The organism is Aquitalea pelogenes (assembly GCF_041914625.1).
Taxonomy (GTDB): domain Bacteria; phylum Pseudomonadota; class Gammaproteobacteria; order Burkholderiales; family Chromobacteriaceae; genus Aquitalea; species Aquitalea pelogenes.
Genome location: NZ_JAYSDA010000011.1, coordinates 55759 through 111964, shown reverse-complemented (window position 1 = coordinate 111964; position 56206 = coordinate 55759). Strand labels below are relative to the sequence as shown.

General features: G+C 56.7%; 54 protein-coding genes and 1 other RNA gene (2 of these 55 running past the window's edge). 30 read left to right on the top strand and 25 right to left on the bottom strand.

Going from position 1 to position 56206, the window contains the following annotated elements; translation table 11 throughout:
* Positions 1-418, top strand: partial view of a peptidylprolyl isomerase gene (locus ACE3SE_RS11155; RefSeq protein ID WP_374555285.1) — the 3' end only. Its footprint begins 1427 nt before the window's first position; only the last 418 of its 1845 coding nucleotides appear in the window; its start codon lies off the left edge, out of view; the stop codon is at positions 416-418.
* Between the two features lie 100 nt (positions 419-518).
* On the opposite strand, the gene sodB is transcribed toward ACE3SE_RS11155, so the two are convergent.
* Positions 519-1100 (bottom strand): superoxide dismutase [Fe], encoded by a 582-nt coding sequence (sodB, locus tag ACE3SE_RS11150; protein ID WP_045848599.1) that lies wholly within the window; start codon positions 1098-1100, stop codon positions 519-521.
* A gap of 129 nt (positions 1101-1229) precedes the next feature.
* On the opposite strand from sodB, the gene ACE3SE_RS11145 reads away from it, so the two are divergent.
* The 4 genes from ACE3SE_RS11145 (at position 1230) to ACE3SE_RS11130 (ending at position 4851) form a co-directional block, all read left to right on the top strand.
* On the top strand, positions 1230-2411 hold the full coding sequence (locus ACE3SE_RS11145) for an NAD(P)/FAD-dependent oxidoreductase (RefSeq protein ID WP_374555283.1): 1182 nt from the start codon (positions 1230-1232) through the stop codon (positions 2409-2411).
* Between the two features lie 51 nt (positions 2412-2462).
* Positions 2463-3872 carry a replicative DNA helicase gene (gene dnaB / locus ACE3SE_RS11140; RefSeq protein WP_374555281.1) on the top strand — a complete coding sequence of 470 codons (1410 nt, stop codon included), beginning with the start codon at positions 2463-2465 and terminating at the stop codon, positions 3870-3872.
* A gap of 62 nt (positions 3873-3934) precedes the next feature.
* Positions 3935-4243 (top strand): (2Fe-2S) ferredoxin domain-containing protein, encoded by a 309-nt coding sequence (locus tag ACE3SE_RS11135; RefSeq protein WP_045848602.1) that lies wholly within the window; start codon positions 3935-3937, stop codon positions 4241-4243.
* Positions 4243-4851, top strand: a complete 609-nt coding sequence (locus tag ACE3SE_RS11130; protein WP_374555279.1) for an alpha/beta hydrolase — start codon at positions 4243-4245, stop codon at positions 4849-4851. Before ACE3SE_RS11135 ends, ACE3SE_RS11130 begins: the two co-directional genes overlap by 1 nt.
* Positions 4852-4902: 51 nt before the next feature.
* Here ACE3SE_RS11130 and rnk read toward each other — a convergent pair whose 3' ends face one another.
* The 6 genes from rnk to dinG all read right to left on the bottom strand — a co-directional run bounded on the left by rnk (position 4903) and on the right by dinG (position 11180).
* Complete coding sequence (rnk, locus tag ACE3SE_RS11125) at positions 4903-5313, bottom strand: nucleoside diphosphate kinase regulator (protein WP_045848604.1); 411 nt, start codon at positions 5311-5313, stop codon at positions 4903-4905.
* A 110-nt stretch (positions 5314-5423) separates the two neighbouring features.
* The gene (locus ACE3SE_RS11120) at positions 5424-6278 is read right to left on the bottom strand and encodes a flagellin N-terminal helical domain-containing protein (RefSeq protein ID WP_374555277.1); all 855 of its coding nucleotides are present in this window, start codon (positions 6276-6278) and stop codon (positions 5424-5426) included.
* A gap of 126 nt (positions 6279-6404) precedes the next feature.
* Positions 6405-7202, bottom strand: coding sequence for a type I methionyl aminopeptidase (map, locus tag ACE3SE_RS11115; RefSeq protein ID WP_045848606.1), 798 nt, complete (start codon positions 7200-7202; stop codon positions 6405-6407).
* Between the two features lie 107 nt (positions 7203-7309).
* Complete coding sequence (locus ACE3SE_RS11110; RefSeq protein WP_242673528.1) at positions 7310-8443, bottom strand: porin; 1134 nt, start codon at positions 8441-8443, stop codon at positions 7310-7312.
* Positions 8444-8610: 167 nt separating this feature from the next.
* Positions 8611-8925 carry a DUF3579 domain-containing protein gene (locus tag ACE3SE_RS11105; RefSeq protein ID WP_045848607.1) on the bottom strand — a complete coding sequence of 105 codons (315 nt, stop codon included), beginning with the start codon at positions 8923-8925 and terminating at the stop codon, positions 8611-8613.
* Positions 8926-9053: 128 nt separating this feature from the next.
* Entirely contained in the window at positions 9054-11180 is a 2127-nt protein-coding gene (gene dinG / locus ACE3SE_RS11100; protein WP_374555294.1) for an ATP-dependent DNA helicase DinG, read from the bottom strand.
* Positions 11181-11442: 262 nt separating this feature from the next.
* Between dinG and ACE3SE_RS11095 the strand changes: the two genes are divergently transcribed.
* The 4 genes from ACE3SE_RS11095 to ACE3SE_RS11080 all read left to right on the top strand — a co-directional run bounded on the left by ACE3SE_RS11095 (position 11443) and on the right by ACE3SE_RS11080 (position 16167).
* A complete protein-coding gene (locus ACE3SE_RS11095; protein WP_199103351.1) occupies positions 11443-13401 on the top strand; it encodes an aminotransferase class I/II-fold pyridoxal phosphate-dependent enzyme in 1959 nt (652 codons plus the stop codon).
* 191 nt (positions 13402-13592) lie between these two features.
* Entirely contained in the window at positions 13593-14516 is a 924-nt protein-coding gene (argF, locus tag ACE3SE_RS11090) for an ornithine carbamoyltransferase (protein ID WP_045848610.1), read from the top strand.
* A gap of 44 nt (positions 14517-14560) precedes the next feature.
* Positions 14561-15787, top strand: a complete 1227-nt coding sequence (locus ACE3SE_RS11085) for an argininosuccinate synthase (RefSeq protein ID WP_374555273.1) — start codon at positions 14561-14563, stop codon at positions 15785-15787.
* Positions 15788-15993: 206 nt separating this feature from the next.
* On the top strand, positions 15994-16167 hold the full coding sequence (locus ACE3SE_RS11080; protein WP_233160942.1) for a DUF2788 domain-containing protein: 174 nt from the start codon (positions 15994-15996) through the stop codon (positions 16165-16167).
* Positions 16168-16250: 83 nt separating this feature from the next.
* On the opposite strand, the gene ACE3SE_RS11075 is transcribed toward ACE3SE_RS11080, so the two are convergent.
* Positions 16251-16889, bottom strand: a complete 639-nt coding sequence (locus ACE3SE_RS11075; RefSeq protein WP_374555271.1) for a LysE family translocator — start codon at positions 16887-16889, stop codon at positions 16251-16253.
* A gap of 193 nt (positions 16890-17082) precedes the next feature.
* Here ACE3SE_RS11075 and ACE3SE_RS11070 point away from each other — a divergent pair, with 193 nt between their 5' ends.
* The 3 genes from ACE3SE_RS11070 to ACE3SE_RS11060 all read left to right on the top strand — a co-directional run bounded on the left by ACE3SE_RS11070 (position 17083) and on the right by ACE3SE_RS11060 (position 21271).
* Complete coding sequence (locus ACE3SE_RS11070) at positions 17083-17583, top strand: YajQ family cyclic di-GMP-binding protein (RefSeq protein WP_045848614.1); 501 nt, start codon at positions 17083-17085, stop codon at positions 17581-17583.
* 116 nt (positions 17584-17699) lie between these two features.
* Positions 17700-19301, top strand: coding sequence for an NAD(P)/FAD-dependent oxidoreductase (locus ACE3SE_RS11065; RefSeq protein ID WP_374555269.1), 1602 nt, complete (start codon positions 17700-17702; stop codon positions 19299-19301).
* 347 nt (positions 19302-19648) lie between these two features.
* Complete coding sequence (locus ACE3SE_RS11060) at positions 19649-21271, top strand: methyl-accepting chemotaxis protein (RefSeq protein ID WP_374555267.1); 1623 nt, start codon at positions 19649-19651, stop codon at positions 21269-21271.
* Between the two features lie 80 nt (positions 21272-21351).
* On the opposite strand, the gene ACE3SE_RS11055 is transcribed toward ACE3SE_RS11060, so the two are convergent.
* Both ACE3SE_RS11055 and ACE3SE_RS11050 read right to left on the bottom strand, forming a co-directional pair.
* Complete coding sequence (locus tag ACE3SE_RS11055) at positions 21352-22839, bottom strand: aldehyde dehydrogenase (RefSeq protein WP_374555265.1); 1488 nt, start codon at positions 22837-22839, stop codon at positions 21352-21354.
* A gap of 59 nt (positions 22840-22898) precedes the next feature.
* Positions 22899-23513, bottom strand: a complete 615-nt coding sequence (locus tag ACE3SE_RS11050) for a cupin domain-containing protein (protein ID WP_231588940.1) — start codon at positions 23511-23513, stop codon at positions 22899-22901.
* A 400-nt stretch (positions 23514-23913) separates the two neighbouring features.
* Here ACE3SE_RS11050 and ACE3SE_RS11045 point away from each other — a divergent pair, with 400 nt between their 5' ends.
* The 9 genes from ACE3SE_RS11045 to ACE3SE_RS11005 all read left to right on the top strand — a co-directional run bounded on the left by ACE3SE_RS11045 (position 23914) and on the right by ACE3SE_RS11005 (position 33313).
* Entirely contained in the window at positions 23914-24669 is a 756-nt protein-coding gene (locus ACE3SE_RS11045) for a gamma-glutamyl-gamma-aminobutyrate hydrolase family protein (RefSeq protein ID WP_374555263.1), read from the top strand.
* Positions 24670-24722: 53 nt separating this feature from the next.
* Positions 24723-26054, top strand: coding sequence for a glutamine synthetase family protein (locus ACE3SE_RS11040; RefSeq protein WP_045848620.1), 1332 nt, complete (start codon positions 24723-24725; stop codon positions 26052-26054).
* A 224-nt stretch (positions 26055-26278) separates the two neighbouring features.
* A complete protein-coding gene (locus ACE3SE_RS11035; protein WP_045848621.1) occupies positions 26279-27658 on the top strand; it encodes an aspartate aminotransferase family protein in 1380 nt (459 codons plus the stop codon).
* 315 nt (positions 27659-27973) lie between these two features.
* Positions 27974-28831: a flagellar motor stator protein MotA gene (gene motA, locus ACE3SE_RS11030; RefSeq protein WP_089085351.1), complete on the top strand. Its 858-nt coding sequence runs from the start codon at positions 27974-27976 to the stop codon at positions 28829-28831.
* A gap of 18 nt (positions 28832-28849) precedes the next feature.
* Positions 28850-29752 (top strand): flagellar motor protein MotB, encoded by a 903-nt coding sequence (gene motB / locus ACE3SE_RS11025; RefSeq protein ID WP_045848623.1) that lies wholly within the window; start codon positions 28850-28852, stop codon positions 29750-29752.
* A 6-nt stretch (positions 29753-29758) separates the two neighbouring features.
* The gene (locus ACE3SE_RS11020) at positions 29759-30505 is read left to right on the top strand and encodes an SAM-dependent methyltransferase (RefSeq protein WP_374555259.1); all 747 of its coding nucleotides are present in this window, start codon (positions 29759-29761) and stop codon (positions 30503-30505) included.
* On the top strand, positions 30492-31814 hold the full coding sequence (locus tag ACE3SE_RS11015; protein ID WP_045848625.1) for an HDOD domain-containing protein: 1323 nt from the start codon (positions 30492-30494) through the stop codon (positions 31812-31814). Before ACE3SE_RS11020 ends, ACE3SE_RS11015 begins: the two co-directional genes overlap by 14 nt.
* A 3-nt stretch (positions 31815-31817) precedes the next feature.
* Positions 31818-32621 carry a TrmH family RNA methyltransferase gene (locus ACE3SE_RS11010; RefSeq protein ID WP_374555257.1) on the top strand — a complete coding sequence of 268 codons (804 nt, stop codon included), beginning with the start codon at positions 31818-31820 and terminating at the stop codon, positions 32619-32621.
* A complete protein-coding gene (locus tag ACE3SE_RS11005; protein WP_374555255.1) occupies positions 32615-33313 on the top strand; it encodes an N-acetylmuramoyl-L-alanine amidase family protein in 699 nt (232 codons plus the stop codon). Before ACE3SE_RS11010 ends, ACE3SE_RS11005 begins: the two co-directional genes overlap by 7 nt.
* A 39-nt stretch (positions 33314-33352) precedes the next feature.
* On the opposite strand, the gene ACE3SE_RS11000 is transcribed toward ACE3SE_RS11005, so the two are convergent.
* From ACE3SE_RS11000 to ACE3SE_RS10980, 5 genes are all read right to left on the bottom strand, one after another.
* Positions 33353-33727, bottom strand: a complete 375-nt coding sequence (locus tag ACE3SE_RS11000) for a lysozyme inhibitor LprI family protein (protein ID WP_045848627.1) — start codon at positions 33725-33727, stop codon at positions 33353-33355.
* 57 nt (positions 33728-33784) lie between these two features.
* Positions 33785-35017: a multifunctional CCA addition/repair protein gene (locus ACE3SE_RS10995; protein WP_374555253.1), complete on the bottom strand. Its 1233-nt coding sequence runs from the start codon at positions 35015-35017 to the stop codon at positions 33785-33787.
* Positions 35017-35964: a complex I NDUFA9 subunit family protein gene (locus ACE3SE_RS10990; RefSeq protein ID WP_062790546.1), complete on the bottom strand. Its 948-nt coding sequence runs from the start codon at positions 35962-35964 to the stop codon at positions 35017-35019. Before ACE3SE_RS10990 ends, ACE3SE_RS10995 begins: the two co-directional genes overlap by 1 nt.
* A 25-nt stretch (positions 35965-35989) precedes the next feature.
* Complete coding sequence (locus ACE3SE_RS10985) at positions 35990-37879, bottom strand: lytic transglycosylase domain-containing protein (protein ID WP_374555251.1); 1890 nt, start codon at positions 37877-37879, stop codon at positions 35990-35992.
* 94 nt (positions 37880-37973) lie between these two features.
* Positions 37974-38183 (bottom strand): hypothetical protein, encoded by a 210-nt coding sequence (locus ACE3SE_RS10980; protein WP_374555249.1) that lies wholly within the window; start codon positions 38181-38183, stop codon positions 37974-37976.
* A gap of 59 nt (positions 38184-38242) precedes the next feature.
* On the opposite strand from ACE3SE_RS10980, the gene ACE3SE_RS10975 reads away from it, so the two are divergent.
* Positions 38243-38938 (top strand): hypothetical protein, encoded by a 696-nt coding sequence (locus ACE3SE_RS10975; protein WP_374555247.1) that lies wholly within the window; start codon positions 38243-38245, stop codon positions 38936-38938.
* A 123-nt stretch (positions 38939-39061) separates the two neighbouring features.
* On the top strand, positions 39062-39766 hold the full coding sequence (locus ACE3SE_RS10970) for a hypothetical protein (protein WP_374555245.1): 705 nt from the start codon (positions 39062-39064) through the stop codon (positions 39764-39766).
* A gap of 53 nt (positions 39767-39819) precedes the next feature.
* Here the strand turns inward: ACE3SE_RS10970 and trpE are convergent, their stop codons facing one another.
* The 4 genes from trpE to rpe form a co-directional block, all read right to left on the bottom strand.
* A complete protein-coding gene (trpE, locus tag ACE3SE_RS10965; protein ID WP_374555243.1) occupies positions 39820-41283 on the bottom strand; it encodes an anthranilate synthase component I in 1464 nt (487 codons plus the stop codon).
* Between the two features lie 138 nt (positions 41284-41421).
* Complete coding sequence (locus ACE3SE_RS10960; RefSeq protein WP_374555241.1) at positions 41422-42087, bottom strand: phosphoglycolate phosphatase; 666 nt, start codon at positions 42085-42087, stop codon at positions 41422-41424.
* Between the two features lie 18 nt (positions 42088-42105).
* The gene (locus ACE3SE_RS10955) at positions 42106-42867 is read right to left on the bottom strand and encodes an SDR family NAD(P)-dependent oxidoreductase (RefSeq protein ID WP_374555239.1); all 762 of its coding nucleotides are present in this window, start codon (positions 42865-42867) and stop codon (positions 42106-42108) included.
* Positions 42867-43547 (bottom strand): ribulose-phosphate 3-epimerase, encoded by a 681-nt coding sequence (gene rpe, locus ACE3SE_RS10950; RefSeq protein WP_045848636.1) that lies wholly within the window; start codon positions 43545-43547, stop codon positions 42867-42869. The genes ACE3SE_RS10955 and rpe overlap by 1 nt, the downstream gene beginning before the upstream one ends.
* A 105-nt stretch (positions 43548-43652) precedes the next feature.
* Here rpe and apaG point away from each other — a divergent pair, with 105 nt between their 5' ends.
* The 5 genes from apaG (at position 43653) to ACE3SE_RS10925 (ending at position 51272) form a co-directional block, all read left to right on the top strand.
* Positions 43653-44033, top strand: coding sequence for a Co2+/Mg2+ efflux protein ApaG (gene apaG / locus ACE3SE_RS10945; RefSeq protein WP_374555237.1), 381 nt, complete (start codon positions 43653-43655; stop codon positions 44031-44033).
* A 96-nt stretch (positions 44034-44129) separates the two neighbouring features.
* Positions 44130-45926 carry an ABCB family ABC transporter ATP-binding protein/permease gene (locus tag ACE3SE_RS10940; RefSeq protein WP_374555235.1) on the top strand — a complete coding sequence of 599 codons (1797 nt, stop codon included), beginning with the start codon at positions 44130-44132 and terminating at the stop codon, positions 45924-45926.
* Positions 45927-46320: 394 nt separating this feature from the next.
* Positions 46321-48756, top strand: a complete 2436-nt coding sequence (locus ACE3SE_RS10935; RefSeq protein WP_052694339.1) for a putative bifunctional diguanylate cyclase/phosphodiesterase — start codon at positions 46321-46323, stop codon at positions 48754-48756.
* 30 nt (positions 48757-48786) lie between these two features.
* On the top strand, positions 48787-49581 hold the full coding sequence (locus ACE3SE_RS10930) for a TenA family transcriptional regulator (RefSeq protein ID WP_374555233.1): 795 nt from the start codon (positions 48787-48789) through the stop codon (positions 49579-49581).
* A gap of 233 nt (positions 49582-49814) precedes the next feature.
* Positions 49815-51272: an aminoacyl-histidine dipeptidase gene (locus tag ACE3SE_RS10925; RefSeq protein WP_374555231.1), complete on the top strand. Its 1458-nt coding sequence runs from the start codon at positions 49815-49817 to the stop codon at positions 51270-51272.
* An 87-nt stretch (positions 51273-51359) separates the two neighbouring features.
* On the opposite strand, the gene xerC is transcribed toward ACE3SE_RS10925, so the two are convergent.
* The 4 genes from xerC to ACE3SE_RS10905 form a co-directional block, all read right to left on the bottom strand.
* On the bottom strand, positions 51360-52232 hold the full coding sequence (xerC, locus tag ACE3SE_RS10920) for a tyrosine recombinase XerC (protein ID WP_374555229.1): 873 nt from the start codon (positions 52230-52232) through the stop codon (positions 51360-51362).
* A gap of 7 nt (positions 52233-52239) precedes the next feature.
* Entirely contained in the window at positions 52240-53091 is an 852-nt protein-coding gene (locus ACE3SE_RS10915; RefSeq protein ID WP_045848643.1) for an AAA family ATPase, read from the bottom strand.
* A 113-nt stretch (positions 53092-53204) separates the two neighbouring features.
* Positions 53205-53618 (bottom strand): TerB family tellurite resistance protein, encoded by a 414-nt coding sequence (locus ACE3SE_RS10910; protein ID WP_197077286.1) that lies wholly within the window; start codon positions 53616-53618, stop codon positions 53205-53207.
* 17 nt (positions 53619-53635) lie between these two features.
* Positions 53636-54061 carry an acyl-CoA thioesterase gene (locus ACE3SE_RS10905; protein WP_045848645.1) on the bottom strand — a complete coding sequence of 142 codons (426 nt, stop codon included), beginning with the start codon at positions 54059-54061 and terminating at the stop codon, positions 53636-53638.
* A 119-nt stretch (positions 54062-54180) separates the two neighbouring features.
* On the opposite strand from ACE3SE_RS10905, the gene ACE3SE_RS10900 reads away from it, so the two are divergent.
* Positions 54181-54630: a universal stress protein gene (locus tag ACE3SE_RS10900; protein WP_045848646.1), complete on the top strand. Its 450-nt coding sequence runs from the start codon at positions 54181-54183 to the stop codon at positions 54628-54630.
* Between the two features lie 107 nt (positions 54631-54737).
* On the opposite strand, the gene ACE3SE_RS10895 is transcribed toward ACE3SE_RS10900, so the two are convergent.
* A complete protein-coding gene (locus tag ACE3SE_RS10895) occupies positions 54738-55061 on the bottom strand; it encodes a helix-turn-helix domain-containing protein (protein WP_045848647.1) in 324 nt (107 codons plus the stop codon).
* A gap of 274 nt (positions 55062-55335) precedes the next feature.
* Positions 55336-55434, bottom strand: an RNA gene (gene ffs, locus ACE3SE_RS10890) — signal recognition particle sRNA small type.
* Between the two features lie 167 nt (positions 55435-55601).
* Between ffs and argE the strand changes: the two genes are divergently transcribed.
* Positions 55602-56206 carry the 5' portion of an acetylornithine deacetylase gene (argE, locus tag ACE3SE_RS10885; RefSeq protein WP_374555225.1) on the top strand. Its footprint extends 577 nt past the window's final position, so the window shows 605 of its 1182 coding nt (coding positions 1-605); the start codon lies at positions 55602-55604; its stop codon lies off the right edge, out of view.

Sequence of the window (56206 nt, the reverse complement as noted above, 5' to 3'; positions counted from 1 at the left end):
GAATGAGCTGATTGCCACTGAAGGCGCCAAGCTTGCAGAAAAACAGGGCCAGGCTCTGTTGGCGCAGCTTAAGGCCGGCAAGGGTGTTGATGGTCAGAAATGGGGTGAACTGCAAACGGTTTCGCGTCGTAACCCTGGCAACATGATTGCGGGTGATGTGCGTGCGGTATTCTCTGCTGCAACCTCCACCTTGCCGGCCTTTGCCGGTAGCAAGCATGATAATGGCGACTATGCGATTTACCAGATTGCCAATGTTGCTGCGGGTGCTGCTGTCAATGACGCAGAGCGTACTCAACTGGCTGGGGCAATGATGCAGATGGCTGCGCGCAGTCAATTGGGTAGCTACCTGGAAACACTGCGCCAAAAGTACCCCATCAAGATGGGCAAGCAACAGCTGAACGATCAAAGCGAACAGTAATATTCTGATGGGCAGGGCCGGAATCCGGTCCTGTCCCTTGCTTGGATTGCGTTGCGCAATAAAAAAAGGGCCGTAAGGCCCTTTGTTTTATCCGGGATGCTTAAGCCGCAAAATTCTTGGCAGCGAAGTCCCAGTTTACCAGCTTCCAGAAGCTGTCCAGATAGTTCGGACGGCTATTGCGGTAGTCGATGTAGTAGGCATGCTCCCACACGTCACAGGTCAGGATCGGGGTCTTGTCGGTGGTCAGCGGAGTGGCGGCATTGCTGGTGGAAACCAGGTCCAGCGAGCCATCGCTATTCTTCACCAGCCAGGCCCAGCCGGAGCCGAAGGTGCCAACGGCAGTCTGGGTAAAGGCCTTCTTGAACTCTTCGAAGGAGCCCCACTTGGCATTGATGGCATCAGCCAGCGCGCCAGTCGGTTCGCCGCCAGCATTCGGAGCCAGGCCAAACCAGTAGAAAGTGTGGTTCCATACCTGAGCGGCATTATTGAAGATGCCACCGGAAGATTTCTTGACGATTTCTTCCAGCGAGGCATTTTCAAACTCGGTGCCCTTGATCAGGTTGTTCAGGTTGGTGATGTAAGTCTGATGATGCTTGCCGTAGTGGAATTCCAGGGTTTCCTTGGAGATGTGGGGGGCCAGCGCATCCAGTGCGTAAGGCAGTTCCGGCAGTTTGTGTTCCATCATGCTCTCCTTGTTGAGAATTGGGCTTGCGAAATTGCGAAAGCCGAATCTAGCGGATAACTGTAACAGCAAGTGTACTGGATTCAACACTTGATCGCCAATAGTTGACTAAATAAGTAAAGTAAGAAAATGAATAAGTCATTCGACGTCGTGGTTCTGGGTGCCGGGGCTGCTGGCATGATGTGTGCCGCTATTGCGGGGCAGCGTGGACGCAAGGTGTTGCTGCTGGATCATGCCGAAAAGCTGGCAGAGAAAATTCGTATTTCCGGTGGTGGTCGCTGTAATTTCACCAACCATGATGCGAAGCCAGAGCGCTATTTATCTGAAAACCCGCATTTTTGTCGCTCGGCACTGGCACAGTTTGGTCCGCAGGATTTTATTGCCATGATTGAACGGCATGGCATTGCTTATCACGAAAAGAAACTGGGGCAGTTGTTTTGTGATGATTCCAGTCAGCAGGTCATCGATATGCTGGACGCTGAGTGTCAAAAAGGCAGGGTGTTCCGTCAGATGGGCGTTAGCATCAGTACTGTTACCAAAGATGAAACAGGTTTATTTGTGCTTGAAACTACCGCAGGTCTCTTCAGTGCGCATGCGCTTGTGGTGGCCACCGGTGGCTTGTCCATCCCGCAAATCGGTGCAACACCGCTGGGCTACCGTATTGCCGAGCAGTTCGGGCTGCCGGTAACAGGGCTGAGTCCGGCCTTGGTGCCGCTGACGTTTCATGTCGAGGATGCCGAGGCCTTTGCTCCACTGGCAGGGGTGTCACTGGATGTGGAAGTGCGCGCCGGCAAGGGGCGTTTCCGTGAGCAGATCCTGTTTACTCACAAAGGCTTGTCCGGCCCGGCCATCCTGCAGATTTCCTCTTACTGGGAACCGGGAATGGATGTGGTGATCAATCTGCTGCCTGATTGTGAAGTAGCGAAGTTTCTGGAGGAGCGGCAAGGCAGTGAACAGCTATTGAGTAATGCGCTGGCTGAGTTGGGCTGGCCCAAGCGTTTTGCCGAGGCGTGGTTGAGCCGGTTGGGCTTCAATGTCAGGCTGAAGGATTTGTCGCCCAAAAAGCGGCTGCAACTGGCGGAGCAGATTCAGCATTGGCGCATCAAGCCCAATGGTACCCAGGGCTACAAGAAGGCTGAGGTGACGCGTGGTGGGGTTTCCACCAAGGCCTTGTCTTCCAAAACCATGGAAGCCAAGGATGTGCCAGGCCTGTTTTTTATCGGTGAAGTCGTTGATGTTACCGGCTGGCTGGGTGGGTACAACTTCCAGTGGGCGTGGTCATCCGGCTATGTGGCCGGCAAAAACTGCTAGAATTGCCACCTGATCCCGGTTCTTGCCTGTTGCACATTTCATTGAGTCTCCATGACCGAACAGTACGAAAATTTTGATGGTGCCATGGCATCCCTGCGCACGCCGCCGCATTCGACCGAGGCCGAACAATCGGTTCTTGGCGGTTTGATGCTGGATAATGGTGCTTTCGACAAGATTGCTGATGTAGTGTCCGAGGCGGATTTTTACCGCCATGACCACAAGCTGATTTTCAAGCATATTGCCCGTCTGATTGAGCTGGGCCGTCCTGCCGATGTGGTGACGGTATCCGAGGTGCTGGACAAAAACGCCGAGCTGGCGGATGTGGGCGGTCTGTCTTACCTGGCAACGCTGGCGCAGAACACGCCATCTGCTGCCAATATCCGTCGCTATGCCGAAATCGTGCGCGAGCGTTCCATCATGCGTCAGCTGGCGGCGGTCGGGGCGGAGATTGCCGAATCGGCATACACGCCACAAGGCCGCGATGCTGCCCAGCTGCTGGACGAAGCAGAGGGCAAGGTGTTCCAGATTGCCGAATCCACCGCCAAGTCCAAGCAGGGCTTTCTGGAAATGCCAGGCCTGCTGAAGGAAGTGGTGGAACGGATTGACATGCTTTACAGCCGTGATAATCCGGACGAAGTGACAGGTATTCCTACCGGCTTTATCGACCTGGATGCCAAGACATCCGGTCTGCAGCCAGGGGATCTGGTGATTGTGGCTGGGCGTCCATCCATGGGTAAAACCGCGTTCTCGATGAATATTGCCGAGCATGTGGCAGTGGAGGCGCATTTGCCGGTGGCAGTGTTTTCCATGGAAATGGGTGGCGCGCAGCTGGTGATGCGTATGCTGGGCTCGGTGGGGCGGCTTGATCAGCATGTATTGCGTACCGGCAAGCTGGGCGATGAGGACTGGCAAAAACTCACTTACGCTATCGGCAAGCTGTCGGAAGCGCCGATGTATATCGACGAAACCCCGGCACTCACTGCACTGGAACTACGTGCCCGTGCCCGCCGTCTGGCACGTCAGCATGGCGGCAAGCTTGGCTTGATCGTGATCGACTATTTGCAGCTGATGTCGGGTTCTGGTCGTGGTGATAACCGTACTGCCGAGTTGGGCGAAATTTCCCGTGGCCTGAAGGGCCTGGCCAAAGAGTTGCAGGTGCCGGTGATTGCGCTGTCGCAGCTGTCGCGTGCGGTGGAGCAGCGTCCCAACAAGCGCCCGATGATGTCTGACTTGCGTGAATCCGGTGCCATCGAGCAGGATGCTGACATCATTATCTTCATGTATCGCGAAGAGTACTACAACCCGGAAAACGTGGAAGTGAAAGGCATGGCCGAGGCCATTATCGGTAAGCACCGTAATGGCCCCACCGGTGCGGTGCGGCTGGCCTTTGTCGGCAAGCACGCCAAATTCGAAAATGCCGCCACGCTGGGTATCAGTGGCTGGGCGGATAGTGACGGCTAACCCCGCCTGATGATCTGGTTACCGGGTGCAGCAAGTCTGTATCCGTTCACGAAAGGTAGTTCATGAGCTATTTCGACAAACATGTATTTATCTGTTGCAACCAGCGTGCTGCCGGGGAGGATTGCTGCAATAACCATGGTTCCAGTGAGCTACTGGGCTATATGAAGGACCGTGTCAAGGCGCTGGGCCTGGCGGGTGACGGCAAGATCCGTATCAATAAGGCGGGCTGTCTGGGGCGTTGTGATGATGGGCCGGTGATGGTGGTTTATCCGCAAGAGACCTGGTACACCTTTGTCGATCGTGAGGACATTGACGAAATCATCGATGAGCACATGGTGGCTGGTCGTGTTGTTGAAAGGTTGAAGATCTGATGTTGAAAGCCCTGAACAAGTGTGTGATTTCCGGCCCGGTTGGCGAGCTGGAAACCATCGTGGTATTGCCGCAAGGCGAGCCGCAGGGAATTGCCGTGATTTGCCACCCGAACCCGTTACAGGGCGGCACCAATACCAACAAGGTGGTGCAGACAGCCGCCAAGGCGCTGTCTCAGCTGGGTTATGCTTGTTACTGCCCGAACTTGCGCGGGGTGGGGGAGAGCCGCGGTCAGCACGACCATGGGGTTGGCGAGGTGGAGGATGTCATTGCCGTGGTGGAGCATGCTCGTACGGTGCATGGCGACTTGCCGCTGGCACTGGCAGGGTTCTCGTTCGGCGGTTTTGTGGCGGCGCGAACCCGTGCCGTGATTGAGGCTGACAAGTTGTTGCTGATGGGTGTGGCAGTGGGTAAGTACACCATTCCGACTCCAGCGGTGCCGGCTGATACCCTGGTGATTCATGGTGAAGAGGATGAGGTGATTCCGCTGTCAGCTGTGCTGGACTGGGCGCGTCCACAGGATTTGCCGGTTATGGTGTTCCCGGGTGCGGGACACTTCTTCCATGGCAAGCTGATCAAGCTGGGGCAGATGATTCAGCGCTGCTGGTAAGCCCGTCTTGCCAACACGAAAATAGCCAGTCTGTTGACTGGCTATTTTTAATTAACGGTGCAGATCGCCGGCTGCTTCAGGCTGGTAGGTGACTTCCAGGACGGTGAGACGGGTTTGACCTGCCAGCGTAGGCCAGTCAATCGACTGCCCTTCGGCCAGGCCTAGCAGGGCAGCACCAACCGGCGCCAGAACTGAAACATGCCCAGCAGTGCCGTCTGCCTGATTGGGGTAGACCAGTGTCAGCAGTTTTTCTTCGCCGCTTTGTTCAATACGTACCCGTGCCGTACTGTTCATGGTGATGATACCCGCCGGTATGTCTTCCGGCTCTACCACTTCGGCACGTTCCAGCTCGGCTTCCAGCGCCGCCAGCGTTGTCTTGTCCTGAGCTGGCATGCGCTCCATCCAGGCTGCCAGCCTTTCGTAATCAAGACTGGAAACAATGATGGATGGTTGGCTGGGCATGGTTGACTCCTTCTCGCAATAAAAAGCACAGGCATTTTCAAGCCTGTGCGCATGGTGATAAATGAGGTATTGGAGTTGGAGTGTCAGGGCGACGGAAAGTTGCCACTGGTCTAGCCAAGCAGGCTGAGTGCACTACGCTGGGAAAGATTGGCTTGTGCCTGCACGGCGATGGCTGACTGGCCAAGGATTTGCTGCTGCACCAATTGCGCTGTGGCTGCTGCAAAGTCGGTGTCGCTGATGCGACTGTTGGCTGCCTGGGCATTAAGTGAGGCATTTTGCAAATTACTGATGGCCGCAGCAAATTGATTGCTGGCTGCACCCAGCTGGGTGCGCGAGTTGCCAATGGTGGCAAGGTCTGCTTGCATCTGCGATTGTGCTGCAATGGCGCTGGCGGGGCTGGACAGATCAATGGTGCCGGTGGCTGCCAGATTGGCATTGTAGCTGTTGAGGCCTCCACTGGAAGGCGAGGCTGACAGATTGCTGGTGCTGACGTTGATCTGGTTACCACTGCCGCCATTGGGTCCAACCTGAAATTGCAGGCTGTTATTGCTGCTCAGTAGTGCCGTGCCGTTGTACTGGGTGTTCTGGATAATGGCCGAGTTGCTTTGGGTGAGCTGATCCACCTGTTGTTGCAAGGCCTGGCGATTGCTGCTGTTGAGGGCTGCATTGCCGGCCTGGATGGCTAGTTCCTGAATCTGCTGGGTATTGCTTTGCAATTGCGATAGGGCGCTGTCGGCAGTTTGCACCACGGAAATCCCGTCCAGTGCATTGCTGCTTGCCTGATTATCGCCGCGAACCTGCGCCTCAAGGGATTGTGACAGGGCTGTATTTGCAGCATTCACTGCAGCATTGTTCAGTTGTGTGCCGGACGAGAGCTGTTCCAGAGTCTGTTCGGTTTTCTTGCGCGATTTCTCCAGCTGGGCCTGTGCACTTAGAACACTAGAATTGCTGCCGATGGTTAACATGTCATGCTCGCTTACAGTACAGTCAGATCACGGCCTTAACTATAGTTTCAGTCTTGCTGCTTAACCAGTATTTACACAAAAACACCCGCCTGGAGCGGGTGTTTACTGTTGTATTGCTAATAAAACTCAGCGAGAAGCAGGTTTGGCAGGTGTGCCGGCAGACTGTGTCAGCACTTCGTAGCCGGTTTCGGTAACCAGAATGGTGTGCTCCCACTGCGCCGACAAGCTGCGGTCCTTGGTGGCGACTGTCCAGCCATCGCCCATCATGCGCAGGTGACGTTTACCCTGGTTGATCATCGGTTCGATGGTGAAGATCATGCCGGCTTCCAGTTTGAGCCCGGTGCCGGGGCGGCCATAGTGCAGGACTTGCGGCTCTTCGTGGAAGCGCTTGCCAATGCCGTGGCCGCAGAACTCTTGCACCACACTGTAGCCGCTGGCTTCGGCATATTGCTGAATCGCATAGCCGATGTCACCCAGTGTGGCACCTGGTTTGACCTTTTCAATACCGCGCCACATGCATTCATAAGTAATCTTGCACAGACGGCGGGCATGCTCGCTGACTTCGCCAACATAGAACATGCGGCTGGTGTCGCCGTGGTAACCATCCTTGATGACGGTAATGTCGATGTTCATGATGTCGCCGTTCTTCAGCGGCTTGTCATTGGGAATACCATGGCACACCACGCTGTTGATCGAGGTGCAGATTGACTTGGGGTAGGGGTTGTGGCCGTCCGGCGCGTAGTTGAGCGGAGCCGGAATGCAGCCTTGCACATTGACCATGTAGTCATGGCAAAGCTTGTCGATGGCCTCGGTGGTGACACCGGGTTTGACGAAAGGCGTGATGTAGTCGAGTACTTCGGAAGCAAGCTTGCCGGCGATACGCATTTTCTCGATATCGGCGGCTGTTTTCAGTTCAACGCTCATTGTGGTGGTCTTGGTGTGTGCGGCAATGTTCCATTCTAGCAAATGATGAAAAAACGGGCATCCCGCAGGACGCCCGTTTTACAGTTTGTTGCTAAGCGATGTTCAGCTTAGAACGCTACCTTCAGGCCAACACCGAAGGCTTGCGGGTCAACACCGGCTGCCAGAGCGGCAGAGGAGGTACCTACACCGGAAGTGTAGATGGAGGTGTTGGCAAAGTTAGCGCTTTGGGCGCTCTTGTTGGTGATCTTGGTGTAGTAGCTGAACACCTTGGTGGTCTTGCTCAGGTTGTAGTCAACACCCAGAGCCCACTGATGAGCCTTGTAGTTGTCTTCAGTACCTGCCGCAGCACCCTTCAGGCGACCCAGCGAGCTGTATTCCAGTTTCACGGTAGCAGCGCCGATATCCTGGCCAACAGACAGGGTCCAGTCATCTTGCTTCAGAGTAGTGCCAGTGGTGGTGGAGTCAAAACGACCGAATTCATAACCGGCACCCACGAAAGTACCCGTGGCGAATTTGTAGCTGGTAGCCAGTTTGTAGAAGTTGGTGTTTTTGCCGGAGAAGGTGGTTGCGCCTTTGTAATCGCCTTTGTCATTCTGACGATCCCAGCCCGCTGCAACTTGCAGGCCACCGTTGGTGTAGTTGGTTGCCAGGGAGATGCGGGAGGCATTGGTACCATTGGTACGGGTTTCATCAACACCGTAAGAAGCACCAATCTGGAAGCCGGACCAGTTCGGGGAGAAGTAGTGGATGGAGTTCTTCAGACGGGTTTCTGCACGGCTGTAAACCTGACCGGAGCCGTTGTTTTCAGCGGTGGTGTCGCCGAACAGGTTCAGGCCGATGTTGGTCATTGCCTTGTAAGCGGAGTCATTCTGACCCAGCAGTACTTTACCGAAAGTGCCGTTGTCCAGGCCTACGAAGCTGTTGCGGGTGGCGAAGGTGGCAGTTTCGCCCTTGTCGTTGGTGCCGCCTTGTTCAAAGTACTTCAAGCTGCTTTCAACCTGCCAGATGGCCTTGGTGCCATTGCCCAGGTCTTCGGTGCCCTTGAAGCCGATGCGGGAGTTGTCATCCACGACGCGGGTGCGGGATTTGTAATCGGAAGCAGAGCCGGCGGTAGCGCCGGTGGCTTTGGTGGATTCGATGCTGCTGCTCAGGAAACCATAAATGGTAACGTCGGCGTGAGCGGCGAACGGAACGGCGAACAGGGTTGCAACCAGTGCGGCTAAGCTTTTCTTGTGCATCATCAGTGCTCCATCAGGGGTTTTGTGTTTCGTTATGCGTACTGGCTGTGGCGGAACTCTATATTTGAGCCGTCCAGGACGTCAGTACTGTCGAAGTTTAACCACAAAATGTGACGGCGATGTTGCAGTAATGATGCAGATCAAGCCTCGCCAAACCGGATTTGTTGTATTTACGCCAAAAACTTGTTGGGGTAGATCTCGTCGATCAGTGTTCGACAATCGACAATACGCAAATCATTGTCCTTGGCGAAATCCATCAGAAACTGGAAGACCTGCGGATCGATCTTCTGCAGCTTCTTGTCGACGGCAACGCAACGCACACCTTCGAGCAGCATGGGGCGGACGAAGGCGTGGTAGGAAAGTTTCTGATCGCCACCGAAAGAGGCCAGGATGCCTGCCAGACGTTCTGCCCAGTCGCTGGGGCGGAAGGTGCGGCCTTCGGAGGTGAGTCCCTGGATGACTACTTCATATGGATTGCAAATCATGGTGATTAACCGGAGTGTGCTCTTTAAGGTGTGGTCTCTGTATTTATCTATAGCAAAGACAGTGTTGTTGTATTGGACTGTCTTTGTTGCAAGGCAATAGCGGGTTTACCCGCAATTTTACCTGAAAATCAGATGCGCTTGAATGGCGGTAACGAGGACAACAGTTTTTTTCCGTAACTTTGTTTCACCAGTCGGTTGTCCAGAATGGTGACGCGTCCATAGTCGCGCTCGGTGCGGATCAGGCGACCAACAGCCTGGATCAGCTTGATGGATGCTTCGGGAACGGTGAGTTCGACAAAGGGGTTGCCGCCGCGCTTTTCTATCCAGCGTGACAGGGTTTTGCCTACCGGGTCGTCCGGCATGGCAAATGGCAGTTTGGCTATGATGACGTGGACGCAGCTTTCCCCAGGCAAGTCCAGCCCTTCGGAGAAAGAGTCCAGCCCGAAGATGACGCTGGCCTGGCTATTCTTGAGACGGGTATGGTGGGTTTCCAGCAGCACGGATTTGGGAATCTCGCCCTGAATCAGCAACTGGCTGCGCAGGTTCTCCGGCAAGGCAGCCGCCACATCCTGCATTTGCTTGCGTGAGGAAAACAGCACCAGCGTACCGACGGCTTCTGCGGTATCAATCAGCTTGGGCAACCATTCGACGATTTCCCTGGTATGGCCTTGCGGGTCCTTGGGGCTGGTCAGCATGGGTGGCAGGTAGAGTTCACCCTGCTCGGTGAAGTTGAAGGGCGAGTCCAGTGCCACGCAAGTCACTTGTGGCAGCCATTTCAGGCCGGTTTGCCCAAGCAGCAGGTCAAAGGCACCAAGCGAGCGCAGGGTGGCCGAGGTGAGTACGGCTCCGGCGGCTCGACGCCACAAGGTGGCTGCCAGGCTGGCCGCTGCGCTGACTGGGGATGCGGAGAATATGTAGTCTCCCTTGCCCTCAATGCGACGGGTGATCCACTTGGCAATGGGCGGTGCGCTTTCTTCTGTTTCCTTTTCAAACAGATCCCACACGGCCATCAGCTGTTCGGCACGGCCGTTGAGAAAACCGATATCGGCGGCGGCTTTGTCAATTTGCGTGGTATCGCTGCCTTTTTCCTTGCGCGCTTCGGTCAGTGCATCATTCAGTGCGGCCAGGTGCTTGAAGATGGCGCGGGCGGCCATGGCCATATTGCGTGCCGGCTGTTGCAGACGCTCCGGCAACTGGCCGTCTTCCATCAGCCAGGTGGGTTCCATGTTTTCACTGTTGGCGCTGAGGGCTTCCTCGCCGCTGAGCAGCCACAACCATTCATTCAGCGTTTCCATGCAGGCGCTGGTGGCATCCATGGCTTGTGCAGTGATTTCCACCTTGCCGGTCAGCGTTTCCACCCGGGCGGCCGTGGGGGCGACCTTGTCCAGCCAGCCCATGGCCTGGGCCAGTGAATGTTCGGCCGAGAACTGGTTGATGGCCTTTTTGGCCAGATGGTGCGCCTCGTCGATGCAGTAGTAGCTGTCTTCCGGCGCGGGCAGGATGACGCCGCCGCCCATGGAGACATCCGCCAGCATCAGGTCGTGGTTGGCCACGATGACGTCTACGGTTTCCAGCGTGTCGCGTGCCAGGTAGAACGGGCATTCCGGCCGATTGGGGCAGGCGGCTTTCAGGCAGCCGTGACGGTCGTTGGTGACCCGGCTCCACAAGCCGTCCTCGATCACTTCTTTCCAGGTGTCGCGGTCGCCGTTCCAGCGCCGGTAGTAAAACTCATCGGCCATGCTGCGCAGGGCTTCTATTTCGCCAGCCTGCGGCTTGCGGTCCCATAAGGCCAGCATCGGGTCTGGGGCCAGCAGCTGGCCTTGGGCATTTTCAGCGGTCAGGGCGTAGATGCGCTGCGGGCACAGATAACGGCCGCGGCCCTTGGCCAGCGCGAAGGTGAGCGGCAGGCCGCTGTTTTCCACCACGAAGGGCAGGTCGCGGTTGACCAGCTGCTCTTGCAGGGCGACGGTGGCGCTGGTGACCACCAGTTTTTTGCCGCGCGACCTAGCCATCACGCCACCGGCCAGCAGGTAGGCCAGGCTTTTGCCAACACCGGTTGGCCCTTCGATCACCGCGATGCTTTCACCCTCGCGGTTGGGATAAGCATCGCCTTGCTTTTCCAGGCTGCGGGACAGGGCGTTGGCAATCTCGGCCAGCATGCGCCGTTGTGCCGCGCGCGGGCGGAAGCCCGGCAGGTTGTCGGCAATGGTGCGGTAGTGGTCGCGAATGGCGTCTTTTTCGGCATCGGTCAGCATGGCGCGATTGTACCGCAAGCTGAGGCTGATTTAGCGGCTAAAGCGTCATGGATTTTCGTTTGTGCGCAAATGGTGCTTTGCAAAATGACGACGCACTCAGCTTGTGGATACGATAGCCAAATTCATCAAGCGTGATCAGCAACGGCACAAGCTTCGCGTGAAAGCGGTTGGCTTGTGACAAGAATTGACTGAGACGTTTTGCGTACGCATGGACAGACAAATAACAAGTACGCAGTGTTCTGCACACAGGAGAAATGAGTTGATGACACCCGTTAGCCGCGTTCTGGTGGTAAGCGATGATGCAAAGTGGCAGTCCGACGTTCTGGCCGGGCTGGGTGCCGTGGCCGTGCGGCTGGAAAATCCTTATGGCCTCACCTTTATTGGCGCCTCCCGTCTGAAGGAGGCAATGGACATCATCCGGCGTGATGGTGATATCCAGGCCGTGCTGGTGGACAAGCAGTTGCAAGAGAAGGGCCTGAATCAGGCGGCGGTGACGCTGGCCAACCAGATCAGTGATTTTCGCCCGGAATTATCCTTGTATGTATTGCTGATGGATGATGACGAGCGCGTGCTGGTGGAGAATCTGGCCAGTCACGCGGTGGATGGCTATTTCTACCGCGACGAAACCGACTACAACGGCTGGTTCCGTATCCTCACTGCCGAACTGGCGGAAAAGTCTGCCACGCCGTTTTACGACAAGCTCAAGCAATATGTGCGCATGGCCAAGGATTCCTGGCACACTCCGGGCCACGCGGGTGGCGATTCGCTCAAGGGCAGCCCGTGGGTGGGGGATTTTTACGACTTTGTCGGCGAGAACATGTTGCGCGCCGACCTGTCCGTTTCCGTGCCGATGCTGGATTCCCTGCTGCACCCGACCGGGGTAATTGCCGAGTCGCAAAAACTGGCCGCCAAAGCCTTTGGCGCACGCAAGACCTATTTCGCTACCAACGGTACCTCCACCTCCAACAAGGTGATCTTCCAGACCTTGCTGGCCCCGGGTGACAAGCTGCTGCTGGACCGAAACTGCCATAAGTCCGTGCATCACGGGGTGATTCTGTCCGGTGCCTTGCCGGTGTATCTGGATTCTTCCATCAACAAGCAGTACGGCATTTTCGGTCCGGTGCCCAAGGCCACCATTTTTGCCGCCATCGAAGCCAACCCGGATGCGCGGGTGCTGATTCTGACTTCCTGCACTTATGATGGCTTGCGATATGACCTGGTGCCCATTATCGAAGCTGCGCACGAGAAGGGCATCAAGGTGATCGTGGATGAAGCCTGGTACGGTTTTGCCCGTTTCCACCCGGCTTTCCGCCCCACGGCACTGGAGTCCGGTGCCGACTATGTCACGCAAAGCACCCACAAAATTCTGTCCGCCTTCTCGCAAGCCAGCATGATTCACGTGAATGACCCCGGATTTGACGAGCATCTGTTCCGGGAGAATTTCAATATGCATACCTCCACCAGTCCGCAATACAACCTGATTGCCAGCCTGGACGTGGCACGCAAGCAGGCGGTGACCGAGGGCTATCGCTTGCTCGACCGTACGCTGAAGCTGGCGGAGGAGCTGCGCGACAAGATCAATTCCACCGGTGCCTTCCGCGTGCTGGAGCTGGAAGACCTGCTGCCAGAGGAGATGCGCGAGGACGGCATCAGGCTGGACCCGACCAAGCTGACCGTGGATATCAGCCAGTCCGGCTTTACCACCGATGAGCTGCAGCACGAGCTGTTCGAGCGATACAACATCCAGGTGGAGAAATCCACCTTCAGCACCATCACCCTGTTGCTGACCATGGGTACCACGCGCAGCAAGGTATCACGGCTGTATGATGCGCTGCTGCGACTGGCCAAGGAAAAGCGCGCACCGCGTGCTGTCGGGCGGATGCCGGAGATTCCGCGTTTTTCCCGCCTGGCCTGCCTGCCGCGCGACGCGTTTTACGAAGCCGGCGAGCGCCTGCCCTTGCTGGATGATGATGGCCGTCCCAATGCCGCGCTCAATGGCCGGGTGTGTTGCGACCAGATCGTCCCTTACCCGCCTGGCATTCCCGTTCTGGTGCCGGGGCAGGTGATTGACGACAGTATCCTGTCTTATCTGGCGCGTCTGCAAAAGACACAAAAAACCATAGAAATGCACGGACTCGCTGAAGATGGTGGGGAAATGTATGTCAGAGTGCTAAAAGATAGGGAGCTTTCGCATTTGCCTGACAGATTGTTGTTTGGCTGAGACCTTGTCAGAATGGTCAATTTCCGATAAATATAACAATTGTCGCAAATATATAAATCCAGTATCCAATTGATACGGTATTGCGACACCAGTTAACTGACTTGAGACCTGCGTGTAGTAATGTGCCATTGCGCATGAAGACACACACCGTGTTCTATGCGCGATGGTCTTTTTTTTTGGAAATCTTACCCATGAAGCAAGTAGGACATTACCTGCAATTCAGCGACCTGAATCACGAGGAGTATCGTCACATCTTCGAGCGTGCCAAGGTTCTGAAGCGACGACACAGCGAAAAACAGCTGTATCAGCCGCTGGTAGGCCGCGTAATGTCCATGATCTTCGAAAAGAATTCCACGCGTACGCGGGTTTCCTTTGAAGCCGGCATGGCCCAGCTTGGCGGTCATGCGATGTTCCTGGACACCAAGACCTCCCAGCTGGGGCGCGGTGAACCCATTGAAGATACGGCACGGGTGCTGTCGCGCATGAGCGATATCATCATGATCCGTACCTTTGAGCAATCGCTGGTCGAACGTCTGGCTGCGCATTCCAAAGTGCCGGTCATTAATGGCCTGACCAATGAATACCACCCCTGTCAGATTCTGGCCGACATCTTTACCTTCATCGAGCATCGTGGCTCGATCAAGGGCAAGACCGTTGCCTGGATCGGCGATGGCAACAATGTATGCCGTACCTGGCTGCAGGCAGCCAAGATTCTTGGCTTCAAGCTGAAGGTGGCAACCCCGGTAGGTTACGAGCTGACCGTGCTGGATGGCGAACACTACGGCCCGGAACACTTCGAGCCCAGCCATAGTGCCGTCAAGGCCGTGGAAGGTGCCGACCTAGTCACCACTGACGTGTTCACCAGCATGGGCTACGAGGCCGAAAGTGCCACCCGTCTGGAAGCATTTGCCAGCTATCAGGTCAATGCCGAACTGATGAAGCATGCCAAGCCGGACGCATTGTTCATGCACTGCCTGCCTGCCCATCGCGGCGAGGAAGTGACCGCCGAAGTCATCGACGGCCCGCAGAGCGTGGTATGGGACGAGGCGGAAAACCGCATGCACGCCCAGAAAGCCCTGATCGAATATCTGCTGCTTGGTCATCAGTACGACTGAACCGGCAGGACAACCCACTAGATTCGCTGGAAAGAAAACGCATCATGTCTGACATCAAAAAAGTAGTGCTGGCCTACTCCGGTGGCCTGGATACCTCCGTCATCCTGAAATGGCTGCAAGACACCTACCACTGTGAAGTGGTCACCTTCACCGCCGACATCGGCCAGGGTGAAGAAGTGGAACCGGCCCGCAAGAAAGCCATTGCGCTGGGTATCAAGCCGGAAAACATCTTTATCGAAGACCTGCGCGAAGAGTTCGTGCGCGACTACGTTTACCCGATGTTCCGTGCCAACGCCATCTACGAAGGCGAGTACCTGCTGGGTACTTCCATCGCCCGTCCGCTGATTTCCAAGCGCCAGATCGAAATCGCCAATGCCGTGGGCGGCGATGCGGTATCGCACGGCGCCACCGGCAAGGGTAACGACCAGGTGCGTTTCGAGCTGGGTTACTACGCTCTGAAACCGGACGTCAAGGTGATTGCGCCGTGGCGCGAATGGGACCTGCTGTCCCGTGAAAAGCTGCTGGCCTATGCTGAAAAGCACGGCATCGACATCAGCAAGAAAAAGAACGGTGGCAGCCCGTACTCCATGGATGCCAACCTGCTGCACATCTCCTACGAAGGCACCGTGCTGGAAAACCCGGCAGCCGAGCCGGAAGAAGATATGTGGCTGTGGACGGTCAGCCCGGAAAATGCCCCGGACCAGGCCGAATACATCGAGCTGAGCTACGAAAAGGGTGACATCACCGCCATCAACGGTGTGGCCATGTCCCCGGCACAAGTGCTGACCGAGCTGAACCGCCTGGGCGGCAAGCATGGTATCGGTCGTCTGGACATCGTGGAAAACCGTTACGTGGGCATGAAGTCCCGTGGCTGCTACGAAACCCCGGGCGGCACCATCATGCTGAAGGCACACCGCGCCATCGAATCCATCACGCTGGACCGCGAAGTGGCCCACCTGAAGGATGAGCTGATGCCGAAGTACGCCAAGCTCATCTACACCGGCTACTGGTGGAGCCCGGAGCGTCAGATGCTGCAAGGCCTGATCGACGCTTCGCAAGCCACTGTTAACGGCTGGGTACGTCTGAAGCTGTACAAGGGCAATGTCATCGTTGTTGGTCGCGAATCCAAGACCGATTCACTGTTCGACCCGAACATCGCCACCTTTGACGAAGACGGCGGCGCATACAACCACGCCGATGCGGCCGGCTTCATCCGCCTCAATGCCCTGCGCATGCGGATTGCCGCCAACGCTAAACTCAAGCGCGGCTGATTGACCCCGTGAACAAAACCGCCTTCGGGCGGTTTTTCATTTGGTGCAGTAGCCGAGCGGCGGAAAAGTTGAGAGCGGGATCAATGCGGCGTATCGTAACGACTTTGTTTGTCTGACTGACAGATGTCACGACAAATCATGTGAGCCCACCACTGCATTCATCAAGGAACATCAGGGTGTCTGAAGAGCAATTTACCGATATTTCCATGGCCGTGTGCCTGACCGGCCTCATCATTTTCATGGGCTTCATCATCTGGGATCTGGGCAAGAAGTCCCAGGCGGGCAAGATGGGTACCGCCATCCTGTTTCTGGTGCTGGGTTTTGGCGTGGTGGGCTTTATCTTCAAGAACGTGCTGGTGGAGTTTCTGGTGCTCAAGTAAGACCGAGCGGCAGCACCAGGATAAAACGGGTTGGCATGTGCCAACCCGTTTTGCATCTGGATCAGATAAGCCGACAAGCAGTTTCAGCGCTGCGGTGACAGGATCAGGCGCAAGCCCAGTGCGATGAAAATGCTGCCGGCAATGCGGTCCAGCCACTGACTGGCCTTGGGGGTACGGTTCAGCCAACTGCCAATGGCACCGGCAAAATAACCCAGGCTGCCAAACAGCAAGGCTGCTTGTGCTGTGAAGATCAGCCCCAGAATAGCAGTTTGCCAGCCACTATGGCCCTGTGCCGGATTGACGAATTGCGGCAGGAAAGCCAGGAAGAACAGCACCACCTTGGGGTTGATGGCATTGGCGATCAGGCCCTTGCGAAAGTGGGCAGACAGCGGCGTGTCATCAACCGAACCCTTGTCGGCCTTCAGGCTGCTGCCCCGGCTGCGGATGGCTTGCCAACCCAGATAAACCAGGTAGGCACCACCAGCAAATTTCAGCAGGCCAAAGGCCGTGGGCGAGGCCGCAATCAGGGCGCTCACACCCAGTGCGGCCAGCAGGGTATGGGTAATGCAGCCCAGCGCGCAGCCCAGGCCAAATGCCATGCCCTGACGACGGCCCTTGGCAATGCCCAGGCTCAGTACCATCAGGTTGTCCGGTCCGGGGGAGAGGGTGATCAGCATGGCGGCGGCCGTGAAAGCCGCCAGTTGTTCGGGGGTGACGATCATGATTGCTTGCCTGCGCGGGTTAAAACAGCATGATTGAAGATTTGCGCTCAAACGACAAGCGGAATGTGCCAGTGTCATGCCTTGCGAGTGCGGACAGGCTAGATGCTGTCGATATCAAGGGGCGGCGGGTGACAAGGCGGCATACAGTCTCTAAAATTGCGCCATTGAGCTATTCAGCCTTACAGGATCTCCCATGCCGTCTTTTGATATTGTTTCCGAAGTCAATAAAGTAGAAGTGCGCAACGCCGTTGAGCAAGCCAACAAGGAAGTGTCTACCCGCTACGATTTCAAGGGCAGCGATTCCCGCATCGAGCAGACCGACAAGGACATCACCCTGTATGCCGACGCGGAATTCCAGCTGGATCAGGTCAATGACATCCTGGTCAACAAATTGTCCAAGCGTGGCGTTGATGTGCGCAGCCTGGAGTATGGCAAGCTGGAGAAGGTCAGTGGCAACAAGGTGAAGAAAGTGCTGACCGTGAAGGAAGGCCTGGAAACCGAAATGGCCAAGAAGATCGTCAAGATCATCAAGGATGCCAAACTGAAAGTGCAGGCCAGCATCCAGGGCGAGGCAGTACGTGTGTCCGGTGCCAAGCGCGACCTGCTGCAAGAATGCATTGCCCTGCTGCGCAAGGAAATTGCCGACGACAAGGAAAATGGTGTACCGCTGCAGTTCAACAACTTCCGCGACTAAGCCTGTTTTCCTTATATGCAGAACCGGCCCACTGTGGCCGGTTTTGCTTTTGCAGGGCGTCCCTCCTACAATACGGCCCTTGTTGAATAGACAGCAACCTGAGTATTGGAATCAGCATGTTACGCATTACCGAATTGAAACTGCCGCTGGATCACAGTGAGGCAGAACTCACCGATGCCATCGTGGCCTTCCTGGGCATCAAGCCGGCCGACCTGAAAAACTACACCGTATTCAAGCGCAGCTACGATGCGCGCCGTGGTGTGATGAGCCTGGCCTACATCATCGACATGGAAGTGGAAGGCGAGGCCAGGTTGCTGGCCCGCTTCAAGGGTAATGCCCATGTGCTGCCCACGCCGGATACCAGCTATCACTTTGTCACCCAGGCACCGGCCACGCTGCAGAAGCGTCCGCTGGTGGTGGGCTTCGGCCCCTGTGGCCTGCTGGCTGCGCTGGTACTGGCCCAGATGGGTTTCAAGCCCATCGTGCTGGAGCGCGGCAAGAAAGTGCGTGAGCGTACCAAGGATACCTGGGGCCTGTGGCGCAAGAATGTGCTGAACCCGGAATCCAACGTGCAGTTTGGTGAAGGCGGGGCCGGTACTTTCTCGGACGGCAAGCTGTACAGCCAGATCAAGGACCCGCGCCATCTGGGCCGCAAGGTGCTCACCGAGTTCGTCAAGGCCGGCGCGCCGGAAGAAATCCTGTTTATCGCCAAGCCGCACATCGGTACTTTCCGCCTGGTGAGCATGGTGGAAAAAATGCGGGCGGAAATCGAAGCGCTGGGTGGTGAAATCCGCTTCCAGCAGCGTGTCACCGACCTGCACATCGACAACGGCCACATTCGCGGTGTGACGCTGGCCGATGGCAGCCAGATCGAGGCGGATCATGTCATTCTGGCGCTGGGGCACAGTGCGCGCGATACCTTCGAGATGCTGCACCAGCGTGGCGTGTTCATGGAAGCCAAGCCGTTCTCGGTCGGTTTCCGCATCGAGCACCCGCAAACCATGATCGACAAGGCGCGCTGGGGCAAATATGCCGGTCATCCCATTCTGGGTGCTGCCGACTACAAGCTGGTACACCATGCCAGCAATGGACGTGCGGTATACAGCTTCTGTATGTGTCCGGGTGGTCAGGTGGTGGCAGCCACTTCGGAAGAGGGGCGCGTGGTCACCAATGGCATGAGCCAGTATTCCCGTGCCGAGCGCAATGCCAACTCTGGCATGGTGGTGAGTATCAACCCGGAAGACTATCCGGGTGGTGCGCTGGCTGGCATTGCCTTCCAGCGCGCGCTGGAAAGCCACGCCTATGTGCTGGGTGGCAGCACCTACGAAGCACCTGCCCAACTAGTGGGGGACTTCCTGGCTGGACGTGCCTCCACGGCGGTGGGCTCGGTCGAGCCTTCCTATCAGCCTGGCGTGCACTGGACCGACCTGTCCACCGCGCTGCCGGATTTCGCCATTGCGGCCATGCGCGAAGCCCTGCCCGAGTTTGGCAAGAAAATCCGTGGCTACGACATGCACGATGCGGTGCTGACTGGCGTGGAAACCCGCACCAGCTCGCCACTGCGCATCACGCGTGGTGAGGATTTGCAAAGCCTGAACGTGAAGGGGCTGTATCCGGCCGGTGAGGGTGCTGGCTACGCCGGTGGTATTTTGTCTGCCGGTGTGGATGGCATCCGCGTGGCCGAGGCGGTGGCATTGAATATGGCAGCGCAAGCCTGACGATGTGTCCCATGAGCTGACAGGCAGCCTGCTTCACGCGTGCTGGCTGTCTGGCCGGGTAATGGTTTTACAGTAATCAATCAATACCGATGTTGTTGCCGGGCGCTTCTGAGGAAGCGCCTTTTTTATTGGAATTTTGAATTTTGATTTATTAATCGCTACGGCTGGCAAAGGGAGTGTGTGTGTAATGAAAATGCGATGATGAAACTGTCTTAGTTGATGGCCTATTATTTTGCAGATATTTCAACCTGTACTAAAGGCCGATTCGCGGTTATTTGGTAATGCTTGTAGCTGATGATGAGAGTGCTATAAGCAAGATATTTCCCGCCAAATGACTGGGGTGTGTGATGAAGCTTTCATCAAGATTGTTAATATCCATTCTGGTATCAGTATTGACCATGTTGATTCTGGTTGTGATGGCAATCAGTTTTGAAAAAATGGCAGATCGCAGACTGGATGATGCGTTGAATAATCTGCTGCCATCAGTCAGGGACTTGAATAGTGCCGTTGATGCATTTGTAGAAATGCGGACCGATGCCAACAAGTCATTATTGGTCGATTCTGCCGATGAGCGTAAAAAGCTGCTGCAAATGTTTCAGGCGGCAGCAGTGCTGCTGAAGCAGGCGTTAGATCGATATGAAAGCAATAATCTGTATGATCAGCAAGACAAGGAATTGCTCTTTAAGGATAGGAACGCTTTTGAACACTACAATAAAGTGGCGCTGTCGGCACTTGCTATGGAGTCGACCGGGACCGGGCGTAGCCTTGCTCTTGCGCAATTCTTGAATGGGGATGTCAAGATGGCGGCTGAGGCATTCATGCGCGCTATTCGTGAGCATATTGCCTACAACATGAAAATTGCAGAGAAGATTCAACGTGAGGATGCATCCGCTTCGGCCCGCAATGGGCTTATACTCTCTTCCGTTGCCGGAATTTCTTTTCTGATATTGTCGCTTGTATATTTAAATGTTTACCGGGCTATCGCAGGTGGCCTGGCTGAAATGAAATCCGTTATTCACCAGTTGAACAAGGATAAAAACCTTACCGTGCGTCATGTGCGAAAGGGTAGGGATGAAGTCAGTGATGTGCTGAATACCGTGAACGCACTGATTGAGAATCTGCATCATAACTTTGGCGAAATGCAGACCAGTGCTCGCGCCGTGATGGTGTCTTCCAGGGATTTCAGTCAGTCAGCCAAGGAGGTGGCCCTGGCTTCCAGCCAGCAGAGTGAAGCGTCTGCCAGTATGGCCGCTTCGATCGAACAAATGACGGTTGCGGTGAACCATATTGCCGAACGAACAACCCATGCCCGCAACCTCGCACATGAAGCCGGAACGCTGGCACATCAGGGCTCGGCCACCATCAGCCAGACCATTCAGGATATCCGTGAAATTTCCCAGGCAGTGGAGAAGTCGGGGGCCAGTATCCGCGAGCTGGAAAACTATAGCAGTACAGTGAATACCGTGGTGCTGGTGATCAAGGATATTGCTGACCAGACCAATCTGCTGGCCTTGAATGCCGCAATTGAAGCTGCCCGGGCGGGAGAGTTGGGGCGGGGATTCGCGGTGGTGGCGGATGAAGTACGCAAGCTGGCAGAACGTACTTCGGTTTCCACGCAGGAAATCGCACAAACCATTCATGCCATGCGAGATAAATCCAGCCAGGCCACCGAGCAAATGAAAGTTGCCGAAACGTTGGCGCGTCTGGGCGTATCCAGGGCCGATGATGCGGATCAGGCAATCAACAAGATTGGTGATGCGACGGTCAGTACCGTCAAAATGGTGGAGGAAATGGCGATTTCCATTGCCGAGCAGGGTCAGTCGGCCAACAGTATTGCCCATCGCATCGAGCAGGTGGTGCAAATGGCAGAAGCATCTTCCGCCAGTGCGGCAGATGCTGCACGTAATGCGAGTCAATTGCTGACGCTGGCGGAGCGGCAAATCGGCATCATTCAGCAGTACATCTTGTAAATCTGTCGAGAGTACTTGCAGCAAAACGGGCCTTCGCCATCACTGGCAAAGGCCCGCAGGCTTATGGCAAGCAGAAAGATTTACAGCTTGATCAGGGTGCTCTTCAGTTCGGTGTACTTTTCCAGCGCGTGCAGCGATTTGTCGCGACCATTACCCGATTGCTTGAAGCCGCCGAAGGGGAAGTTCATGTCGCCACCTTCGTCATAGCAGTTCACCCAAACCGTACCGGCACGCAGGCGACGCGAAACCTGGTGTGCGGTGCTGACATTGGAAGTCCATACCGCAGCGGCCAGGCCGTACTCGGTGTCATTGGCAATGCGGACAGCTTCGTCGATGGTATCGAAAGTGATGACGGACAATACCGGCCCGAAGATTTCCTCACGGCAGGTGGTCATGTCCGGGCGCTGGCAATCAAAGGCAGTCGGTTCAATGAACAGGCCCTTGTCGGTATGAGCCGCCTTGCCGCCACAAATCAGGCCGGCACCTTCGCTGATGCCCTTGTCGACGTAGGACAGCACCTTGTCGTACTGGATCTTGTCCACAATGGCACCCATGCTGGTGGCCGGGTCCAGCGGATCGCCCGGATACCAGCCTTCGGCAGCCTTCTTGAATTCAGCCAGGAATTGTTCCTTCACCTTGCTGTGTACCAGCACGCGGGAACCGGCGGTGCACATTTCACCCATATTGAAGAAAATTCCACCGGCGGCAGTGCGGGCTGCCTTGGCGATGTCGGCGCAGTCTTCCAGCACGATATTGGGTGATTTGCCACCCAGCTCCAGCCACACGCGCTTGAGGTTGGACTGTGCGGCATAACCGGCAATCAGCTTGCCCACGCCAGTGGAGCCGGTGAATGCCAGGCAATCCACGTCCATGTGCAGGGCCAGCGCCTTGCCGACTTCACCGGCACCCGGCAATACCTGGAAAATGCCATCCGGAATACCGGCATCCTTGGCCAGCTGGGCCAGGCGAATGGCGGTGAGCGGAGACTTTTCCGAAGGCTTGACGATGACGGCATTGCCGGCCGCCAGCGCAGGGCCGAATTTCCAGCTGGCCATCAGGATGGGGAAGTTCCACGGCACCACTGCAGCCACCACGCCAATGGCTTCACGGGTGACCAGACCTACCAGCTTGGGGTCCACCGGTGCCACTTCGCCGCCAATCTTGTCGATGGCTTCGGCAAACCATTCCACGCAATACGCCGCACCCGGCACATCCACCGTGGTGGAGTCGCCAATCGGCTTGCCCATGTCCAGGGTTTCCAGCAGCGCCAGTTCGTCACCATGCTCGCGAATCAGTGCGGCAAAACGCTTGAGGATCTTACCGCGTGCCAGCGGTGCCAGTTCGGACCATGCACCCGATTCAAAAGCAACGCGGGCTGCCTTGACCGCTGCATCCACTTCCGCCTCGCCACACCAGGCGATGTCGGCCAGCTTCTGGCCGTTGGCCGGGTTGATGCAGTCAAAGGTCTTGCCATCGGCGGCGCTGGTGTAAGCGCCGTTGATGAAAGCGCGGCCTTCGATATTGAGTTCGGCAGCAAACTGTTTCCACTGTGCATGGGTACGAGCCATTGGTGTTCTCCTGATGTTATATGCGGTGATCCCGGTTGCTCGTGACTGGCAACCGTCAATCAGAATGTGGGCGGCGAGCTGGCACTGACGATTTCACAGATTTCCTTGCCTGCATTGCGAAAGCGGTGCGGCAGTTTGCTGTCGAAATAGTAAGAGTCGCCCGGGCCCAGGACACGGGTTTCATTGTTGACCGTGAGTTCAATCGAACCGGCAATGACAACACCACCTTCCTGACCCTCATGCGTCAGCATGTCAGGCCCGGTGTCGGCACCCGGTTCGTAATGTTCTTTCAGGATGGCAATGTCACGCCGTTCGTGCGCAGTGCCAACCAGCAGCAATTTGATTTGATCATTGCCCAGATTGGGTAAATCCTTGGCCTGATAGAACACGCGTGGCTGTTGCGGCTCTACATCAAAGGTAAAGAATTCGGCCAGCGTCATGGGCATGCCTTCCAGCACTTTCTTCAAGGAGCTGATCGACGGGCTGACGCGATTTTGCTCGATCAGCGAGATCGTGCCGTTTGTCACGCCTGCCCGTTTGGCAAGCTCGCGTTGCGAGAGTCCGAAGCGCTCTCTGACCACTCTCAATCGTGCTCCAACATCCATCTGGCGGTTTCCATCTATGTTAAGAATTTTAGACGTTCCATCATACGGGTTTTTGATCGTATCCTGCATCTGTTGTTGCGTCGCAAAATCAAATTATTTTGCAAGTTTTCGAGTTTATAGCCAGAATCGACCACATGAATCAAGTGCGCTGTGGATTTTTTTAAACATCTGCAACAGTATATTTGATCAAACCTTGGCTTGTTGCAAGAACCGTGGCATGCTGTTTCGTGCTGGTATCCTGCACGGTGACAACATACTTTCATCTGCCCAGTTGTTTCGGCCCTTCAGTGTGGTTTCGAGCCTGGCTGTTCAGATGCGGTATGAATAGCCAGGTGGGGTAAGGTGACGTGGTGGCGTAGCTGTTTTTGCTGTCACGACAGCCTTCCTTATGTATGTCAGCAGCAGGCGGCAAGGCAGTAACTGTCGGCATCCGCAAGGCGGACGCCTAAATCGAGTAAACGAGGTCCTTATGCAGCAACCGATCATCGGCATTCCGTGTGACGTCAAACTGGTTAGCGGTTTGCCATTTCACGCGGTTGGCGAGAAATACATTGCAGCTGCCGCAGGTGGCGTTGGTGGTATCCCTGTGCTGATTCCGGCGCTGGGAGAAGATGCACCACTGCGTGAATATCTCAAGTTTGTGGATGGCGTGCTGTTGCCTGGCTCGCTGTCCAATGTAGAGCCGCATCGTTATGGCGGAGAAGCCAGCCGCCAGGGAACACTTCATGATCCGGCGCGTGACGCAACCACGCTGCCGTTCATCGACCTTCTTCTGCAAGAAGGCATCCCGCTTCTGGGTATTTGCCGCGGTTTCCAGGAAATCAATGTTGCACTGGGCGGCGAACTATTCCAGCACGTACAGGAAGAGCCAGGCTTCCGCGATCATCGCGAGCCGGATACTCAGAATCTGGATGAGATGTATGGTCTGGCACATGTCTTGCACCTGCAACCGGACAGCTTGCTCAAGAGCTGGCTGGGGCAGGATGAAGTCAAGGTGAACTCGCTGCACCAGCAAGGTATCAAACTTCTGGCCGACCGCCTGATTGCGGAAGGCGTGGCGGATGACGGGCTGGTGGAAGCATACCGGGTCAGGGATGCCAAAGGCTTTGCCTACGGCGCGCAGTGGCATCCGGAATGGAAGTACTGGGAAAACCCGGTGTCCATGGCCATTTTCAACGCGTTCGGTGACGCTTGCCGCGCGCGTCGTGCCAGCCGCCAGGGCTGAGACGCACGTCATCCAGAGCCGGTTTACCGGCCACTATGGAAGTAGAGGAAAACATGAATCAAATCAATGATTGGCTGCGAGAACATCGCATCACGGAAGTCGAGTGCATTGTCCCGGACATGACCGGTGTGGCACGCGGCAAGATTGTTCCCAAAGACAAATTCGTCTCCGACCCGGAAATGCGTCTTCCGGAAGCGGTGCTGATCCAGACTGTGACCGGCGACTATCCGGACGACAGCATGCTGGACCTGACTGACCCGGACATGGTGCTGACACCGGATCCGAACTCCCTGCGCTTCGTGCCCTGGGCTGTGGACCCGACCGCACAGCTGATTTACGACTGCTACCGCGCCGATGGCTCGCTGGTGGACGTGGCACCGCGTAGCGTGCTCAAGCGCGTACTGGGCCTGTTTGACGAGCTGGGCTTCGAACCGGTACTGGCACCGGAAATGGAGTTCTACCTGATGTCGCCGAACCCGGATCCGGACATTCCGCTGTCCGCCCCGATCGGCCGTACCGGTCGTGCCGAATTCGGCCGCCGTTCCTACTCCATCGACGCGGTGAACGAATTCGACCCGCTGTTTGAAGACATCTACGACTACTGCCATGCGCAGAATCTGGAAGTGGATACGCTGATTCATGAAATCGGCACCGCCCAGATGGAAATCAACTTCCTGCATGGCAATCCGCTGGATCTGGCCGACCAGGTATTCCTGTTCAAGCGTACCGTGCGCGAAGCGGCATTCCGCCACAATATGTACGCCACCTTCATGGCCAAGCCGATGGAAAACGAACCCGGCTCCGCCATGCACATGCACCAGAGCCTGATCGACAAGAACACCGGCAAGAACGTGTTCACCAATGAAGATGGCAGTCCGTCCGACATCTTCTTCCACTTCATCGGCGGCATGCAGCACTACATTCCGGAAGTAATGCCGTTCTTCGCACCGTACGTGAACTCCTTCCGCCGTCTGAGTCCGTACACCGCGGCACCGACCAATGTGGAGTGGGGCTACGACAACCGTACCGTCGGCCTGCGTGTACCGCATTCTTCGCCGGCCGCCCGTCGCGTGGAAAACCGTGTGCCTGGCGTGGACGTGAACCCGTACATTGCCATGGCGGCCACCCTGGCCTGCGGCTATCTGGGCATTGTCAACAAGATCAAGCCGCGCGAGCCGATGTCCACCGATGCTTACGAGTTGCCTTTCCAGTTCCCGCATGGTGCTGAAGAGTCGCTCAAGCGTCTGGCCGCCTGCCCGGATATCCCGGAAGTGATGGGCCCGCACTTTGTGAAGATGTACCTGGGCATGAAGGAGAAGGAATTCTCCGAATACTTCCGCGTCATCAGCCCGTGGGAGCGCAAGTTCCTGCTGTTGCACGTATAAGAAGAAGCTTCAGGTGAGTGCTGCCGGTCATCGCTGGCCGGCAGCCGGCATCCGGAACACCGGATGTCAGGGTAGTGGCAGTTGCAACGGACTAGATGATTCCGCAGCCCGTAAAGCCGGGTTTGGCGTGGAAAAAGTCATGTTGCAGCCTGAGGCTGGCCGATTCCGGTCAGCCCAACAATAAGCCCCCAGAGGGCTGGAGAGATAGTAGAGAGGAAGCTTTTATGCAGAACCAACGTACTACGACCGAATGGCGCGAACTGGATGCAGCACACCATCTGCACCCGTTTACTGACACCAACTCGCTGAACCAGCAGGGTGCACGTGTCATCACCAAGGCAGAGGGTATCTTCCTGTACGACTCCGAAGGGAACAAGATTCTCGACGGCATGGCGGGCCTGTGGTGTGTCAATATCGGTTATGGCCGCAAGGATCTGCCGGAAGTAGCCAAGCAGCAGATGGAACAGCTGGCTTACTACAATACCTTCTTCAAGACCACGCATCCGGCGGTGGTGGAGCTGTCCCACCTGTTGTCCGAAGTGGCACCGGAAGGTTTCAAGCACGTTTTCTACACCAACTCCGGCTCTGAGTCCGTCGATACCATGATTCGCATGGTGCGCCGCTACTGGGATGTAAAGGGCAAGAAGGACAAGAAAACCCTGATCGGCCGCTGGAACGGCTATCACGGTTCCACCATCGGTGGTGCCAGCCTGGGTGGCATGACGTACATGCACGAGCAGGGCGATTTGCCGATTCCGGGCATCGTGCATGTTGAACAGCCGTGGTGGTACAAACATGGCAAGGACATGACGCCGGAAGAATTCGGCCTGGCCGCCGCCAAGTGGGTAGAAGACAAGATTCTGGAAGTGGGTGCCGACAAGGTAGCCGCTTTCGTGGGTGAGCCTATCCAGGGCGCGGGTGGCGTGATTGTGCCGCCGTCCACCTACTGGCCGGAAATCCAGCGTATCTGCCAGAAGTACGACATCCTGCTGGTGGCTGATGAAGTCATCTGTGGCTTTGGCCGTACCGGTGAATGGTTCGGTCAGCAGGTATTCGGCTTCAAGCCGGACATCTTTACCACCGCCAAGGGTCTGTCCTCCGGCTATCAGCCGATTGGCGCGGTATTCGTCAATGAAAAAGTGGCCACCACGCTGGCCGAAGGCGGTGACTTCAACCACGGCTTTACCTACTCCGGTCACCCGGTGGCTGCTGCTGTGGCACACGCCAACGTCAAGGCGCTGCGTGACGAAGGCATTGTCGATCGCGTCAAGAACGACACTGGTCCTTACATGCAAAAACGCTGGCGCGAAGTGTTCGGCCAGTTTGAGCATGTGGATGATGTGCGCGGTGTGGGCCTGATTCAGGCGTTTACCCTGGTCAAGAACAAGGCCACGCGCGAGCTGTTCCCCAACTTTGGTGAAATCGGCACCATGTGCCGCGATATCTTCTTCAAGAACAACCTGATCATGCGTGCCTGCGGCGACCATATTGTGTCCGCCCCCCCGCTGGTGATCAGCAAGGAAGAAATCGACCAGATGCTGGAGACCGCCGCCAAGTGCATGGTGGAGTTCGAACAGCAACTGAAGGAACGCGGGCTGGTCTGATCCGCCGGCAGTGTTCCATCCTCATGCAGGCTACCCACGGGTAGCCTGCATTTTTATTTGCAGCAGGCATGGCAAGATGGCAGCGAGGCATAATCAGCGCTACAAAAGATAAAGACGGGCGCGCTGCAAGCAAGGCATGCCATGCTATTATTCGTGCTGTCATGGCCTTGTCAGGTGCTTGGCTGCTGGTGTGGCTGACAAGGAAAGCAGGCTCACGGGCCTGATGTCTGTGCCGGTAGTGGCGGGGATGCCTGAGTCGGACAGCACGTGACGGAAAAATCGAATCGCGATAATCACAATTACAGGATCAAACCAATGTTTGTCGGAATCGGCTATCTCATCATCCTTGGCTCTGTGCTGGGGGGCTTTGTCGCAGCGGGGGGGCATCTGGGGGCGCTGATGCAGCCTCTGGAAGTGGTCATGATTGCTGGTGCAGCCATTGGTGCGTTTGTGGTCGCTAATGGTGGTGCACCGCTGAAGGCTACTACCAAGGCACTACCCACCGTGTTCAAAGGCTCGCCCTACAACAAGGCCTTCTACATGGAGCTGTTCACCTTGCTGTTTGAAATCCTGTCCAAGGTGCGCAAGGAAGGCCTGATGTCGGTTGAGGCTGATGTGGAAAATCCGGAAGCCAGCCCGGTGTTCTCCAAATACCCGGCAGTACTGCATGATCACCATGTGGTCGAGTTTATTTGTGACTACTTGCGCCTGATGGTGGGCGGTAACCTGAATGCGTTTGAGATCGAGAACCTGATGGATGTGGAGATTGAGACCCACCACCATGAGGGAGAAGTCCCGGTCAATGCAGTGAAGGGCCTGGCTGACGGTCTGCCAGCCTTCGGTATCGTGGCTGCGGTGATGGGCGTGGTACATACCATGGAATCGGTAGGTGCGCCGCCGTCTGAGCTGGGGATGCTGATTGCTCACGCACTGGTGGGTACCTTTCTCGGTATTTTGCTGGCCTATGGCTTTGTCGGTCCGTTGGCCACCATTCTGGAGCACAAGCTGGGCGACGGCACCCGTGTCTATCAGACCATCAAGGTAACTTTGCTGGCTAGTCTGAATGGCTACGCGCCTCAGGTTGCCGTGGAATTTGGCCGCAAGGTGCTGACTTCGACCGATCGTCCTTCCTTCAAGGAACTGGAAGACCACGTCAAGCAGGCCAAAAAATAAGCGAAACAGGGTTGGATCATGGCTGACGAATCGCAACGCCCCATTATTGTCAAACGCATCAAAAAAGGCGGGCACGGCCATCATGGCGGTGCCTGGAAGATTGCCTATGCCGACTTCGTGACGGCGATGATGGCGTTCTTCCTGCTGATGTGGCTGCTTGGTTCTGCTTCGCAAGGCACGCTCAATGGTATTGCCGAATACTTCAAGACGCCCTTGAAAGTGGCCATGTCCGGTGGCGATGGTGCCGGTGATGCCACCTCGGTGGTGAAGGGCGGTGGTAACGACCTGACCAAGAAGGCCGGTCAGGTCAACAAGAGCAGCAAGGAGCAGGAGCGCAAGGTACTGGAAAAGCAGGCGCTGGATAATCTGCAGCAGAAAATCCAGTCCAGTGTCGAACAAAGCCAGGTACTGAAGGACTACAAGAACCAGATGAAGCTGGAAATGACGCCGGAAGGGTTGAAAATCCAGATTGTCGACGAGCAGAACCGTCCGATGTTTGATTCGGGCAGTTCGCGCATGTTGCCGCATACCCGTGTACTACTGCAGCAACTGGCCCAGCAGCTGAACCAGCTTCCCAACCGCATCAGCATTTCCGGCCATACCGACGCCACGCCTTTTGGCAATGGACAGAATGGTTACAGCAACTGGGAGTTGTCGGCTGATCGTGCCAATACCGCGCGGCGTGAGCTGGTGGCCGGTGGCCTGCAGGACGACAAGGTAATGCGCGTAGTGGGTGTGGCTGCGGCCAATCCGCTGATCAAGAGCAATGTCTTCAGCCCGGAAAACCGGCGCATCACCATTGTGGTGCTCAACAAGGATGCCGAGCAGGCCATCCAGAACGACGGGGTCAAGCCGCCGCTGAATCAGGAACCCATCGGTCCGATCGGCCCGGCGGAAGCCGCCCCGGCCAAGGCAGAATAAGTCCGCATGCGCCTGGGCTTGTTGCGCCATGTGCTGCTGCAATTGCTGGCGGCTTTGCTGGCCTGGTTCTTTGTCGCACCGGCGGTACAGCCGCAGGCCTGGGCCATCTTACAGGCGATGTTTGCCGTGTTGCTGGCTTATGTCTGGCGCTTGCCGGGCTGGCAGAAGTTTGCGCATGGCCTGTTTGTGCCTGCGGTGGTTTTGTTGCAGCAACTGGGTTTGCCTGCCTGGGTTTATCTGTCCGGCCTGCTGTTGACCCTGGCGCTGGGACGCAACGCCCTTACAGAACGGGTACCGCTGTATCGCTCAGCCCACGAGGTTGCAGAAAAGCTGGCTGCTTATCTGCCGCAGGATGCCCGGGTGCTGGAGGCCGGTTGTGGAGATGGCCGCCTGGCCATGCAACTGGCGGCGCTGCGCCCCGATCTGCACATCCTGGCACTGGAAAATGCCTGGGGCAGCTGGTTGATGGCGTGGTTGCGCTGGCATCTTGCCCGTCGTCCGGCCAGGCTTGAGTTCGGCTGCCGCAGTTTCTGGAAGGAGCACTGGGGGAGGCACGATGTGGTCTATGCCTTTTTGTCTCCTGCACCCATGCCGCGTGTTTGGCAAAAATTCCTGACCGAAGGTGCGCCCGCCAGCGTGCTGGTGAGCAATACCTTCACGGTTCCCGATGTCCAACCTGATAGCCGGATTCCGCTTGGCGGACCGCTGCAGAAAGAATTGCTGATCTGGTGCCACCCTCATGGATCTCGCTAACTGGTTTCAGTCCATCTCCGAACGACGCTGGCCGATTCTGCCTGGCACGCTGGAAGGTGTCAGGGACGCCTGCGCCCGTAACAACGATCTGATCAGTTTTACTGATCTGGCCAATCTGTGCCTGTCCGACCCGCTGCTGCTGTTTGATCTGCTGCGGGTGGTGGGCGGTTCGCGTGCCTTGCAGCGCAATGAATCCATTCCTTCTGTCGAGCAGACCCTGATGTTGATGGGGCTGGAGGCGGTGGTGGGGCGTTTTGGCAAACTCACCGCCATGCACATCATTCCGGACAAGCTGGATGCCGAAGTGGTGGAGGCGGTGGAAGACTGGCTGGGCCGTAGCCGGGTGGCAGCGCTCATCATCAAGGAATGGCTGTCCATTTCCGGCGAGCACAAGGTGGAAGACTGCTTTGTCGCTGCGCTGATCTACAACCTGCCTGCCTGTCTGTACCTGATTTACCGCAACCAGTTGCCGGACAAGCCCTTGCTGCAAGAAGTGGCCGACCATTTCGAGACAGACTATTCCAAGTTGCTGGAGCAGTTTGTGCGTGCCGTCCCGCTGCCTGTCGGCCTGCTGACCTTGCTGGGCGGTGGTGCGCCAAGCAAGCGCAAGCAATTGCTCAAGCTGGCGGTGGCCACGGCCAATACCCTGGAGCAGGGCTGGTGGCGCGGGCCGTGGAATGTGGGTCTGGACGTGGTGGGCAAGCTGATCGGTATCAGCCAGCAGCAGGTCTATCTGGGGGTGGTCCAGGCCTGCCTGACGGTTGCGCGTCAACCGCGGGCACCGGCGTATACCTACCCGGCGCGGGCCTTGCTGTTCATCGAAGGCGAATACAAGCGGCCTGAAATGAAGAAGGCAGTGGCGCTGACCAGCCCGGACCAGCTGGAGCAAGGCATCCGCGAATCGATCCGGCATCTGTCGAACGACCTCAAGTTCGAACGCGTGCTGTACTACCGCTACGACCACGACAGCCACAGCCTGCGCCTCAAATACCAGGTGGGTCTGGCTGAGGGCCATGCCCTGCGCAAGCTGGCGGTAGAGCTGGAGCCGGGCACCTTCTTTACCTTGCTCACCAGCAAGGCACAAAGCTTCCACGCACCGGAGAGTGTGCGTAATCAACTGGTACGCAAATACCAGGATGACTTTTTCGATCATATCGGTGATAGCGAATTCGCCATCATGAGTCTGTACCTTGGCCATCGTCTGGTCGGGGTGTTCTATGTGGACAATGGCCGCAGCGGACGCGTGATTGACGACACCAGCTACCACCGCTTCAAGGAACTGGTGGCCCGGCTGACGCCGCACCATTGATGCATGTTGTACACCGTTAAAACCATAAGCTCGCCCCATAACGACGAAATCAAGCAGCTGACCCGGCTGGTGCAAAACAGCCGGGAGCGGCGCAAGCAGGGTGTGATGGTGCTCGAAGGCATCCATCTGACTGCGGCGGCGCTGGATGCAGGGCAGCCACCGCAGCGCCTGTACCTGAATGAAACAGCCAGTGCCCACCCCGAAGTACAAGCCTTGCTTACCCATATGCCTGCCGCTGTCACCGTCATCATGCTGCCTGAAAGCATCATGGCCAAAGTGAGTGCACTGGCCAGCCCGCCCGAACTGCTGGCACTGTGCCAGCGTCCGTGTCCGCCCCAGCCTGCGCCGGATGCCGCGCGCGTGGTGCTGGAGGACATCCAGGACCCGGGCAATCTGGGCACCATCCTGCGTTGTGCTGCCGCCTCCGGCGTGCGTGAGGTGCTGTTGTCCAAGGGCTGTGTCGACGTTTACTCGCCCAAGGTGTTACGTGCCGGCATGGGTGCCCATTTTGTGCTGCACATTCACGAACAGGTGGATCTGGCAGCGTCGCTGACACAATTTTCCGGCCGCAAGCTGGTGACTTATCTGGAAGGGAGCTGCTCGCTGTATAGCCAGGATCTGACCGGCCCGGTGGCGCTGGTATTCGGCAATGAAGGTGCGGGTGTCAGCCCGGCCTTGCTGGCCTTGGCCGATGCCCGGGTTCGTATTCCGATGCCGGGGCATGCCGAATCCTTGAACGTGGCGATGGCGGCGACTGTCTGCCTGTTCGAGCGGGTAAGACAGCAAGAAGCGGTAAAACCATGCTGAAATCCTGGCTTGCCATCTGTCTGGGTGCTGCACTCGCTGTGCCGGCCACGGCTGCCGCGCTGCAATCGGTGGCGGTGGATATCGGCCATTCCCTGCAGGCACCGGGTGCGCGCAGCGCCAGTGGTCAGACCGAGTTCAGCTTCAACCGGCGCGCCGGTTTGCTGCTGGCCGGCATGCTGCGTGAGCAAGGTGTGGATGTGGCGGTGATCGGCGAGCAGGGCAATATCAGGCAATTGACCGAACGCACCCAGCTGGCGCAAGGACGGCAATTATTGCTTTCGGTACACCACGATTCGGTCCAGCCGCAGTATTTGCCGGAAGCAGGGCGTTTTCAGGGCTATTCCCTGTTTGTGTCACGCAAGAACCCGTTTGCTGAAGCAAGCCTGGCCTGTGCCCGCCAGATTGCCTTGTCCTTGCAAGAGGCGGGTGAGCGACCCACCTTGCATCACGCCGAGCCGATTGCCGGTGAGAATCGCCCGCTGGCCGATGCCGCTTTGGGCATTTACTGGTTTGATGACCTGGTGGTGCTCAAGACCGCCAGCCAGCCCGCCGTCCTGATTGAACACGGTGTGATTGTGAATCCACAGGAAGAAATCCGCCTGGCATCGCCCCTTGTGGCTAGCCGTATGGCGCGTGCCATTGCAGCCGGTGCCTTGCGTTGTCCGCTGGCAGAGGCAAACAAAAAGCCCTGATGCGCCAGGGCAGCAGGGCTGGTGTGGAGCGGCACAGGCTTATTGCAACTTGCTGTTCATGCAGCCGGCGCTCTTGCACTCGCGCTTGCGATCATTGATGAACTGCAGGCGATCAATGGTGGTGCGTGTGGCGCAATCCAGATTGACAAAGAAGCCACGCGAATCGCTGTAGCTACAGTCGGCATTGCGCTGGCGAATCCAGTTCAGCTGTCCGGCCTTCAGCAGCTTCTTGCCATCCGCATCCAGTTGCTTGGCCAATTCCCCATAACTTTCGTTCAGGTCCTTGTCTGCCTGGCTGTACACCTTGTTCAGACAGTACAGGCCGTCAAAATCGTTCTTGGGTTTGTCACAGGCAGAGTTGGCCAGTGCACTGGCGCTCAATGCCAGCAGAATCAGGCTGAGCAATGATTTCATATGGGTTCTCCTGGGCTGGGAAGGTGCTGGGAAGGTGCACAGTTTAGCACATCGGCATCATCGGGCTGTCGCTGCTGGCAAGTCCTGGCGTGCTTGGGTGATGGCGGCAATACGCGCCTTCTCTACCATGGCTGGTATCTGGCGCGGGTCGTCACAACTGCGGGCTATGGCTCCGGCGTCCACTTCCAGTGCGGCTTGCAGCAAATGCTTCATCCACTCCACTTGCGGATAAGCGCAGTGCTCAAAATGCAGTCGTCCACGGGCGTCTGCCAGTACGGCACACAGCATCTGGCGGAAACGTTCAGGTCGGCGTAGCGCGTCGCAGTCCTTGAACAGGCGCAAGATGGTGGCGGGCTTCATTTCAGCCGTGCAGTGAATCTTGGTGTGATTGAGCACGGTGATGCGCGCCAGATCACGGCATTCCGCCGGTACTCGCAGCCGTTCGCACAGTGCCAGCAAGGGTTTTTCACCACGCTGTTCATGACCGATATGGCGCGGCAGCACATCGGCCGGTGTCAGCGCCTTGCCCAGGTCGTGGGTCAGGGCGGCAAACCGTACCGCCAGTGGCTGCTGCATGCTGGCTGCCATGTCGATGACACGCATCACATGATCGCCGGTGTCGATTTCCGGGTGGTAGTCTGCCCGCTGCGGCACGCCGAACAAAGCATCGATTTCCGGCAGGATGCGTTGCAGGGCACCGCACTCGCGCAACACCAGAAAAAAGCGCGATGGTTTATCTTCCATCAGTGCCTTGGCCATTTCCTGCCACACCCGTTCGGCCACCAGCGCATCGACCTCACCGGCTGCCACCATATGGCGCATCAGCAGCAGGGTTTCATCCGCCACGGCAAAGCCGAAACGGGCGGCAAAGCGGGCCAGGCGCAAAATACGCACCGGGTCTTCGGCAAAGGCCGGGCTGACATGACGCAACAGGCCGGCCTTAAGGTCCTGCTGGCCGTGATACGGGTCAATCAGCTGACCTTGCTCGTCTTCGGCAATGGCATTGATGGTGAGGTCGCGCCGCGCCAGGTCCTGCTCCAGCGTCACGCTTTCATCGGCATGAAAGGCAAAGCCGTGATAGCCCTTGCCAGTTTTGCGCTCGGTGCGTGCCAGTGCGTATTCTTCGTGACTGCGCGGATGCAGGAAAACTGGGAAGTCCTTGCCCACCGGTTTGTAGCCCTGTTTGAGCATGGCTTCCACGCTGGCCCCTACCACCACCCAGTCACGGTCCTTTACCGGCAGTCCCAGCAAACGGTCGCGCACCGCGCCGCCAACCATGTAAATCTGCATCAGCGTGCGGCTTCCCGGCGATACGCCGACAAAACGAGATTGAATTCGTCCTGACCCAGATATTGCGGTGCCACCACTTCCAGCGGCGTGGGGCTGAAGCCCAGTACTGCGCTGGGGAAGGGGTGCGGGCTGACATTGTCGACACCCAGCGAGCGGACATTATCACGGCTCATCAGGGTAGGGCCGGGCAGCATTTCCATCAGCCCGGCCTGCAGCATGGCAAGGGTATCGGGCAGCGGGATGACGGGACGCACCGTGCCGCGCAGGCGGCCGACATAAGCGACCAGTTCGGCCAGGGTGTAGCTGGCCGGGCCTGTCAGATCCAGGCTTTGACCTATGGTGTGTGGCTGCTGCAGGCAGGCGACGACTGCGCGCGCCAGGTCATCCGCCCAGATCGGCGCAAAGCGGGTGCCGGCACCGGCCAGCGGTAGCAGCGGCAGCTTGTCCAGCAGGCCGGCAAACAGGGTAAGGAAGCTGTCGCCACGGCCAAATACCACCGATGGGCGCAGGATGGTCCACTCCAGCCCGCTATCACGCAAATGCTGTTCGGCAATGCCCTTCGTTTGCTGGTAGTCGCTGGGACCATGCGGATCAGCACCCAGCGCGCTGATGTGGATGATGCGCCGTACGCCTTGCTTGTGGCAGGCAGCAATGATCTTGTCCAGCAAGTCCACATGTGCGGTTTCGAACTGTTTGCGCGAGCCATGCAGAATGCCGACCATGCTGATCACTGCATCGTGGCCGGCCAGCAGCTCCTGCAAGGCCAGCGGGTGATGCACATTGGTGGATACCAGTTCGGTCTTGGGCAAGACAATCAGCGAGGACTTGTGACGATCGCGATTGCGGGTGGCAATGGTGAGCGACACTTCTTGTTCTGCCAGTCGCTCGGCAATGTAGCTGCCAATGAAACCACTGCCGCCAATCAGGCAAATGCGCTGCGCATGCATTGTTTTCTCCTGTTTCTGCTTTGGTTTAACGAGCCGGGATGGTACCCATGCGGGCTTTGAGCGAGATATTGTCATGACCGAAGGTGCTGGCATAGTAGGCTGCATTGGCCATCACCTTTTGAACATAGTCGCGGGTTTCGCTGAATGGAATGGTTTCTGCATAGATGGTGCCATCCAGCGGGCGGCTGTCCTGCCAGGCGCGGGCGCGTGCCGGGCCGGCATTGTAGGCAGCAGTGGCCATGACTTCATTGCCGGACAGATTGTCCCGCACATAGCGCAAATACCAGGTGCCCAGCTGCACATTGGTTTCGATGTCATTCACCGAGAAGTTGCCCAGGCCCATTTTTTTTGCCACCCATTTGGCGGTGGCTGGCATCAGCTGCATCAGGCCGGAGGCACCCACACCGGAGCGTGCCACCACAATAAAGCGGCTTTCCTGGCGGATCAGGCCGTAAACCCAGGCGTCGTCCACATCCAGCTGGCGTGCATAGCGCTGGGTGATGTCACGATACGGGGTGAGATAGCGCAAGGAGTAGTCGTGGTCTTCCCTGGTGCGTTCGGCGCTGTAGATGGCCATGTCGTAGAAGGCTGCGCGACGGGCGATTTCCGCCGCAGCCAGCAGTTCCATGTCGTTGCGACCACGCATGGCCCAGCGCCATTCACGCTGTGCGTCACTGCGCAATTCGGCACGTCCTTCGTTATTGCTGATGTCCAGCAAGGCAAGAGCACGCTGAATGGCCGGGATGGCGCGCATGGCTGCAATATCGGCATTGCCGGGGACAGTCTTGCTGGCTGGGGTGGACAGGGTATTGCCCAGCTCCTCCAGCGACAGTAAGGCGTAGTAATGGTGGCCGATGCTGGCTTTGGCAAACAGCGCCGGAGCCTCGCTGCCACGGCCCAGTTGTTTCAGGCTGCGGGCGCGCCAGTACTGCCAAGCCGGCTTGCTGGCTACGTTGGTCGGCATGTTGCGGGTAATCTGCTCCAGCACGGCCCATTGCTCGCCGCGCAGGGCTGCACGTGCCCACCATTCCCATTGATCGGCAGTCAATTGCTGCGGGTCGGCTTTGGCATACCACTGCAAAGCCTGACCCATGGCCTGTTTGCGTGCTGACAACAGCGCGAGCTGACCCCAGGCAAAGGCACTGCGGTCCTTGCTGAGCGAACTTTCCACGGCAGCCAGGCGACTGGCTGCACCGCCCAGGTCGCTGCGGGCCTTGCTGACGATGCCAAATACCATCGCTTCCTGTCCGCCAGGGGTGTCGGCACTGGCCGTGGCCGGATTGCTCAGCGTCGCATTGCTCAGCGGCAGATTGGTGGCATCGGCCAGTTGTCTGGCTTGCGAGACAAAATTGCCGGCCAGTAACAGACGCACCCGCCGCCACAGCCAGTCCTGTGTCAGCCAGCCCTTGGCGGCTGCTGCGGTAATAAGCTGATTGCAGCCATCCGGTGCGGCGCGCATGTCAAGAAAACGGTCCAGATCGTCCGGCTTTCTGCCTTGGCGCAGCTCCAGCAGCTGGCCATAGCAGGTGGACTCCTCATCCCGGCCTTCCGCAGGCAGCTTTTTCCATTCAGCGGCAAAGCCGTCCCAGTCTTCCCGCTTGCCCAGTTTCTTCAGCCATTCATTGCGGATTTTCTCCGGCATCCAGCCTTCACGCACGCTGTTCAGAAAGCCGATTACCTGGTTGTCATTGTCCCGGTCCAGTGCCTTCAGGGTAAGCCAGTAGGACGGATAGTCTTTCAGGATGTAACTCGCGGGTAGCTCGCCGGCAATGGCAGTGAGCTTGCCCAGATTGTTGCTGCGGTAGGCGTCGCGGGCGGCAACCAATTCATCATTACTGTTCGCCATGGCATGCAAAGAGGTCGCCAGAGCGTAGATCAGGGTCAGGGTTTGTAGTGTGCGGGACGGGCGGGTCATGTAAACGGATCTTCTCTTTGATGGTCGGTCAGTCTCAGTCTCGCTGTGTCGGATAAGGAGTGGCACGTGATGGCGTACGAGCTTGACTGGATGATTATACCCGCTTCTGCCACCCCTTCGATGCCGAATGTGCTACTGCCTTGCTGGTCAGCGTTGCTTGTGAATGACAAATTCCAGGAATTTTCTGATTCATTACCACCATGACAGAGGATAAATTTGCAATTTTATCAATCAATGCGGTCGCAAGCGGTAATTGGACGTGCGCATTATCTGCTTGTGATCTGATGAAGCTCTTTTCGTTCATGGAGTCTCACTGGTTCATACGCCAGGTTTTATGGGATGTGGAGGTTTGTGGAAGTGAATATGTTTGCTGATTATTCTTTGTGGGGAGTGGTTTTATATTATACGAATTTGATATTTTCTAACCTGCCGTTTATTTTCATGCATTTTGCTGTTTTTATTATATTGTGGTCAGTCGGTCGATATGTGTTTCTGGACGATTTCTTCAGTTTATATCCTTCTCGCAATGTTAAATTTTTTGATGCTTATGTTTTCATTTTGGTTGTATTAATGCTTTTGGTTAGTTCTTTTGTTTCAATTTCCTTTTATAAGGACAGAATTTTCTTTGTCAGGAATGATTTCATTTTTCTGGCAGGTGTGTTGTTGACACCGGTGCGTACGTTTTTTGTTCTGTTGCTGGGCTTTATTTTTAGTCTGAGCAAAGCTGGTGGTGTGCAACTGGATATTGCTTTATTTCAAAAGCTTCTGGATATGCTGATTATCGGTTTGGGTGGTATGTTGGTTCGTAGGGCGCTTAATGTTGATTTGAAAAATATGGGCTGGGAGGATTTTTGGTTTATTGCAGTGAACAAGCTGTTGGCTAGTGTATGCTCTGCAGGTGTATTCGTAATCTTGTTTTCGGATTCGTGGAATATAATATTTCATGTGCTGGTGTTTAGACTATTCAGTTGGCCAGTCTTGTCGTTGCCACTGCTGGTTGGGTTTATCTACTGCATGCGATTGGATTATTGGAAGTATCAACGGAATATGCTTGCATAAGCGGGTATTGGCATCCTGTCTAACCTTATGTCTAAAAAATCTGCTCAGTATAGTCAAAGTGATTGATTGATCTCATGCAATGCCCGGTATGACTGGATGTTGCTGTCACATTGGAGTGATGACATGTATCAGGTGAGTGATTTGTTTTTTCTATTCCAATATCATTGCGACTATATTGTTCATTCTTATCTTTATGTAATTTTGCAATTTTTGTTGATGTATGTTTTGTTCTTTCTGTCAAAAAATGGTGTTTTGGAGGAATTCTCTTCGGTCGTTTTTCCTGGGTTTTTTCGACGTAATTATGCATTGCTGATGTTAGTTTTGATGATGCTTATAAGCGTAATTTTAGCTGTGTGCTGTATTGTTCTGAGTAATGTTGTATTTAATATGAGTAATGACTTTGTTTATTTGGCAGGTGTTGTTCTGGGGTTTCGTAAAGGCATTGTTATTTTGCTTATTGGGTGTTTCTACAGAATTTTGATGCTATGTCTGGAATTGGAAGGTGTGATGTGGATGTTGTATATGTTTTTGGATTTGGTGTTCTATTTTTCGGCTGGATTGTTTTTTTCGACGATGTTGTATACTCGCTTGGAAAATATTTCGGCAAGCGAAATTTTATTTATTTGTTTGAATAAAATTACGGTATCCATGGTGTCGGCTACTCTATGGTTCTTCATGATGGGAGATGCGTGGTTTTCCGGATTCAATGTCTTGCTATTTCGCCTGGTGGCGTGGCCGATGGTAACCATCCCGATGATGACCGTTTTTCTGTTTCTATTGCGAACAGGGGTACGTCAGTCCTTGCAGCAAACACTGCATGCAACATGACAAACCCCGCCGAAGCGGGGTTTGCATTGTTTACTTAAGGCATGATTGCTTGCTCAGGCATCAAGCCCTGCCTGTGCCAGTTCCGCCGCGCGAATCACCGCGCGAGCCTTGTTTTGCGTTTCCTGCCATTCGGATTCCGGCACTGAGTCTGCCACGATGCCTGCACCCGATTGAACATAGAGCATCTTGTTCTTGATGACAGCAGTGCGAATGGCAATGGCCAGATCCATGTCGCCGTTAAAGCCCAGATAGCCGACGGCACCGCCATAGACGCCGCGCTTGGTAGGCTCGAATTCGTCAATGATTTCCATCGCCCGCACCTTGGGCGCACCAGACAAGGTGCCGGCAGGGAAGGTGGCTTTCAGGATATCAATGTTGGAGACGTCCGGTTTGACGCTGCCTTCCACGCTGGAAACAATGTGCATCACGTGGGAATAACGTTCGATCACCATATTGTCGGTAATGTTCACCGAGCCGGTATTGGCAACACGGCCCACATCGTTGCGGCCAAGGTCCATCAGCATCACGTGTTCGGCAATTTCCTTGGGGTCGGCCAGCAGTTCTTCGGCCAGTGCTTCGTCTTCTTCGCGGTTCTTGCCTCGCACGCGGGTGCCGGCAATCGGGCGCACGGTGACGGTTTCCTGTTCGCGGCGTACCAGGATTTCCGGTGAAGAGCCTACGACATGGAAGTCGTCGAAATGGTAGAAGAACATGTAGGGCGACGGGTTCAAGCTGCGCAGTGCCCGGTACAAAGTCAGTGGCGAGTCGGCATAAGGCATTTGCATGCGCTGTGCCAGCACCACCTGCATGATGTCGCCATCCACAATGTAGCGCTTGCACTTTTCCACTGCCTGCTTGAATTCTTCCTGACCATATTCGGAAACCGCCTTGCTGATTTGCGAGGGCAGTGACAGCGGGATGTCCTGCGGCTCACGCAAGCGGGCACGCAGTTGTGCCAGGCGGCTTTCTGCCTTGGCCAGTGCATTGGGCACGGCCGGGTCGGCATAGACAATCAGGTAGAGCTTGCCGGACAGGTTGTCCACCACGGCGATTTCTTCGGACACCATCAGGAGAATGTCCGGCGTGCCGATAGGGTCGGGCTTGCGGGTGTTGGCCAAGCGCTTTTCCACATAGCGGATGGTGTCGTAGCCGAAGTAACCCACCAGGCCGCCGGTAAAGCGCGGCAGGCCTTCTACCGGCGGGGCAGAAAAGCGCTGCTGGAAGCTTTCGATGAAGGCCAGCGGGTCGCCTTCATATTGTTCGATCACCTTGTCGCCATATTCCACTTGCACCTTGTGTTCATTGACGCGCAGGCGGGTGGTGGCGGGCAGGCCGATGAAGGAGTAGCGACCGAAACGCTCGCCACCCACTACCGACTCCAGCAGATAGGAGTAGGGCTGATTGGCCAGCTTCAGATATACGGACAGCGGGGTGTCCAGGTCGGCGAACAATTCCAGGGTGACCGGAATGCGGTTGTAACCGGCCTGGGCCAGTTGGTTGAATTCTTCATGCGTCATGCGTGCGCTACCTTGAAACCGGATTGAAAGCAAAAGGGATGGACAGAATGTGGCTTAGCGTTGCCATCGCCAACTGGCCGGTGCGGGCAGGAAAGTCATGATGCAGGCTTTATCCATGTGGAATGAAAAGTGGAAGCTTTATTTTTTCATCAAATCGTATAGTTCGGCAAGGTTGCCGATGACGAGGTCGGCTTGCAACTGGCTGGCATCGGCATAGCCGTAATTGACGGCAATGGCGGTGGCACCGGCTGCACGGGCGGACAGGATGTCGTTTTCCGAGTCACCCACCATGGCCAGTTCGCTGGTCTGGATACCCAGTACATCGCAAACATGCTGCAGGGGCAGGGCAGAAGGTTTTTTCTCGGCCAGGGTGTCGCCGCCAATGATCAGGCTGAATGCATCCCGCAGGTCCAGTTGTTCCAGCAGCGGGACTGCCAGGTATTCCGACTTGTTGGTGACTACCACCACCGGCAGTTGCAAGGCGCGCAGCAAACCCAGCCCATCACGCACGCCGGGATATACCGTGGTGTTGTCAGTCAGGTGTGCGTGATAGTAACGCACGAAGAAGTTGAAGCCCTGTTCCCAGACTGCTGTATCGGCCTGGCCATGGCGTTCGTCGGTAATGGCGCGGTGGACCAGGCTGGCAATGCCGTCACCGACATGCTCCTGAATGCGCAGGTCGGTGAGGGCGGGCAGGCCCAGATGCTCACGCATGGCATTGGCGGCAGCGGCCAGGTCGGGAATGGAATCAACCAGGGTGCCATCCAGATCGAAGGCAAGGGCTTTGATGTGTTTCAGGTTCATGACTTGGATTGCTAGTGCTTATTCGGTTGGGTCGGGCAATTGGCGGATATCCAGCACGGTCTCCGTGCCGAAACCGGGGCTGAGCAGGTGGTCGGCAATCTTGCGGGCCGCCTGTTGTGGCGTGCTCAGGCCGCCATCACGCTTGAGCGCGGTAAAGCGCCCCAGTTCGCGGAACTGCTGCGGGTCGCTCTGGCGAATGCTGGCCTGCATGTCGGTGTCAATCACGCCAGGGTAGATGGCGGCAATGCGTACGTTACCGGCTTGCTGTTCGCTTGCCACATGGCGGCAGAAGTGATCGAGCCCGGCCTTGCTGCTGCCATAGATGCCCCAGCCCGGGTAGGCCTTGACGGCAGCGCCAGAGGAAATGCAGGCAATGCGCAGTTCGCATTCCAGCGTGTCGGTCAGTCGCAAGAGTGCATCGGTCAGCAAGATGGGTGCAGTCAGGTTGATGGCCAGCGCACGCGATACTTCGGCTGTGGGGTAGAAACCGGCACTGGCAATGGGGCTGACCACGCCTGCATTGTTGATCAGCAGCAATTGGGTAATCTGCTCCAGCGGCAGGCATTGCAAGGCTTCGGCCATGATGCCGTGCAGGCTGTCGCTGTCCGCCATGTCGGCACGCAGGAAATGCAGGTGCTCCGGATGGTGCGCGGCCAGTTGTTGCAGCGCCGGGCTGTGTTCCCGTGCAAGGCCCACCACCATGCAGCCGCGCTGCAGCAGGTCGGCAGTCAAGGCCAGGCCCAGGCCGCGTGAGGCACCGCTGATGATGGCGGCTTGCATCAGGCCACCTTGGCCAGTTCGGCACGCATGGCGGCAATCACGGCCTGGTAGTCCGCTTGGCCGTAGATGGCGGAGCCCGCGACGAAGGTGTCGGCACCAGCCGCGGCAACGGCGGCAATATTGTCCACTTTCACCCCGCCATCCACTTCCAGCCAGATTTCACCACCGTGCTTGGCGGTATACTCGTCGATACGCTGGCGCGCAGCAGCTACTTTTTCCAGCGCATGCGGAATGAAGGACTGGCCGCCAAAGCCCGGATTGACCGACATGATCAGTACCATGTCGATCTTGTCCATCACGTGGTCCAGATAGGACAGCGATGTGCCCGGGTTGAATACCAGGCCTGCCTTGCAACCGGACTCCTTGATCAGGCCCAGGGTGCGGTCGATGTGCTCGGAGGCTTCCGGGTGGAAGGTGATGATGTCGGCACCGGCCTTGGCAAACATCGGCACCAGGCTATCCACCGGCTTGACCATCAGGTGCACGTCGATCGGCGCGGTGGTGTGCGGACGGATGGCTTCACAAACCAGCGGGCCAACGGTCAGATTAGGGACATAATGGTTGTCCATGACATCAAAATGAATGATGTCGGCTCCGGCGGCGATGACGTCGCGTACCTCCTGGCCAAGACAGGCAAAGTCGGCGGAAAGGAGGCTGGGGGCAATACGGAAGTCGCGCATGGTCTACCTTGCAATCACGGATGGATTCATCAAACAGGCGCATATTCTACCGCGCCACCGGAGCATGGCGCGATAAAATGCAGTACCCACCACAAGGAAATGAAGATGGCTGACAAAACCTACCGGATTGACGTGGAGGCCGAGCCGCACTATGTCGCCGAGCAATCCAATATGGCCACGGACATTTACGTCTTTGCCTATCGCATCCGCCTGACCAATACCGGAAGCGAGCCGGCGCAACTGATCAGTCGGCACTGGATCATCAGCGACGCCAATAACCAGGAACAGGAAGTGCGCGGCATGGGCGTGGTTGGCGAGCAGCCTCGGTTGGAGCCTGGTCAGACATTCGAATACAGTAGCGCCACCCATCTGAAAACACCGTATGGTGCCATGCGCGGCAGTTACCAGATGCTGGCCGATGACGGTACGCGTTTTGATGTCACCATCCCGGAAATGACACTGGTGGCACCGCGCGTGCTGCACTAGACATCAGGACTGTATGCGTGTGCTGTTGACCCACGGGTCTTGAAGATTGGTTTCCACTGTACTGGCGTCTGCCAGTCATCCTGACAGGATGTATTCATGCGTTTTACCCATAGTGGCCCGGCGCCCGAGAATCGTAACGACCTGCAAACCCTGAAGACCTTGCTGCCCTATTTGTGGGCGTTCAAGGGGCGGGTGCTGCTGGCGCTCGCTTGCATGATCCTGGCCAAGGTGGCGGCAGTGACGGTGCCGCTGTACCTGAAGGACATTGTCGACCAGTTATCTGTCCCGGCAAGCCTGCTGGCAGTGCCGGTGATGGCGCTGCTGGGTTATGGCCTGGCGCGGCTGACTTCCAGCGTGCTGGGAGAAATGCGCGATGCCATCTTTGCCCGTGTGATTCAGGGTGCGGTGCGCAGTGTGGCACGCGGTGTGTTCCAGCATCTGTTCCGGCTGTCTTTGCGTTTTCATCTGGAGCGCCAGACTGGCGGCATGAGCCGTGATATCGAACGTGGCACCAAGGGCATCGGCTTTCTGCTCAATTTCATGGTGTTCAACATCCTGCCCACTTTGCTGGAAATCGGCATGGTGTCTTTCATCCTGTTCCATCGCTATGCCTGGGAATTTGCCGCAGTGACACTGGGCACCATCCTCATTTATATCGTCTTTACTCTGGTGGTGACCGAATGGCGCACGGTATTCCGTCGCAGCATGAATGATCTGGATTCGCGCGCCAATGCCAAGGCCATTGATGCCCTCATCAATTACGAGACGGTAAAGTATTTCAATAACGAAGCTTATGAAGCCGAGCGTTACGACCGTAACCTGGCTGCATGGGAAGCTTCTGCCATCAAGAACCAGGTTTCCCTGTCCATGCTGAATGCAGGGCAGGGCATCATCATTGCCAGCGGCGTCACCCTGATCATGGTGTTGGCAGCGCGCAGCGTGGTGCAGCATCAGATGACAGTGGGCGACGTGGTGCTGGTGGCTACCTTTATCACCCAGTTGTACACACCGCTGAACTTCCTCGGCTTCATCTACCGCGAAATCAAGCATTCGCTGGCGGATATCGAGCGCATGTTCGGCCTGTTGTCCACCCATCAGGAAGTGGACGATGCGCCTGAGGCCAAGGTGCTGGCCTGCCGTGATGCCAGCATCTGCTTCGAACAGGTGGACTTTGGCTATGATGCCAAGCGCAGCATATTGCACGGGCTGGATTTTGCCATACCGGCAGGCAGTTCGCTGGCGGTGGTCGGATCGAGCGGGGCAGGCAAGTCCACGCTGGCCCGGCTGCTGTTCCGTTTTTATGATGTGACTGCGGGGCGCATCTCCATCAATGGGCAGGATCTGCGCAGCTTTACCCAGGATAGCCTGCGCGCACATATCGGCATCGTGCCGCAGGACACGGTGCTGTTCAATGACAGCATTTATTACAACATCGCTTATGGGCGACCGGGAGCCAGCCGGGATGAAGTCATCGAGGCGGCTCGTTCTGCACATATTCACGACTTTGTGATGAGCTTGCCCGATGGCTATGACACCCAGGTGGGGGAGCGCGGCCTGAAACTGTCCGGTGGTGAAAAGCAGCGGGTGGCCATTGCGCGTACCATTCTGAAGAATCCGGCCATTCTCATTTTTGATGAAGCCACCAGCGCGCTGGATTCGCGTACCGAAAAGGCCATCCAGCATGAACTGGCCGTCATTTCTGCCAACCGTACCACGCTGATCATTGCCCATCGGCTCTCCACCATTGTCGATGCCGATCAGATCATTGTGCTGGATGACGGCATGGTGTTGGAGCGGGGCACGCATCGCGAGTTGCTGGAGCAAAACGGACGCTATGCCGAGATGTGGCGCTTGCAACAAGAACAAGGCGAGGAAGCGGCGGTCGCGACATAAGGCCTCTCCTGCCGTTTCTTGGTTTCCCGGTTGGCCTGTGTCTGCCGGGCTCTTTCATCCCCCCCAGTCCGCATCATCCCTCAGGCAGTCAGACGCATTGCGCATGTGCATGCTTGGCTCAGATAAAATATGCTATCAGCAAAGCGTGCGGCATTGACAGAGTGCTTGATACACATTTAAATAACACTAATAGATGTGTCCTGTCATTCAATAGAGTGCTGCTTGCTTGCACGGTCGTGGTGCAAGTATCGGTCCTGCTGTGCGATTAGTCTCTCCAGCCTTGCTGGATGCCGCTTGCCGGCGCATTTTCCATTGGGCTATTCCAGCGGGCAACTGGTGGCCGAAGCATGCCAACATAATCACAGCCCACTGTCATCGAGAGGGAATGTCAGCCATGAAAGCAAACGGCAACCGCAGCCTGATCCGGGTGGTCTCGCCTTTTGTGGCGATTGTTGGCGCATTGCTATTGCTAAGCATCATCAGCCTGAATGTGCTGTCCACCATCCGTGCCTATGTGGGTGGGGAGGGCTTGTGGTCCAAAGCCCAGAAAGACGCCATTTACTATCTCAGCCGTTATGCGGGCAGCCGTTCCGAGCAGGACTTTAATGCCTATAAAAGCGCCATCTCCATCCAGTTGGGTGACCGGCAGGCACGTCTGGCACTGGACCGCTCGGTACCGGATCTGGACGCCGCACGGGCTGGCTTGCTGCAAGGGGGCAATCATCCCGGTGACATTGATAATGTCATTACCGCTTTTCGCTGGTTCCGCCATGTCAGTTATCTGAGCCAGGCCATTCATTACTGGGAAATCGGCGATAGCTATGTTATCGAAATCTCCAGCATTGCCGAGCGGCTGCACGACGGTTTCAACCATGGCTATATCAGCGACGACGAGCTGATGGCCTTGAGCCGCCGCATTGTTGAAATCAACGAAGAACTCAAGGCCCCGGCACGCGCGTTTTCGGAAGTGCTGGGAGAAGGCTCACGCTTTGCCACGGCCCTGCTGTGGTGGGTGAATGTGCTGGTCGGCCTGGTACTGTTGCTGCTTACTGTGCGGCAAGTGCAGGTGCTGCTGCGTCAGTCCGCCCGTTTTGAAGCCGAACTGAATGCTGAGAAGGAAAGGGCAGAGACCACGCTCAATTCCATCGGCGATGCGGTGATTACCATTGATCTGTCCGGCAAGCTGCGTTACCTGAATGCGGTGGCATTGCACATGATTGGTGGCGGTGAGCAGGTTCTTGGCCGTTATTTTGAAGATGTGTTTTCCATGATTGACCTGTCGGGCAGCAATCTGGATCAGTTGGGCAGCAGTCAGTTGCGCGCACAGTGTGCCAACAAGCAGACCTATCCCAGCCTGCGCCTGCAAGGGGTGGATGGCAGCAGCCACATGATTTCCCTGGTGGCTGCGCCGATACATGATTCGCGTGGCGAGATAGATGGCCTGGTGCTGGTGTTGCATGACAAGTCCATCGAGCAGCAGTACATCAATCATCTGAGCTGGCAGGCAGCGCATGATGCCCTGACCGGGCTGTATAACCGGCGCGAGTTCGAGCAACGCGTTACACGAGCCCTGAGCCGCCTGATGGTGACGGATACCTCCCATGCCCTGCTGTTTGTGGATCTGGACCAGTTCAAGCTGGTCAACGATACCAACGGACACGCTGCAGGAGACGAATTGCTGCGTCAGGTATGCCGCGTGCTGCAAGAGCAGCTGGGCCTGTCGGATGTACTGGCCAGGCTTGGTGGTGACGAGTTTGGTGTGCTGCTGGAAGATTGCCGGATCGACGTGGCGCTGGACAAGGCTGATCGCCTGCGCAGGGCGGTGCAGCAGGCCGGGTTCCACTGGGAGGGTATCCCGTTTTCCATCAGTGCCAGTATCGGCATGGTGTTTCTGGGCGAGCCTGGTGCCACCCTGGCTGAAAGCCTGCAGGCAGCGGATATCGCCTGTTACATGGCCAAGGAAAAGGGCCGAAACCGGATTCAGCTTTACAGTTCGAAAGATACCGAACTGGCAGTACGCTCGGTAGAAATGGCCTGGGTGCAGCGTTTGCGGACCGCGATGGAAGAGGAGCGGTTCAGTCTCTACTTCCAGGAAATCGTCCCGCTGCGACCGGATGGCAAAAAGACCGGGCGTCATATCGAGGTCTTGCTACGTTTGCGGGACGAGGCCAACGCCATCATTCTGCCCGGTGCTTTCATCCCGGCAGCCGAACGTTTTGGCTTGATGCCGGATATCGACCGCATCGTGGTACGCCAAACCTTCGAGACCCTGTGGCACATGCATGCCCACGGCGATCACTCCATCGCTGTGTGCGCCATCAATCTGTCCGGTGCCACCTTGTGTGATGACAACTTCCTGGATTTCATCCGGCGCCAATTCATCAGCTATGCCATTCCCCCGGCGATGGTCTGCTTTGAAGTTACCGAAACCAGTGCGATTTCCAATTTGCAGCAGGCCACCCGCTTCATCAGCGAATTGCGCCAGATGGGCTGTCATTTCTCGCTGGATGATTTTGGCGCCGGGATGTCTTCCTTTGCCTATCTTAAGCATCTGCAAGTGGATTACCTGAAAATTGACGGCAGCTTTGTCAAGGACATGGTGGAGGACTCGGTAGACCGTGCAATGGTGGAAATGATCAATCGCATCGGGCATGTGACAGGCAAGAAAACCATTGCAGAGTTTGTCAGCGCTCCCGAAATCATGCAGGCATTGCAAGAAATCGGTGTGGACTATGCCCAGGGCTACTACATTGGCGAGCCAGCGCCTTTCATCTCCCCGCCTTTTGGCAAGCCGGCAGTGACGGCTTATCGCTTGCCGGGGCAGGAGTGAGGCAGGCACATTTTGAGGAAGAGTGAAAACATGCTAGACCAGCATCAATTTGTCCGGACGGGTCCCTTGATGGATGTCACCAGCTATCCGGAGTGGACACAGGAAATGGTTTACCACTGCGACCGCTACAAAAGCCTGGTGGTGGACCACGAACTGTTTACCTGCATGAAAGAGGCCAGGCTGGACCATGCCACCCACAAGGCATTCCTGTCCGGCGGCTGGCCGGTGATCGAGCAGTTTCCGCAGTACATGGCGATGAACCTGCTGAAAATCCGTTACGGTCAGCATCCGGGTCAGGACATGGCACGGCGCTATCTGATCCGCAATATCCGTGTGGAACAGAACCATGCAGACCACTGGTATAACTGGGCCACCGCATCCGGCGTGGATATTCCGGCCATGCTCAGCGGTCATCAGGCACTGGAAACCTTGAGCCTGAGCCAGTGGTGCTGGCAGGTGTGTGACCGGGAATCGCTGGCGGTTGCCATGGCAGCCACCAACTATGCCATTGAAGGTGCCACCGGCGAGTGGTCCGCCCGCGTATGCTCGGAAGACCGCTATGCCCAGCTGTTTGATGAATCGGTGCGTGCCAAGGCCATGAAGTGGCTTAAGCTGCATGCCAAGTATGACGATGCCCACCCGTGGGAAGCGCTGGAGATCATCGTGGCGCTGGTTGGCCTGCATCCGGACCAGCACACGGTCACCGCATTGCAAAATGCCATCTGCAGGAGCCACCAGTTCATGCGCTTGCTGCTGGATCACTACATGCGCAATGCCAAGGTGGATCGCGCGACCACGCCAATGCCCTCAGTCTGCCTGGCCTGACCGGTTTTCATTGTCGCAGCGCGGCTTGCAAGTGGTATTGCAAGTCGCGCTGTATTGCTTTAAACGACGGGCTGCCGTTGCAGATTGTTGCGCACTGCCACATGACCAGCACGCTTGTGCATGATAAAGTCGATTGTGTACAAAAGTGGTCTGCCCGTGACAGACCATGCCCTGATCCATGGGTGATGCCATGAAAATATGCCCATCACCCTGCATAGTCATAAGGAAACATTGTGGTCGACATTGCCAAGCTGCAGCCGCCGGAAGTATGGGAACATTTCCAGACCTTGTGCGAAATTCCCCGTCCATCCAAGCATGAGCAAGCGTTGCGTGATTACCTGAAAGGTTGGGCCGAATTGCGTGGTCTGACCAGTGTTGTGGATGCTGCCGGTAACCTGATCGTGCGCAAGCCTGCCACGCCCGGCATGGAAAACCGTGTGGGCGTGGTACTGCAAGGCCATCTGGATATGGTGTGCCAGGCCAATGCCGGTACCGAGCACGACTTTTTCAAAGACCCGATCCGCCCGGTGCTGAAAGATGGCTGGCTGGTGGCAGAAAACACCACTCTGGGTGCCGATAACGGCATTGGTGTGGCCATGGGTCTGGCCGTGCTGGCCAGTGACGATCTGGTGCATGGTCCGGTCGAAGTGCTGATGACGCTGGATGAAGAAGCGGGCATGGGCGGGGCGCTGGGGCTGGAGCCAGGCTTGCTGCAGGGCGGCATGATGATCAATATCGATACCGAAGAATGGGGCGAGTTCTATATGGGCTGTGCCGGCGGTGTTGATGTCAATGTCACGCGCGCGTATGCCAGTCGTCCACTGTCTGCCGGTTATCAGGTTGTCCAGCTGCACATCAAGGGCCTGAAAGGTGGCCACTCGGGTGCCGACATTCATCTGGGCCGCGGTAATGCCATCAAGCTGCTGGTGCGCTTGCTGCGCGAACTGGAAGCCGAAACCGACCTGCAACTGGCCTCCTTCAGTGGTGGTACCGCCCGCAATGCACTGGCCCGTGAAGCGACGGCAACGGTTGCCTATCCGGAGCAGGATGCTGCCCGCATCGCCGCCAGGCTGGATGCTTTCCAGTCTCTGCTGCGCTTTGAACTGGCGGGGGTAGACGAGGGTGTGAGCGTGCTGTCTGAAGCCTCGCATGCGGACAGCGTACTGGAATCTGCTGACCAGGCCGCCATTCTGGCCGCCTTGCATGCCGCGCCGCATGGCGTGAAGCGCATGAGTCAGCGTGTCAGCGGCGTGGTGGAAACCTCGAACAATCTCGGTGTGGTACGGGTGGAGCAGGGCAAGGTATTTGCCAACCTGATGGTGCGCTCCTTGCTGGATTCCGGCACCTGGATGCTGGCGCGTGAAGTGGAAAGCCTGTTTGGGCTGGCTGGCTTTGCCGTGGAAATGGAAGGTGGCTATCCGGGCTGGGCACCAAACCCGCAGTCCCCGTTGCTGGCCTTGTTCGAGCAGGTTTATCAGCAAGAATTCGGTGGCGAATCCGGCGTGCAGGTGATTCATGCCGGTCTGGAGTGCGGCATTATCGGGGCCAAGTATCCGGAGATGGACATGGTGTCGTTCGGTCCGACCATTCGCGGTGCACATGCACCGGGTGAGCGGGTGGAAGTGGAGTCGGTCGGCAAGGCCTGGCAATTGCTCAAGGCGGTACTGGCTGCCGTGCCTGCACGCAGTTAAAGCAGAAGGTGAGCGCGCTGCGGCGATCAAGTCCCCTTCCGCACTGACAGGCTCTGCATTGGAAAAACCCGGCTTTGCCGGGTTTTTCTATTCAGTATCCTTTTTCCTGGCCCGTGGATGAGCGGCATCGTACACCTTGGCCAGATGCTGAAAGTCCAGCGCGGTGTAGATCTGGGTTGTCGACAGGTTGGCATGGCCCAGCAATTCCTGTACTGCCCGCAAATCGCCCGAGGATTGCAGCAGATGGCTGGCAAATGAGTGACGCAGCATGTGCGGGTGTACGTGGCGGTCCATGCCAGTACGGATCGACCATTCCGCCAGGCGTTTTTGCACTTGCCGCGCACTGAGACGGCGGCCGTGCCGACCGACAAACACGGCATTGCAGCCCGCTTCGGCTTGCCGTTCGGCCAGCCATTGCTGCAGGTAATCCAGTGCCGTACGACCTATCGGCAGCAAGCGTGTCTTGTTGCCCTTGCCGCGCACGCGTAGCAGCTGTTCCTGCAGGTCCATGTCGGACAGGTCCAGCCCTACTGCTTCGGACAGGCGCAAGCCGGAGGAGTACATCAGCTCGAACAGGGCACGGTCGCGCAGGCTGAGGGTTTCATCATGCGGAATGTGTTCCAGCAGAGCTGCAGTACCATCCACCGGCAGCGCCTTGGGCAGGGGCTTGTCCTGCTTGGGCGCGCGCAGGCCCAGGCAAGGATTGATCCCGATGGCCTGTTTTTGTTGCAGCCAGTCGTAGAACTGCCGCCACGATGACAGCTTGCGTGCCAGGCTGCGACTACCCAGGCCGCGTGCGTGCAGGGTGGCCATGGCCTTGCGGATGTCATCGGCCTGCGCCTGCAGGGTGTCGCGGCTGCCAAGTAGCAGTTGCAGGCCTTGCAAGTCGCGCACATAGGCATCCAGCGTGTGCGGGCTCTTGCCTTGCAGCCGCAAGCTGTCACGGAATGCAGCCAGCATGTCAGACTCAGCCACGGCGCAGGCGTGCCATATTGCTCAGGCGCTCGAACAAGGACAGGTCCTGCTCGTTCTTCAACAGGGCGCCTGCCAGTGGCGGCAGGCTGGCCGACTGGTGCTGGGCGGCCAGTTGTGCGCTGTCTATGCCCTCACTGCCCAGCAGCTTCAGCCAGTCCAGCAGTTCGGAAGTGGTGGGCTTTTTCTTCAGGCCAGGCATTTCACGGATGGCAAAAAACACTTCCAGTGCCTGGCTGACCAACTGCTGTTGCAGGCCGGGGTAGTGCACGTCCACGATGGTCTGCATGGTGGCCGGATCGGGAAAACGGATGTAATGGAAGAAGCAGCGGCGCAGGAAAGCGTCTGGCAGTTCCTTCTCGTTATTGGAAGTAATGATGATGATGGGCCGCTGACGGGCACGAACAAATTGCTGCGTCTCGTGCACAAAAAACTCCATCTGGTCCAGTTCGCGCAGCAAGTCGTTGGGGAATTCGATGTCCGCCTTGTCAATTTCATCAATCAGCAACACCGGTGCCGTATCCGCCTCGAAGGCCTGCCATAGCTGCCCCTTGATGATGTAATTACTGATGTCATGAACCTTGGCATCGCCCAGCTGGGAGTCACGCAGGCGGGATACCGCATCGTATTCGTATAGCCCGTGCTGGGCTTTGGTACTGGATTTGATCGGCCAGACAATCAGCTGCCGGCCCAGGCTGGCGGCAATTTCTTCGGCCAGCATGGTCTTGCCGGTACCCGGCTCGCCTTTAACCAGCAAAGGGCGTTGCAGCGTGATGGCAGCATTGACTGCCATCATCAGGTCGTCGGTGGCAACGTATTGATCGCTGCCGGTAAAGCGGGTTTGCATATGGGTTAGCACCTTGTTGTTATCAATGACAAAGCCGCCAGGACGGGCCGGGCGGCTTGCGCAATGCTTTAGCACGGATGCCGGGCCTCGTACCCGGTTGCCGCCTCAGGGGTTCAGCGCACGAACTGGCGTTCCAGGTCGTCCAGGCTGATGTTCCATTCTTTCATCATGTGGCGCAGCAAGACAATTTCCGGGTCGCTGATGGTGCCGTCCGATTTGCTGATATCCATGGCCAGCACACAGGTCAGGATGCGTTTGGCCGGATTGGTCACCTCGGCCAGCATGGTTTCGATCCGGTCGGTATCCAGCAGATGAATGGTGCCGTCCTGCTCCGCTTCGTCGGAAATATCGTCACAGTAGTCTGTCAGAACCTGGGCAAATTGCTTGCGCGACAGGCCGATCAGGTCGTAGACGTTGACTTTTTCCAGCAGGTCCAGCTCGCGCGGGTCCATGTTGCCATCGGAAATCATGAACATGGCCAGCAAACGGGCAATGGCCTCGGGGCTGTTAATCGGGTATGGACGCATCACGAGATTCCTTGTTGTTATTGATGAAGCCTTGCCGCAAAGGCTGCGGGCATGGCTGCGACCTGACGAGTCTGGTAATCGAAGAATACGATGCCTGTCTTCAATCTTGCCACTTCTTTGCCATTGTTGCCATCTGTCGCCTGATAGACGATGTCCAGCCCGTACTTGTTGAGATCGGCGGTGCCGAGATTGAACACCAGTTGGTCGCCGTGAAATGCTTCGGCACGGTACATGACGGCTGCATCGGCCATGATGATGCCAACGCCCTCGACATCCAGCTCGCTGTAGCCCATGCTTTTCAACCAGCGCAGGCGCACCTCGTGCGCCAGGCGCAAAATGGCATCATTGGCCATGTGGCCGCCGTAGTTGATGTCGCCAATGCGCACGTCCATGCTGGTCTGGAAGATGAACTGCTCGGGAAGCGCAATCTTGATGCGTGCCATGATTTCACCTGAATAAAATGACATTCAGTCTAATCGACTGTCTTAATCTGTATCAACAGCAAGCCGGGGTGGTTTGCTAGACTGAATGCATGGCTGCCAACACACACAAGGAGAGGCTTATGTACCAACGCATTTTCGTGCCGGTGGATGATAGTGATACGTCCAACCTGGCATTGGCTGAAGCATGCCGACTTGCCAAGAGCATGGGTAGCACCCTTCGTCTGGTGCATGTGGTTGATCTGGCGCAGTTTGGCTGGGGCGGTACGGAGTTCCTGGATGCTGCCGAGCTGCAAAAGTCCATCAAGCAGGCCGGTGAGCAAGTGCTGGGACAGGCACAGGCACAGGCAGTGGCTGCCGGGCTGACCCCTGAAGTCAAGATCCTGGAGAGCTGGGGTGACAAGATTGCATCAGTGCTGATTGATGATGCCAATACCTGGGGTGCTGATCTGGTGGTGATGGGTACCCATGGCTGGAGCGGCTTGATGCATATCCTGATGGGTAGTGTTGCCGAAGGCTTGCTCAAGCAGGCAGATGTGCCGGTCCTGCTGGTACGCAATGCCGGTGAGTAAGCAGGTTTTCCAGACCGCTATGTACCACTGCATAGCGGTTTGCTCATGAAAAAAGCAGCCGTTGAACCAGATGGTTTGACGGCTGCTTTTTTTGGGTGGCGGGAATATCAGCCAGCGGTTGCTTCGCTGCTGCCTTCCTGCGCTTCCATCTTGGCACGTACGGCCTTGCGCAGGCTCTTGTACAGGTCAGGGTGGGTTTCTTTCAGGTACTCGACAATTTCGAAGTCTTCGCGACGTACCTTGGACAGTTCGATCTGCTCGACATGAACCAGACGCAGCAGTTCGCGAACCGGTTTGGGCATGTTGCGGCCGCTTTCGTAACGGGAACCGCCGGACTGTGTTACGCCGATGCGGCTCCAGAACTCTTGCTGATTCAGGCCCAGCTTGCGGCGGATTTCACGCGGATTGGTGATTTTTTCAAAGAGTTTCATGGGTTGTTCCTCTTAAAAGGCTAACAGTATTGTATTGAATTATTGTTTTGGCTTAGGACACTGCCCTATGTCCTAAAAATAGCAAAGAAAATCCATAAGGAATAATGTGATTTGAAAAAAATCATTAAGTTCCGTCATGGATTACATGCGCATGAATGATATGTTAGCGTATTCTTATCTAGGAATACAACGGAATGTCATCCATCTGGCACGAAAATGGTAGTTACATGTCGTAAACATGTATATAGATGATGGTAGAACCAAAGAGGGGAGGGGTGGCGAGCCTGACCCTCGGCACTTGCACTAAGTAACTATGGCTGCTTCCTTCCGGACCTGACCAGGTTTGCTACCGTACAATGCGAGGAGACCCGCCGCAGAAGAGTGCGAATAATAGCGGGTTTCGGCATGCTTGCCAAGAGTGCTGTAGAAAAAGGCTATCCGGCTGGGGGCAGGCAGCCTTTTTATTGGCAGGCATATTGCCTGAGTAGCAGCTCTGGGGGCAGACTCCGCCTATGTTTTGCCTTGTTACAGGACTGCCTCATGTCTTCCTCCTATCTTTCCCTGCTGCAAACACTGGTGGGCTTTGACACCACCAGCCGTCATTCCAATCTCGCACTGATCCGTTGGGTAGAGGAGTATCTGCAGGCTTACGGCCTGAGCAGCCAGCTGACCTTGAATGATGATGGCAGCAAGGCCAACCTGTTTGCCCGGATAGGTGCGGCAGACCTGCCGGTTCTGTTGCTGTCCGGTCATACCGATGTGGTGCCGGTGGATGGGCAGGCGTGGACTTCACCGCCGTTCACCCTCACCGACAAGGGAGACGGTCGTTGGTATGGCCGCGGTGCATGCGATATGAAGGGTTTCATTGCCTGCGTACTGGCGCATGTGCCGGAGTGGGTGAGGCTTGCAGCGGAGGGAAGCCTGCAGCAGGGCATCGGTATTGCCTTGTCTTATGACGAGGAAGTGGGCTGTCTGGGCGTGCCTCGCCTGATTGATGGGTTGTTACAAGAGCAGGTGCCGCTGGCCGGTTGCATCATTGGCGAGCCGACCTCAATGCGTCCGGTGGTGGCACACAAGGGCATTGCCCATTACCACTGCCATGTACAGGGGCGGGCTGCGCATTCCTCGCTCACACCGCAAGGGGT

Excerpts from the sequence above, each read along its gene's own strand:
- sodB (WP_045848599.1), bottom strand. The coding sequence starts at position 1,100 with ATGGAACACAAACTGCCGGAACTGCCTTACGCACTGGATGCGCTGGCC.
- ACE3SE_RS11145 (WP_374555283.1), top strand. The coding sequence starts at position 1,230 with ATGAATAAGTCATTCGACGTCGTGGTTCTGGGTGCCGGGGCTGCTGGC.
- dnaB (WP_374555281.1), top strand. The coding sequence starts at position 2,463 with ATGACCGAACAGTACGAAAATTTTGATGGTGCCATGGCATCCCTGCGC.
- ACE3SE_RS11135 (WP_045848602.1), top strand. The coding sequence starts at position 3,935 with ATGAGCTATTTCGACAAACATGTATTTATCTGTTGCAACCAGCGTGCT.
- ACE3SE_RS11130 (WP_374555279.1), top strand. The coding sequence starts at position 4,243 with ATGTTGAAAGCCCTGAACAAGTGTGTGATTTCCGGCCCGGTTGGCGAG.
- rnk (WP_045848604.1), bottom strand. The coding sequence starts at position 5,313 with ATGCCCAGCCAACCATCCATCATTGTTTCCAGTCTTGATTACGAAAGG.
- ACE3SE_RS11120 (WP_374555277.1), bottom strand. The coding sequence starts at position 6,278 with ATGTTAACCATCGGCAGCAATTCTAGTGTTCTAAGTGCACAGGCCCAG.
- map (WP_045848606.1), bottom strand. The coding sequence starts at position 7,202 with ATGAGCGTTGAACTGAAAACAGCCGCCGATATCGAGAAAATGCGTATC.
- ACE3SE_RS11110 (WP_242673528.1), bottom strand. The coding sequence starts at position 8,443 with ATGATGCACAAGAAAAGCTTAGCCGCACTGGTTGCAACCCTGTTCGCC.
- ACE3SE_RS11105 (WP_045848607.1), bottom strand. The coding sequence starts at position 8,925 with ATGATTTGCAATCCATATGAAGTAGTCATCCAGGGACTCACCTCCGAA.
- dinG (WP_374555294.1), bottom strand. The coding sequence starts at position 11,180 with ATGCTGACCGATGCCGAAAAAGACGCCATTCGCGACCACTACCGCACC.
- ACE3SE_RS11095 (WP_199103351.1), top strand. The coding sequence starts at position 11,443 with ATGACACCCGTTAGCCGCGTTCTGGTGGTAAGCGATGATGCAAAGTGG.
- argF (WP_045848610.1), top strand. The coding sequence starts at position 13,593 with ATGAAGCAAGTAGGACATTACCTGCAATTCAGCGACCTGAATCACGAG.
- ACE3SE_RS11085 (WP_374555273.1), top strand. The coding sequence starts at position 14,561 with ATGTCTGACATCAAAAAAGTAGTGCTGGCCTACTCCGGTGGCCTGGAT.
- ACE3SE_RS11080 (WP_233160942.1), top strand. The coding sequence starts at position 15,994 with ATGGCCGTGTGCCTGACCGGCCTCATCATTTTCATGGGCTTCATCATC.
- ACE3SE_RS11075 (WP_374555271.1), bottom strand. The coding sequence starts at position 16,889 with ATGATCGTCACCCCCGAACAACTGGCGGCTTTCACGGCCGCCGCCATG.
- ACE3SE_RS11070 (WP_045848614.1), top strand. The coding sequence starts at position 17,083 with ATGCCGTCTTTTGATATTGTTTCCGAAGTCAATAAAGTAGAAGTGCGC.
- ACE3SE_RS11065 (WP_374555269.1), top strand. The coding sequence starts at position 17,700 with ATGTTACGCATTACCGAATTGAAACTGCCGCTGGATCACAGTGAGGCA.
- ACE3SE_RS11060 (WP_374555267.1), top strand. The coding sequence starts at position 19,649 with ATGAAGCTTTCATCAAGATTGTTAATATCCATTCTGGTATCAGTATTG.
- ACE3SE_RS11055 (WP_374555265.1), bottom strand. The coding sequence starts at position 22,839 with ATGGCTCGTACCCATGCACAGTGGAAACAGTTTGCTGCCGAACTCAAT.
- ACE3SE_RS11050 (WP_231588940.1), bottom strand. The coding sequence starts at position 23,513 with ATGCAGGATACGATCAAAAACCCGTATGATGGAACGTCTAAAATTCTT.
- ACE3SE_RS11045 (WP_374555263.1), top strand. The coding sequence starts at position 23,914 with ATGCAGCAACCGATCATCGGCATTCCGTGTGACGTCAAACTGGTTAGC.
- ACE3SE_RS11040 (WP_045848620.1), top strand. The coding sequence starts at position 24,723 with ATGAATCAAATCAATGATTGGCTGCGAGAACATCGCATCACGGAAGTC.
- ACE3SE_RS11035 (WP_045848621.1), top strand. The coding sequence starts at position 26,279 with ATGCAGAACCAACGTACTACGACCGAATGGCGCGAACTGGATGCAGCA.
- motA (WP_089085351.1), top strand. The coding sequence starts at position 27,974 with ATGTTTGTCGGAATCGGCTATCTCATCATCCTTGGCTCTGTGCTGGGG.
- motB (WP_045848623.1), top strand. The coding sequence starts at position 28,850 with ATGGCTGACGAATCGCAACGCCCCATTATTGTCAAACGCATCAAAAAA.
- ACE3SE_RS11020 (WP_374555259.1), top strand. The coding sequence starts at position 29,759 with ATGCGCCTGGGCTTGTTGCGCCATGTGCTGCTGCAATTGCTGGCGGCT.
- ACE3SE_RS11015 (WP_045848625.1), top strand. The coding sequence starts at position 30,492 with ATGGATCTCGCTAACTGGTTTCAGTCCATCTCCGAACGACGCTGGCCG.
- ACE3SE_RS11010 (WP_374555257.1), top strand. The coding sequence starts at position 31,818 with ATGTTGTACACCGTTAAAACCATAAGCTCGCCCCATAACGACGAAATC.
- ACE3SE_RS11005 (WP_374555255.1), top strand. The coding sequence starts at position 32,615 with ATGCTGAAATCCTGGCTTGCCATCTGTCTGGGTGCTGCACTCGCTGTG.
- ACE3SE_RS11000 (WP_045848627.1), bottom strand. The coding sequence starts at position 33,727 with ATGAAATCATTGCTCAGCCTGATTCTGCTGGCATTGAGCGCCAGTGCA.
- ACE3SE_RS10995 (WP_374555253.1), bottom strand. The coding sequence starts at position 35,017 with ATGCAGATTTACATGGTTGGCGGCGCGGTGCGCGACCGTTTGCTGGGA.
- ACE3SE_RS10990 (WP_062790546.1), bottom strand. The coding sequence starts at position 35,964 with ATGCATGCGCAGCGCATTTGCCTGATTGGCGGCAGTGGTTTCATTGGC.
- ACE3SE_RS10985 (WP_374555251.1), bottom strand. The coding sequence starts at position 37,879 with ATGACCCGCCCGTCCCGCACACTACAAACCCTGACCCTGATCTACGCT.
- ACE3SE_RS10980 (WP_374555249.1), bottom strand. The coding sequence starts at position 38,183 with ATGAACGAAAAGAGCTTCATCAGATCACAAGCAGATAATGCGCACGTC.
- ACE3SE_RS10975 (WP_374555247.1), top strand. The coding sequence starts at position 38,243 with ATGTTTGCTGATTATTCTTTGTGGGGAGTGGTTTTATATTATACGAAT.
- ACE3SE_RS10970 (WP_374555245.1), top strand. The coding sequence starts at position 39,062 with ATGTATCAGGTGAGTGATTTGTTTTTTCTATTCCAATATCATTGCGAC.
- trpE (WP_374555243.1), bottom strand. The coding sequence starts at position 41,283 with ATGACGCATGAAGAATTCAACCAACTGGCCCAGGCCGGTTACAACCGC.
- ACE3SE_RS10960 (WP_374555241.1), bottom strand. The coding sequence starts at position 42,087 with ATGAACCTGAAACACATCAAAGCCCTTGCCTTCGATCTGGATGGCACC.
- ACE3SE_RS10955 (WP_374555239.1), bottom strand. The coding sequence starts at position 42,867 with ATGCAAGCCGCCATCATCAGCGGTGCCTCACGCGGCCTGGGCCTGGCC.
- rpe (WP_045848636.1), bottom strand. The coding sequence starts at position 43,547 with ATGCGCGACTTCCGTATTGCCCCCAGCCTCCTTTCCGCCGACTTTGCC.
- apaG (WP_374555237.1), top strand. The coding sequence starts at position 43,653 with ATGGCTGACAAAACCTACCGGATTGACGTGGAGGCCGAGCCGCACTAT.
- ACE3SE_RS10940 (WP_374555235.1), top strand. The coding sequence starts at position 44,130 with ATGCGTTTTACCCATAGTGGCCCGGCGCCCGAGAATCGTAACGACCTG.
- ACE3SE_RS10935 (WP_052694339.1), top strand. The coding sequence starts at position 46,321 with ATGAAAGCAAACGGCAACCGCAGCCTGATCCGGGTGGTCTCGCCTTTT.
- ACE3SE_RS10930 (WP_374555233.1), top strand. The coding sequence starts at position 48,787 with ATGCTAGACCAGCATCAATTTGTCCGGACGGGTCCCTTGATGGATGTC.
- xerC (WP_374555229.1), bottom strand. The coding sequence starts at position 52,232 with ATGCTGGCTGCATTCCGTGACAGCTTGCGGCTGCAAGGCAAGAGCCCG.
- ACE3SE_RS10915 (WP_045848643.1), bottom strand. The coding sequence starts at position 53,091 with ATGCAAACCCGCTTTACCGGCAGCGATCAATACGTTGCCACCGACGAC.
- ACE3SE_RS10910 (WP_197077286.1), bottom strand. The coding sequence starts at position 53,618 with ATGCGTCCATACCCGATTAACAGCCCCGAGGCCATTGCCCGTTTGCTG.
- ACE3SE_RS10905 (WP_045848645.1), bottom strand. The coding sequence starts at position 54,061 with ATGGCACGCATCAAGATTGCGCTTCCCGAGCAGTTCATCTTCCAGACC.
- ACE3SE_RS10900 (WP_045848646.1), top strand. The coding sequence starts at position 54,181 with ATGTACCAACGCATTTTCGTGCCGGTGGATGATAGTGATACGTCCAAC.
- ACE3SE_RS10895 (WP_045848647.1), bottom strand. The coding sequence starts at position 55,061 with ATGAAACTCTTTGAAAAAATCACCAATCCGCGTGAAATCCGCCGCAAG.